This is a genomic window from Mesorhizobium sp. M0909 (assembly GCF_040319515.1).
GTDB lineage: Bacteria > Pseudomonadota > Alphaproteobacteria > Rhizobiales > Rhizobiaceae > Mesorhizobium.
The window spans coordinates 1-54,011 of record NZ_JAMYOA010000014.1 but is presented as its reverse complement, the minus strand read 5'-3'; the positions used below and the strand labels follow the sequence as shown (position 1 = coordinate 54,011).

Annotated in this window: 63 protein-coding genes (1 of these 63 running past the window's edge); 25 read left to right on the top strand and 38 right to left on the bottom strand. The window is 63.3% G+C overall.

The features are described 5' to 3' along the window. Both NKH83_RS21200 and NKH83_RS21195 read right to left on the bottom strand, forming a co-directional pair. Window positions 1-821, bottom strand: the 5' portion of a protein-coding gene (locus NKH83_RS21200; RefSeq protein WP_352807210.1) for a hypothetical protein. Its footprint begins 88 nt before the window's first position; the window shows 821 of its 909 coding nt (coding positions 1-821); its start codon is at window positions 819-821; its stop codon lies beyond the left edge, outside the window. Between the two features lie 216 nt (window positions 822-1,037). Next, on the bottom strand, window positions 1,038-1,610 hold the full coding sequence (locus NKH83_RS21195; RefSeq protein ID WP_352807207.1) for a hypothetical protein: 573 nt from the start codon (window positions 1,608-1,610) through the stop codon (window positions 1,038-1,040). 250 nt (window positions 1,611-1,860) lie between these two features. Here NKH83_RS21195 and NKH83_RS21190 point away from each other — a divergent pair, with 250 nt between their 5' ends. After that, the gene (locus tag NKH83_RS21190; protein ID WP_352687421.1) at window positions 1,861-2,175 is read left to right on the top strand and encodes a YMGG-like glycine zipper-containing protein; all 315 of its coding nucleotides are present in this window, start codon (window positions 1,861-1,863) and stop codon (window positions 2,173-2,175) included. Between the two features lie 117 nt (window positions 2,176-2,292). Here NKH83_RS21190 and NKH83_RS21185 read toward each other — a convergent pair whose 3' ends face one another. From NKH83_RS21185 to NKH83_RS21120, 14 genes are all read right to left on the bottom strand, one after another. Continuing rightward, entirely contained in the window at window positions 2,293-2,607 is a 315-nt protein-coding gene (locus NKH83_RS21185; RefSeq protein WP_352807205.1) for a hypothetical protein, read from the bottom strand. Window positions 2,608-2,615: 8 nt separating this feature from the next. Then, on the bottom strand, window positions 2,616-2,915 hold the full coding sequence (locus tag NKH83_RS21180; RefSeq protein WP_164759187.1) for a DUF7716 domain-containing protein: 300 nt from the start codon (window positions 2,913-2,915) through the stop codon (window positions 2,616-2,618). A gap of 174 nt (window positions 2,916-3,089) precedes the next feature. Then, window positions 3,090-3,278 (bottom strand): hypothetical protein, encoded by a 189-nt coding sequence (locus NKH83_RS21175; protein WP_352475512.1) that lies wholly within the window; start codon window positions 3,276-3,278, stop codon window positions 3,090-3,092. A 795-nt stretch (window positions 3,279-4,073) separates the two neighbouring features. Then, window positions 4,074-4,502 carry a hypothetical protein gene (locus NKH83_RS21170; RefSeq protein ID WP_352475513.1) on the bottom strand — a complete coding sequence of 143 codons (429 nt, stop codon included), beginning with the start codon at window positions 4,500-4,502 and terminating at the stop codon, window positions 4,074-4,076. Beyond that, complete coding sequence (locus NKH83_RS21165; protein ID WP_352807203.1) at window positions 4,502-6,340, bottom strand: hypothetical protein; 1,839 nt, start codon at window positions 6,338-6,340, stop codon at window positions 4,502-4,504. Before NKH83_RS21165 ends, NKH83_RS21170 begins: the two co-directional genes overlap by 1 nt. 180 nt (window positions 6,341-6,520) lie before the next feature. After that, entirely contained in the window at window positions 6,521-6,991 is a 471-nt protein-coding gene (locus tag NKH83_RS21160; RefSeq protein WP_352807201.1) for a hypothetical protein, read from the bottom strand. Between the two features lie 272 nt (window positions 6,992-7,263). After that, window positions 7,264-7,584, bottom strand: coding sequence for a Bbp19 family protein (locus NKH83_RS21155; protein WP_352509923.1), 321 nt, complete (start codon window positions 7,582-7,584; stop codon window positions 7,264-7,266). Continuing rightward, window positions 7,581-9,332: a portal protein gene (locus NKH83_RS21150; protein ID WP_352807197.1), complete on the bottom strand. Its 1,752-nt coding sequence runs from the start codon at window positions 9,330-9,332 to the stop codon at window positions 7,581-7,583. The genes NKH83_RS21155 and NKH83_RS21150 overlap by 4 nt, the downstream gene beginning before the upstream one ends. Before the next feature lie 182 nt (window positions 9,333-9,514). Next, window positions 9,515-10,678, bottom strand: a complete 1,164-nt coding sequence (locus tag NKH83_RS21145) for an acyltransferase family protein (protein ID WP_352807194.1) — start codon at window positions 10,676-10,678, stop codon at window positions 9,515-9,517. A gap of 468 nt (window positions 10,679-11,146) precedes the next feature. Next, window positions 11,147-11,740, bottom strand: a complete 594-nt coding sequence (locus tag NKH83_RS21140) for a hypothetical protein (protein WP_352807191.1) — start codon at window positions 11,738-11,740, stop codon at window positions 11,147-11,149. Beyond that, the gene (locus NKH83_RS21135) at window positions 11,737-12,492 is read right to left on the bottom strand and encodes a phage terminase large subunit family protein (RefSeq protein WP_352807188.1); all 756 of its coding nucleotides are present in this window, start codon (window positions 12,490-12,492) and stop codon (window positions 11,737-11,739) included. Before NKH83_RS21135 ends, NKH83_RS21140 begins: the two co-directional genes overlap by 4 nt. Window positions 12,493-12,769: 277 nt before the next feature. Next, complete coding sequence (locus NKH83_RS21130; protein WP_352807185.1) at window positions 12,770-13,321, bottom strand: terminase large subunit domain-containing protein; 552 nt, start codon at window positions 13,319-13,321, stop codon at window positions 12,770-12,772. A 79-nt stretch (window positions 13,322-13,400) separates the two neighbouring features. Further along, window positions 13,401-13,799, bottom strand: coding sequence for a hypothetical protein (locus NKH83_RS21125; RefSeq protein ID WP_254819622.1), 399 nt, complete (start codon window positions 13,797-13,799; stop codon window positions 13,401-13,403). A gap of 3 nt (window positions 13,800-13,802) precedes the next feature. Then, the gene (locus NKH83_RS21120; RefSeq protein ID WP_352807182.1) at window positions 13,803-14,210 is read right to left on the bottom strand and encodes a hypothetical protein; all 408 of its coding nucleotides are present in this window, start codon (window positions 14,208-14,210) and stop codon (window positions 13,803-13,805) included. Window positions 14,211-15,102: 892 nt separating this feature from the next. On the opposite strand from NKH83_RS21120, the gene NKH83_RS21115 reads away from it, so the two are divergent. After that, window positions 15,103-15,408 carry a hypothetical protein gene (locus NKH83_RS21115; protein WP_254819625.1) on the top strand — a complete coding sequence of 102 codons (306 nt, stop codon included), beginning with the start codon at window positions 15,103-15,105 and terminating at the stop codon, window positions 15,406-15,408. Window positions 15,409-15,447: 39 nt separating this feature from the next. On the opposite strand, the gene NKH83_RS21110 is transcribed toward NKH83_RS21115, so the two are convergent. Beyond that, entirely contained in the window at window positions 15,448-15,879 is a 432-nt protein-coding gene (locus NKH83_RS21110) for a DoxX family protein (protein WP_254819626.1), read from the bottom strand. Window positions 15,880-16,140: 261 nt separating this feature from the next. Beyond that, the gene (locus tag NKH83_RS21105; RefSeq protein WP_352507775.1) at window positions 16,141-16,893 is read right to left on the bottom strand and encodes a tryptophan 2,3-dioxygenase family protein; all 753 of its coding nucleotides are present in this window, start codon (window positions 16,891-16,893) and stop codon (window positions 16,141-16,143) included. Between the two features lie 156 nt (window positions 16,894-17,049). On the opposite strand from NKH83_RS21105, the gene NKH83_RS21100 reads away from it, so the two are divergent. Further along, on the top strand, window positions 17,050-17,526 hold the full coding sequence (locus NKH83_RS21100; protein WP_352507776.1) for an Lrp/AsnC family transcriptional regulator: 477 nt from the start codon (window positions 17,050-17,052) through the stop codon (window positions 17,524-17,526). Between the two features lie 5 nt (window positions 17,527-17,531). Here the strand turns inward: NKH83_RS21100 and NKH83_RS21095 are convergent, their stop codons facing one another. Then, window positions 17,532-18,005, bottom strand: a complete 474-nt coding sequence (locus NKH83_RS21095; RefSeq protein WP_352807179.1) for an Lrp/AsnC family transcriptional regulator — start codon at window positions 18,003-18,005, stop codon at window positions 17,532-17,534. A 111-nt stretch (window positions 18,006-18,116) separates the two neighbouring features. Between NKH83_RS21095 and NKH83_RS21090 the strand changes: the two genes are divergently transcribed. Next, complete coding sequence (locus NKH83_RS21090) at window positions 18,117-18,683, top strand: RBBP9/YdeN family alpha/beta hydrolase (RefSeq protein WP_352799322.1); 567 nt, start codon at window positions 18,117-18,119, stop codon at window positions 18,681-18,683. A 60-nt stretch (window positions 18,684-18,743) separates the two neighbouring features. Here NKH83_RS21090 and NKH83_RS21085 read toward each other — a convergent pair whose 3' ends face one another. Beyond that, on the bottom strand, window positions 18,744-19,703 hold the full coding sequence (locus tag NKH83_RS21085; RefSeq protein WP_254819631.1) for a prohibitin family protein: 960 nt from the start codon (window positions 19,701-19,703) through the stop codon (window positions 18,744-18,746). Window positions 19,704-19,986: 283 nt separating this feature from the next. Here NKH83_RS21085 and NKH83_RS21080 point away from each other — a divergent pair, with 283 nt between their 5' ends. The 5 genes from NKH83_RS21080 (at window position 19,987) to NKH83_RS21060 (ending at window position 21,922) form a co-directional block, all read left to right on the top strand. Further along, a complete protein-coding gene (locus tag NKH83_RS21080) occupies window positions 19,987-20,370 on the top strand; it encodes a hypothetical protein (RefSeq protein ID WP_352807174.1) in 384 nt (127 codons plus the stop codon). Then, complete coding sequence (locus tag NKH83_RS21075; RefSeq protein WP_352475529.1) at window positions 20,367-20,675, top strand: hypothetical protein; 309 nt, start codon at window positions 20,367-20,369, stop codon at window positions 20,673-20,675. Before NKH83_RS21080 ends, NKH83_RS21075 begins: the two co-directional genes overlap by 4 nt. Before the next feature lie 11 nt (window positions 20,676-20,686). Beyond that, window positions 20,687-20,869 (top strand): DUF3606 domain-containing protein, encoded by a 183-nt coding sequence (locus NKH83_RS21070; RefSeq protein WP_023675702.1) that lies wholly within the window; start codon window positions 20,687-20,689, stop codon window positions 20,867-20,869. 216 nt (window positions 20,870-21,085) lie between these two features. Then, window positions 21,086-21,268 carry a hypothetical protein gene (locus NKH83_RS21065; protein ID WP_245274654.1) on the top strand — a complete coding sequence of 61 codons (183 nt, stop codon included), beginning with the start codon at window positions 21,086-21,088 and terminating at the stop codon, window positions 21,266-21,268. A gap of 42 nt (window positions 21,269-21,310) precedes the next feature. Next, window positions 21,311-21,922, top strand: coding sequence for a hypothetical protein (locus tag NKH83_RS21060; RefSeq protein ID WP_352475530.1), 612 nt, complete (start codon window positions 21,311-21,313; stop codon window positions 21,920-21,922). Window positions 21,923-21,937: 15 nt separating this feature from the next. On the opposite strand, the gene NKH83_RS21055 is transcribed toward NKH83_RS21060, so the two are convergent. Beyond that, the gene (locus tag NKH83_RS21055) at window positions 21,938-22,843 is read right to left on the bottom strand and encodes a S1C family serine protease (RefSeq protein ID WP_254819635.1); all 906 of its coding nucleotides are present in this window, start codon (window positions 22,841-22,843) and stop codon (window positions 21,938-21,940) included. Between the two features lie 244 nt (window positions 22,844-23,087). On the opposite strand from NKH83_RS21055, the gene yghU reads away from it, so the two are divergent. Further along, on the top strand, window positions 23,088-23,975 hold the full coding sequence (gene yghU, locus NKH83_RS21050; protein WP_352807169.1) for a glutathione-dependent disulfide-bond oxidoreductase: 888 nt from the start codon (window positions 23,088-23,090) through the stop codon (window positions 23,973-23,975). A gap of 299 nt (window positions 23,976-24,274) precedes the next feature. On the opposite strand, the gene NKH83_RS21045 is transcribed toward yghU, so the two are convergent. Together NKH83_RS21045 and NKH83_RS21040 are read right to left on the bottom strand one after the other, a co-directional pair. After that, window positions 24,275-24,526, bottom strand: a complete 252-nt coding sequence (locus tag NKH83_RS21045) for an exopolysaccharide production repressor protein (protein ID WP_352644965.1) — start codon at window positions 24,524-24,526, stop codon at window positions 24,275-24,277. Window positions 24,527-24,679: 153 nt separating this feature from the next. Then, window positions 24,680-25,876, bottom strand: coding sequence for a KamA family radical SAM protein (locus NKH83_RS21040; RefSeq protein ID WP_502895598.1), 1,197 nt, complete (start codon window positions 25,874-25,876; stop codon window positions 24,680-24,682). A gap of 458 nt (window positions 25,877-26,334) precedes the next feature. Here NKH83_RS21040 and NKH83_RS21035 point away from each other — a divergent pair, with 458 nt between their 5' ends. After that, window positions 26,335-26,766, top strand: a complete 432-nt coding sequence (locus tag NKH83_RS21035; RefSeq protein WP_352807165.1) for an SAM-dependent methyltransferase — start codon at window positions 26,335-26,337, stop codon at window positions 26,764-26,766. 50 nt (window positions 26,767-26,816) lie between these two features. Here the strand turns inward: NKH83_RS21035 and NKH83_RS21030 are convergent, their stop codons facing one another. Beyond that, window positions 26,817-28,439: an ABC-F family ATP-binding cassette domain-containing protein gene (locus tag NKH83_RS21030; RefSeq protein WP_352691415.1), complete on the bottom strand. Its 1,623-nt coding sequence runs from the start codon at window positions 28,437-28,439 to the stop codon at window positions 26,817-26,819. Window positions 28,440-29,274: 835 nt separating this feature from the next. Next, window positions 29,275-30,180 (bottom strand): LysR family transcriptional regulator, encoded by a 906-nt coding sequence (locus tag NKH83_RS21025; protein WP_254819724.1) that lies wholly within the window; start codon window positions 30,178-30,180, stop codon window positions 29,275-29,277. A 100-nt stretch (window positions 30,181-30,280) separates the two neighbouring features. Here NKH83_RS21025 and NKH83_RS21020 point away from each other — a divergent pair, with 100 nt between their 5' ends. Both NKH83_RS21020 and NKH83_RS21015 read left to right on the top strand, forming a co-directional pair. Beyond that, on the top strand, window positions 30,281-31,021 hold the full coding sequence (locus NKH83_RS21020; RefSeq protein ID WP_352807162.1) for an SDR family oxidoreductase: 741 nt from the start codon (window positions 30,281-30,283) through the stop codon (window positions 31,019-31,021). A gap of 34 nt (window positions 31,022-31,055) precedes the next feature. Next, window positions 31,056-31,256, top strand: coding sequence for a tautomerase family protein (locus NKH83_RS21015; RefSeq protein WP_352807160.1), 201 nt, complete (start codon window positions 31,056-31,058; stop codon window positions 31,254-31,256). A 24-nt stretch (window positions 31,257-31,280) separates the two neighbouring features. Here NKH83_RS21015 and NKH83_RS21010 read toward each other — a convergent pair whose 3' ends face one another. Beyond that, entirely contained in the window at window positions 31,281-31,430 is a 150-nt protein-coding gene (locus NKH83_RS21010) for a hypothetical protein (protein ID WP_352807157.1), read from the bottom strand. Window positions 31,431-31,584: 154 nt separating this feature from the next. On the opposite strand from NKH83_RS21010, the gene NKH83_RS21005 reads away from it, so the two are divergent. Beyond that, on the top strand, window positions 31,585-32,049 hold the full coding sequence (locus NKH83_RS21005) for a GFA family protein (protein WP_352807154.1): 465 nt from the start codon (window positions 31,585-31,587) through the stop codon (window positions 32,047-32,049). Between the two features lie 39 nt (window positions 32,050-32,088). Here the strand turns inward: NKH83_RS21005 and NKH83_RS21000 are convergent, their stop codons facing one another. The 6 genes from NKH83_RS21000 to NKH83_RS20975 all read right to left on the bottom strand — a co-directional run bounded on the left by NKH83_RS21000 (window position 32,089) and on the right by NKH83_RS20975 (window position 38,845). Further along, complete coding sequence (locus NKH83_RS21000; protein ID WP_352807151.1) at window positions 32,089-32,859, bottom strand: exodeoxyribonuclease III; 771 nt, start codon at window positions 32,857-32,859, stop codon at window positions 32,089-32,091. A gap of 9 nt (window positions 32,860-32,868) precedes the next feature. Then, window positions 32,869-33,513 (bottom strand): alpha/beta hydrolase family protein, encoded by a 645-nt coding sequence (locus NKH83_RS20995; protein WP_352807148.1) that lies wholly within the window; start codon window positions 33,511-33,513, stop codon window positions 32,869-32,871. 215 nt (window positions 33,514-33,728) lie between these two features. Next, window positions 33,729-34,823 (bottom strand): tetratricopeptide repeat protein, encoded by a 1,095-nt coding sequence (locus NKH83_RS20990; RefSeq protein WP_352807145.1) that lies wholly within the window; start codon window positions 34,821-34,823, stop codon window positions 33,729-33,731. Further along, a complete protein-coding gene (gene ku, locus NKH83_RS20985; RefSeq protein ID WP_352807142.1) occupies window positions 34,820-35,734 on the bottom strand; it encodes a non-homologous end joining protein Ku in 915 nt (304 codons plus the stop codon). The genes NKH83_RS20990 and ku overlap by 4 nt, the downstream gene beginning before the upstream one ends. A gap of 232 nt (window positions 35,735-35,966) precedes the next feature. Continuing rightward, window positions 35,967-38,465: a DNA ligase D gene (ligD, locus tag NKH83_RS20980; protein WP_352807139.1), complete on the bottom strand. Its 2,499-nt coding sequence runs from the start codon at window positions 38,463-38,465 to the stop codon at window positions 35,967-35,969. Window positions 38,466-38,620: 155 nt separating this feature from the next. After that, window positions 38,621-38,845 carry a hypothetical protein gene (locus tag NKH83_RS20975; protein WP_352799302.1) on the bottom strand — a complete coding sequence of 75 codons (225 nt, stop codon included), beginning with the start codon at window positions 38,843-38,845 and terminating at the stop codon, window positions 38,621-38,623. A gap of 272 nt (window positions 38,846-39,117) precedes the next feature. Here NKH83_RS20975 and NKH83_RS20970 point away from each other — a divergent pair, with 272 nt between their 5' ends. The 8 genes from NKH83_RS20970 to NKH83_RS20935 all read left to right on the top strand — a co-directional run bounded on the left by NKH83_RS20970 (window position 39,118) and on the right by NKH83_RS20935 (window position 48,213). Then, window positions 39,118-41,163 carry a coiled-coil domain-containing protein gene (locus NKH83_RS20970; RefSeq protein ID WP_352807136.1) on the top strand — a complete coding sequence of 682 codons (2,046 nt, stop codon included), beginning with the start codon at window positions 39,118-39,120 and terminating at the stop codon, window positions 41,161-41,163. Window positions 41,164-41,194: 31 nt separating this feature from the next. Next, a complete protein-coding gene (locus NKH83_RS20965) occupies window positions 41,195-41,647 on the top strand; it encodes an OmpA family protein (RefSeq protein ID WP_352807133.1) in 453 nt (150 codons plus the stop codon). Then, complete coding sequence (locus NKH83_RS20960; RefSeq protein ID WP_352807131.1) at window positions 41,604-42,398, top strand: tetratricopeptide repeat protein; 795 nt, start codon at window positions 41,604-41,606, stop codon at window positions 42,396-42,398. The genes NKH83_RS20965 and NKH83_RS20960 overlap by 44 nt, the downstream gene beginning before the upstream one ends. Before the next feature lie 254 nt (window positions 42,399-42,652). Beyond that, complete coding sequence (locus NKH83_RS20955) at window positions 42,653-43,660, top strand: aldo/keto reductase (protein ID WP_352807128.1); 1,008 nt, start codon at window positions 42,653-42,655, stop codon at window positions 43,658-43,660. Window positions 43,661-43,889: 229 nt separating this feature from the next. Then, window positions 43,890-44,840, top strand: a complete 951-nt coding sequence (locus NKH83_RS20950) for a substrate-binding domain-containing protein (protein WP_352807360.1) — start codon at window positions 43,890-43,892, stop codon at window positions 44,838-44,840. A 250-nt stretch (window positions 44,841-45,090) separates the two neighbouring features. Beyond that, entirely contained in the window at window positions 45,091-46,656 is a 1,566-nt protein-coding gene (locus tag NKH83_RS20945) for a sugar ABC transporter ATP-binding protein (protein ID WP_352807126.1), read from the top strand. Continuing rightward, a complete protein-coding gene (locus NKH83_RS20940) occupies window positions 46,653-47,669 on the top strand; it encodes an ABC transporter permease (protein WP_254819652.1) in 1,017 nt (338 codons plus the stop codon). The genes NKH83_RS20945 and NKH83_RS20940 overlap by 4 nt, the downstream gene beginning before the upstream one ends. 46 nt (window positions 47,670-47,715) lie before the next feature. Then, window positions 47,716-48,213 (top strand): GNAT family N-acetyltransferase, encoded by a 498-nt coding sequence (locus NKH83_RS20935; protein WP_352807122.1) that lies wholly within the window; start codon window positions 47,716-47,718, stop codon window positions 48,211-48,213. 173 nt (window positions 48,214-48,386) lie between these two features. Here NKH83_RS20935 and NKH83_RS31685 read toward each other — a convergent pair whose 3' ends face one another. The 4 genes from NKH83_RS31685 to NKH83_RS20915 all read right to left on the bottom strand — a co-directional run bounded on the left by NKH83_RS31685 (window position 48,387) and on the right by NKH83_RS20915 (window position 51,348). Then, the gene (locus NKH83_RS31685; protein WP_502895597.1) at window positions 48,387-49,031 is read right to left on the bottom strand and encodes a DUF982 domain-containing protein; all 645 of its coding nucleotides are present in this window, start codon (window positions 49,029-49,031) and stop codon (window positions 48,387-48,389) included. Then, entirely contained in the window at window positions 49,028-49,243 is a 216-nt protein-coding gene (locus NKH83_RS20925; RefSeq protein WP_254819654.1) for a hypothetical protein, read from the bottom strand. Before NKH83_RS20925 ends, NKH83_RS31685 begins: the two co-directional genes overlap by 4 nt. A 103-nt stretch (window positions 49,244-49,346) precedes the next feature. Continuing rightward, window positions 49,347-50,978 (bottom strand): chaperonin GroEL, encoded by a 1,632-nt coding sequence (groL, locus tag NKH83_RS20920; RefSeq protein WP_352475547.1) that lies wholly within the window; start codon window positions 50,976-50,978, stop codon window positions 49,347-49,349. A gap of 55 nt (window positions 50,979-51,033) precedes the next feature. Continuing rightward, window positions 51,034-51,348 (bottom strand): co-chaperone GroES, encoded by a 315-nt coding sequence (locus tag NKH83_RS20915; RefSeq protein WP_254819656.1) that lies wholly within the window; start codon window positions 51,346-51,348, stop codon window positions 51,034-51,036. A gap of 364 nt (window positions 51,349-51,712) precedes the next feature. Here NKH83_RS20915 and NKH83_RS20910 point away from each other — a divergent pair, with 364 nt between their 5' ends. Next, a complete protein-coding gene (locus tag NKH83_RS20910; RefSeq protein WP_023718102.1) occupies window positions 51,713-51,982 on the top strand; it encodes an usg protein in 270 nt (89 codons plus the stop codon). Window positions 51,983-52,070: 88 nt separating this feature from the next. Here the strand turns inward: NKH83_RS20910 and NKH83_RS20905 are convergent, their stop codons facing one another. Beyond that, window positions 52,071-52,358 carry a DUF982 domain-containing protein gene (locus NKH83_RS20905; protein WP_352475549.1) on the bottom strand — a complete coding sequence of 96 codons (288 nt, stop codon included), beginning with the start codon at window positions 52,356-52,358 and terminating at the stop codon, window positions 52,071-52,073. 136 nt (window positions 52,359-52,494) lie between these two features. Beyond that, window positions 52,495-52,707 carry a hypothetical protein gene (locus tag NKH83_RS20900; protein ID WP_352475551.1) on the bottom strand — a complete coding sequence of 71 codons (213 nt, stop codon included), beginning with the start codon at window positions 52,705-52,707 and terminating at the stop codon, window positions 52,495-52,497. Between the two features lie 339 nt (window positions 52,708-53,046). Between NKH83_RS20900 and NKH83_RS20895 the strand changes: the two genes are divergently transcribed. Together NKH83_RS20895 and NKH83_RS20890 are read left to right on the top strand one after the other, a co-directional pair. Next, window positions 53,047-53,523 carry an Hsp20 family protein gene (locus NKH83_RS20895; RefSeq protein WP_254819660.1) on the top strand — a complete coding sequence of 159 codons (477 nt, stop codon included), beginning with the start codon at window positions 53,047-53,049 and terminating at the stop codon, window positions 53,521-53,523. Window positions 53,524-53,552: 29 nt separating this feature from the next. Continuing rightward, window positions 53,553-54,011 (top strand): Hsp20/alpha crystallin family protein (locus NKH83_RS20890; RefSeq protein ID WP_352807117.1); only part of this gene is annotated, 459 nt, incomplete at its 3' end.

Sequence of the window (54,011 nt, the reverse complement as noted above, 5' to 3'; positions counted from 1 at the left end):
AGGGCCGAGATGCCAGTCAGGTTGCGCTCGCCGGCGGCATTGCGCTTGAAGGGGTTGCCTCCGCTCAAGGCAGCATTGCCGTCGATCGTGTCTTCGCGGAACATCGCCTCGCCGATAGCGTGGAACGCCTTGGCGATTTGCGGGTCGGTCAAGGCGCCGTCCGGCAGAAGGATGCCCTTCGCCTTGTAGGCATTGACCAGGCCGAGCTTCTTCATCGCCCGGTTGGCGACTTCGAGCTTCTGGCGAAAGCCATCGCTGCCGGTCGGTCCCCAATCCCGCACGAGGTCGTCATGCGTCGTCTCGACCGAGCGAGCAACGGCGATTTGCTGTGCCTTGGCCTGCTCGGCCATGTAGCCGACAAAGCGGTCGTGATAGGCCTGTGCGACCTTCGGGGTAGCACCTGCCTCGACCGCCCAGGCCTTGGACGCATTGGCGAGCTCGTCCGAATAGGCGAAGTTTTCGGGGAGCCCGTCGGGGCGCCGGTAGTCGACCTTCTCGGGCGAGGTCAGCGGACGCATCGCCTCGGGCAGCCGGGCATGGAACCTGTCCCAGTCTTCCGCGGCTGCATCGGCTGCCGGAACGCGCAGGCTCTCACCCTGCTGCCGCTCCAGCTCCGCATAGGAGGCGAAAACCCGATCGAGGCTTTCAGGCTTGGTCCAGCCCTTGGTTTCAGCGAGCTTGCGGTTGCCTTCGGAAAGACCGTCAAGCCAACTTTGGGCCGTAGGCGGGGCGGACCCGTTGTCCCCGTTGGCCGGTGGCCGTGCAAGGTTGCCCGCCGGTGGCGCCGCCACCACGGACCCGGCGTCTGCCAGATCTGTCATGAGAAGATTCCTTTGCTGAGAGTTTGAAGGCCGGTGATGAGAGCACCGGCGGTGAACTTGGTATCTCCCCCCTCGAGGGGGAGATGGCCGGCACGCCAGAGGGGGTAGCCGCGCGTGGAGCGCCGACCTCATCTGTCGCCGGGGGTCGCGCCCGGTCGAACCGACCCCCTCTGTCGCCTTCGGCGACATCTCCCCCTCAAGGAGGGAGATTGGCGCCTACGCATTGTCGCCCCAGTTCTCCCAGAGCAGCGCGACAGTGCCGGTCACGGCAATCGTGCCGTCGGCATCGATGTCGGTGCCGGTGGCAAACGCCAGGTTGAGATAGAGGTCGACCGGCGTCACGGTGCCGTCGAGCGTCAAGGCTGCGGCAACATCGGCAATCGACGCGCTCGACAGCGCAGCACCCGCGCCGTCCAGCGTGCGGCCGGTCGCGGCCAGCACATTGACCATGGTCAAGGCGAGCGCTGGGGTCGATGCGGCCGTCGAGCCGAGCGACCAGGTCAGCGCGGCATTGTCGTTGATGGTCGATGCTCGCGGCGTCAGCACGGCGAACTGCAATCTTGCCGTGCCGCCCTTGATCCGCACCTTGCCATCGAGAAAGTCAAAGAGCTTCTGGCTGGCATAGGCCAGTGCATCGGTGACCGGCACCGGCATGGCATTGAAGGAGAAGACGGAGCGGTAGGCGCCGCCCTGTCCGGTCGTCCTGACGGCAAGCCCCGCCTTGGGCGGGGCAAGGCCGGCTTCTCTGGCGGCGGCACGCGAAAGCGTCCGGGCAAGACCTCGGGTCATTTGGTTTCTCCATTTTTGGGATTTGAGGAAGAGTTAGCCGCTGCGTAGAAAAAGCAGATCGGGCACATGGGCCGTCAAAGATCAGTCTCGTTTGGGCATCGTCTTGCCGAGCCGTCGTCTCCGGCCGTCAGACAAAAACAACCATGTCTTATTTCGTGAGGCACGGTGCCTATGTTCCGCCGCAAATGCGACCCTACTTGGCAAAATCAGCCTGCGTATTAGTTCATAGACTTCAAGGGAGTATCAGACGATGACCGTATCCAGAGCCATTGCCGCCATGTTCGTAACCGCCGCGCTGGCAGGCTGCGCGCAGACCGAAGCACAGCAGAGAACCAGCACCGGTGCGCTGCTCGGCGCCGGCGCCGGTGCGCTCGCCGGCCAGGCCATAGGCGGCAACACCAAAAGCACGGTTATCGGCGCAGCCAGCGGCGCCCTGCTCGGTGCGGTCGTCGGCAACGCCACCACCCCGCAACCGCGCGGCGAACAGCTCTGCCGCTATCAGGATCGCTACGGCCGCATCTACACCGCGCCCTGCGACGACCGTTATTATAACGGTAATTATTGAGCGTAGCGAAAGCGCCGGCGACAGCCAATCTCCCCCCTCGTGGGGGAGATGTCCGGCAGGACAGCGGGGCGCCGTAGAGCGCCAGCCATAACAGCAATTCCAATCAATGCAGAACATTCAATCCACGAAATTTTCGTCCACGAACATCTCGGCAAATTTCTGGGGTGGGAGGGTTACACCATTGACGCGGGCGATCTCGAGATTCCTTGCCCACATATCCCGGATTGCTGCCGGCATTCCCTCGGGCATGTGCATAGAGTGGGCTATTGCGTCATGCCATTGTCCGTCGCCGCCATAGATAGATCGCAGTTTGGGGGCCATCCTTTTCAAGCCATCCTCCGACTCTTGAGAAAGTTCTCCGATCGCCCAGAGCACATAAACATCGAGCAGCCTAAGCAGCGGCTGTCCGTCATAACGTGGGTTAGTCAACATTTAACCTCTCACGCATCATAGGTGGCATAATAAATAACCCGTTCGCAGATGGCGGAAATGCTTGGCTTTTCTTTCTGCGATGCAACCAAAGCCTCGGTAATCTCGATCGCAAGGTTGATTTCGAGAAAGTATGCCAGGCCCTCTTTAGCTGCCTCGGGTGGTACCAACACCCCATCCTGCTGAGGCAAAACCATCGCGTCTGAATCCTCTGTCCAAGGCTCCGCCGCGTAGATTGTGGGCTCCGCTGCGTAGACCGGGTCCTCCTCGTCAAATTCCGACAACCGCCCAACGATATCCAGCAACTTCATTTTTTTCCCCATAGGGAAAATCCTCCTCGGCCATTCGGATGCAGTGTTTTCTGGAAGATACTCCCTCGATCATGTTGAGATCTAGGGACGAGTTGCATTACACCGGGTTCGTAAACTTGCACAATGATCGGCCGAAAGTGTCATGGCCTCCGCAAGGTCAGTGCTCCCCGCACCCTACCCATCCGCCGGTGCCGCTTTCTCCGGCGCCGCCTTAAGCAGAATCCCGATAGCTCGATTCCAGTAGCGCACCGCTTCAAAATGCCCTTGTCTGGTCAACCAGATCTTATTCTCCAAACTGACTGGATCGCCGATCTCAAACAGCTCCATGCCCTTGGGGCGCAAATATCTATTTTGGTCGGGCATTTTCAGTCCACCAACCGAGCAAATAGATCGGCGAGGTCACGCGCTATCGTCTCAGCGGATTGCCGATTCATACCTATGAATGGGATGCGTACGATTGGCATGGCCGCATCTTCAGTGTCGAAGCCATAGCCTTCACCTCCTCCGTCAGATGCGAATAAGAAGATGCCTGGCGCATATTTTTCAACCTCATATCCGCGGTTGAAGTCAGCCAGTTCTTCGGCTTTAAAAAAATAGTATAGTTATTGCCGATGAAACCTTCGCCTCCATTATGCTCTTTGAGGAAATCATGTAATCCTTGGCAGCACGACTCCCAACCGTGCGGACAGGCCGTCGACGACTGCGGATTCAGCCGGTGCGTCGAATGTCCCTCAGTTAAATATGTCCCATTGCTATCGTCCCAGGTCGCTCAGCAACTGGTTCCACCACGGCATACCCCTGTTGTCGGTGAACTGCCGCCAAACTTCACTGGATTGATTTCACGCACATCCACTACGGCGCGAACTATGGCAACAATAGCACTACCGACCGTCGTAGGGCTCAATCGTCGCTGACCGAATACCAAAGCGGTCGAGTAGATTCAGCACACGCTCTATATGACCACACGCAGATCGCCAGCAATGATAACATCGCCGAACCATCCTTCCATCTGGTAGGTGAGTTTGCTCACAACAGGGGGTGAACGCTTGTGTCCATGATGGTGCCACGGCCTATTCCGCCGGCGACATTGGGCTTTATGTAAAAATAGTCCACCATTCACCTAATGAGGATCAAAAAAATGAAAGCCCAACCTCATTGCTACTTACCATCGTAAGGCTCGATGACAGCAAACGGTATTCCCAATGATTCCAGCAAATCAAGAATGCGTTTCGAGATGACGAGGCGATAGTCCGCTGCGATCCCGAAATCGTCCCGGCCGGCCTTGCCATTCACTTTAAGCCAGACGAAGGGTGGAAGTTCCTGCCCAGGTTGATCCTCATGAAACTCTTCGGATGTTGTCACTTCGGCGTCGGCGAACGTCGCGCCTGAAAACCCCATCTTTTGCAGTGCGCGCTGGGTGTCTTCGGTGACGAGGTAACACGGGAACGTCGTAACGATCACATCGCCAAACCAGCCCTCTATAACGTAGTGAAGCTTGGTCACGATTGGCGGATGGACACTCGAGTCAAGAACGGTGTTTTCACCAAGTCCACCAGCGACGTTCGGCCATATGTAAAAATATTGCATCACTCACCTATTGGAGGATTGAACAGATGTCCGTATTGTTTGTCGATATAAGTCACGTAGTCCAGCACCTGCTGACGCGTTGGCTGGGGGTGCGACGCATAAAATTTATCCCATTCGAATCGGAAAACGATCTTGTGCAAAAGGTTATCTAATCCTTTTGGTATGCCGCGAAGATTTTGAAGAGAGTGCATCTCATCTTCAGCAACAAGGCTTGGATATCTGGTCCATATCTGTTGCTCTGCAGCGTGATGGACGACAACCTCTCCCTTTAGATTCGGGTTCGCATCAAGAAATGTTTTGCGGTAATTTTTTGAAAGAGCTTTGCCAAACGATGCTCCCGGATGCCTAATCTTAGAGGGGTCTCTGGCGATCGACTTTATTATCGCAAGAAGCTCAGCCTTGTCAGGCTTGACGCCGGTGCTCAAGAGGTAAGCGGCCTCTTTTGCTGCATTTATTGCACGAGACTCAACCTCGGTCGTCTGGCGAACCGCCGCTCCCTCAACGGCGAGTTCTGATGTGGCCCGCGACCCACTGGCCGTAAGCTCCTCTAACGGCTTGGCAAACTTGCCCGTCCCGCCGCGGACAATGGCCAGTCCTTTTGCAACGGCTTGGCCGAGTGACTCGAACGCCAGGCTGCCCTCTGCAGCTAATCCGGAGGCAGAAGTGACCGGCAGTTGACTGAGCGCGTCCAAAGGATCGTCGCGCAGATCCTGAAGAAACAGCCCAATGTCGTGCGGGGCTCGGCCTAGGCCTTCAAAACCTTCGGTGAGGTAGTTGCCGAAGTCCTCCGCGGCGAGTTCCAGTTTCGATTGAGGTTTCCTGCGGTTTGAAGGAGCAGGCGGTTGATTCTGCTTCCCGGCGATCACAGGTGCAACAACGGGCCTAGCCGGTTGGCTTTCGACCGATTGAGGAAGCCCGGCTTGGACGAGCTGTTGGGATAAGGCTGCTCGGACCTCTGGATCGGACGCCCCACCAACGAGGCTGTACAGGATGGTGTGCTTGTCCGCCTGTGGCACGCTCCCGTCTTTGAATGTCGTGGCGATGTTCTTGAGAACAGACCATGGGAAAGGTTGATAGTTCTCGATGCCCAATTGCTTTTGTGCTGCAACTGAAGCGGCGATTGCTCGGACATAAGTTCCTCGGTCGTAGGTGTCCGGCCCTCCTTCACGATTCCATGACTCGCTGTCGGGAGTGGTGATCTCGCTCCAGGCTGCGTCGACGCTCGGAAAGACCTTGCGAACGTATGCGGCAGGGTCCGTCCGTCTGGCGTCCAGCGTCTGAAGCGCGGCGGCGGCCGTGACGTGATACCGCGCCTGCTCCCCTTGGGAACCTGCAGGACCAGGTTCGGCATCGCGTAGCGCCGCATGGATTGCTTGGTTCGGCATGGTGCGCATGCCGAAGGCCTGACGACCAACATCAATCTTTCTGGCAAAATCCCCGTACTGCTTGCCGCCCTCCTCGACGCCATAGACAGCGATGAAGGCGTCCCGACCAGGCATCTTGCCGGAATAGGCGCCAGTCTGTGCGATGGCGCCCGGCGCGTTCTGCTCGGCGAGACCAATGTTGGTGCGAAACTCAACCTGCTGAGCAATGTTGGCCGCCTGCGCCTGTCGGATCAGCGCTGCCTGTTCCTGTTGCGGAAGGTCGTCCCTGAACGCCTGCGCCACCCTTTCATCAGGCGTCTGCTTGCCGACGCGATCACCCTTCGCTGCCGCCGCATTGGGCGCACCAAAGGCGCTGGAGCCGCCAACGACTTCGGTGGTGTCGTCCTTAGTTCGGTTTCCAGCCTGCGCGGCACCCAGCATCTCTGCAGCACGTTTCGGGTCCTGGGCGATCATCGCCTGGATCAGCGCCTTGGCCGTATTGCTGCGCCAGGCGACTTCCGCCGCTTGTCGGGCAAGCGGGTTGCGGAATTTGGCGATTAGGTCAAAGCCGTTCTGCCGGATCGCGTCGAAGTTCTCGGTGTCCTTCGGGTTGCTTTGCGCGATGGCACTGGTTGAGATGTTGTCGACCTTGGTCTACTCGGCCTGCTCATACTCGTCGCGCCGCTGAAGCTGCCTCGCCGCCATCCGTAGTGAGCCGGCCTCGCGCAATGCCTCCTTCTGCCTGGCGAAATTGGCGCGCTGGCTTTCGGGCATTTTCGGCAGGGCATCGGCGAACAGCGTGTCGAAAAGGCCGGTCTTGATCATCCGGCCGGTGCGCGGATCGACCTGGCCATACATCGTGTCATGCAGGCCGCTGCCGTCGGCCGGCGCATTCGCCACCACCTCGTCTTCCGCCTGCCCGATCTGGCCGTTGAACCGACGGCGCGCGAGGTCGGCGTCGAACGCCTCCTCCTGCTGCTTCTGCTGCTGGTAGCGTTCGGCGACGGCAGAGAGCTCGTCGCCAAAACCCTGCATCGCCCTGCCGACCGGCGATCCTTCGGGATAGGAGAGCACATTGCCGGCATCGAGCCGGCGCTGGGCAAGCTGGAGAGGTATGGTCGCCATCTATTTGTGTCCTGCCATGAGCGCGCCGGGGATCGTGGCGCGGCGCTGCCGCGCGCCGGCCCCGTGCCGCCGCCTTCGTCGGGTCATGAATTTTGGAGAGGTCGCCAATGAGAGTGTCGCCGGCACTGAAGATGCTGGCGGTCTGCGCCGTCGGCTAAATGGCCTCGGCAAAATATTGTCATTCCCTTATGAGTTGGCCGGGCTCGCGGACTCCCGCGAACGATCGGTCGGAGCAGGCCATGACTGTGGCAAGGCCGCCGGTCCTAAGCCCGCTACCCTTCCAACCGCGCCGCCTTCTCCAGCGCCGCCAGCTGCGCTTCGTCCAGCGTCAGGAACCCCATAATGTGCTGCACCACTTCGGCCCGCGCGTTGCTGAGCGCGCTGTGCAGCTCGAAGCCGTTCGGCGTCTTGGTCTTGGCCAGCCATTCACCGTAGGACGGGCGGCGGTAATAGCCGGTCGCAGCCGTCAGGTCGGCCAGCACCATCTCGCCGTCCTGGCCCGAGAATACCCTGAAATAGGCTTTGGCCAGCGCATCCCGCGCCTTGGCCGGGCCGCCGGCCTGGCTGGAATGGGCGAAGCGTTTGCCACTCATGCCCCGCCACCCTGTACGTCGCCACCCTGTACGCCGTTGCCCTGCGGCATCAGCCCGCCGAGCCCATCGAGCAGGCCGCTGTCGCGCGCCTGCACGGCCGCCGGTACGGCATCCCTGGCCAGCTTGCCGGCAGAAACGATCGAAGCCATGCCTGCTTGTGCGGTTTGAGCCTTGGCTCTGGCATCGCGGATGCCCGCCACTTCATCCTGGCGGCGGAAGATGCGTTGTGGGCTGCGGCCGGCGCCCTGCACGATCTTCAGCGCCTCGTCGCCGTCGATATTGTCCATGACGCCGGGGTCGAACTGCGCCATCTGCATGGCGGTGGTGACCACCTGGATGGTGTCGCGCGCTTCGGCCGAGCGGCGCAGCACGTCGAGCGGGCCGGTGAAGGTCGGCCGCAGCGCCTTGCCGGCAAGGCTCGCCGGCGGCAGGAAGCGGCTGTCTTCCTCGTAAAGTCCCTTGTCTTCCAGAATACCCAGCTCGCGGTCGAGATTCGAGGCAAAGCCGGCCTGGATAATCGAGCCGGAGGGGCCGAGCAGAGCACCCTTTTCCTCTTGCCGGATCAAGGCCTCGGTCGCCGTCATCTGCGGGTTCTGTACCAGCGTCTGGAACAGATTGACGAACATCATGTCGCGGATCTCCTCGGCCCGGCTGTCGGCGTAATTGAAGGCATAGGTCGGGTTCTGGCCGGTGGCGATCGGCGCGATCAGCGGCCGGCCGGCATCGTCGATCAGGCCGGGATAGTTCTCGCCGGGATTGAGCACCGGCACATAATCGAGCCTGGCCTTCGAGGCGGTCGCCGGATCGGTGATCTGCTGAAGTGCGCGCAGGCCGGAGCGCCGCACGGCGTTCTCTTCGCGCACCGTCGTCAATGCCTCGATGGTTGGCGAGATGCCGTAGGGATCGCCCTCATAGCGGCGCCAGTTGAAGCACGATACCGGGAAGGAGCGAAAACCGCTTTCCCTGACGATCGCCTCCTCGTCCTCGATCACATGATAGGACGCGAACGCGGTGTCGAGATACTGGTAGGAGCCGCTCAGGCTGTACATCTTGCGCTCGTCGCGCGGCTGGATGCACTGGATCAGCGAGATTTTTGTCTCGCATTTGGCGGGGTCGTCGACCAGAACTTTGATCCGCGCCGGCAGTCTGTCGTAGCCGAGCAATTGCGCCGCCTGTCTTGCGGTGCGCTCGTAGCGGCGGTGGAAGATATCGACCTGGCCCCAGCGGTTGCGCGAGAGATAGCCTTCGACCACCGGGATCGAGGCATAGCGGATCAGCGTGCTGCCAAAACCCTCCTCGGCATAGAGATAGGCCGGGCCGTAGCGCACGACATTGCGCAGGCAGGCTTGCGTTGCCGGCACGAAATTCGAATTGGCGGAGTAGCGCAGCGAAAACAGGAAATCGCGCAGCGCTTCCGCCCATTCCTTCTCCTCGTCGGTCTCATCGTCGTTGATGGCCGCGGTCGACAGACCGTGCCATTTCTCGGATTGTGGAATGATCAGGCTTTCCAGTCCCGCGGCCAGCCGGTTGGCAGCCGAGTTGATGGTATTGGCGTAGACACGCGCACCGCGCCGCTCCTGCCGCTCGGACTGCGAGTCCGCGCCGGCCTGCCGGCGGCCGCTCCACATGTCGGGCGCATCGGGATCGCAGAATTCGGACACCGCCTCCCAGACATGCTCGTACTGGCTGCGTTCGCTCTCCAGTTCTGCCTGTCGCGACAGAATATCGCGAGCACGGGAATCGATCATGGTCAGCCTCGCTTGATGGAATTGATTGAAAAAGAAAACGGCGGGCACGCCGAAGCCGCCGATCTCCCCACTTGAGGGGGAGATGTCCGGCAGGACAGAGAGGGGTCGTCTCGCGTGGATCGGCGACCCCCTCTGTCGCCTTCGGCGACATCTCCCCCTCAAGCGGGGAGATTGGAAGCGCCTTATTCCGCCGGCGTCGTCTCCAGCGCGGCTTTGCGCCCAAAGCGCTGCACCACGAAACGTCCCATCTTTTGGCCGGGCACTTCGATCAGCGTATAGGTGATCCAGGACAGCAGGCACACCGCCGGCAAGACGAGGACAACAACGATCGCGAAGCGCAGTGGCGCCGACAGCTCGTGGCCGAACTGGGTGATGACCAGAGCCGCGACCGGCTGGAGAACCAGCAGATGGATCAAATAGATGCTGAAGGAAAGCTCACCCATCACATGAAAGAACCTGTTGGCGAGCGTCATGGCGATCTTTCTGGCAACGGTGCCCATCATTCCGGGCAGCATCCGGTAGAGAACCAGCGCAAAGAAACCCACAACGAGCGCTTCCCGCATCAAAAGCTTGCTCAGCCCATAGCCGCCGCCGAACGGCAGCGCGGCCAGCAGCATAGCCAATGTCAGATGCACGAAAGGCCGCTTTTGCCTTTGATGGACGACGCCCGCCAGCAGCATCCCGCAGAGGAAAATCTGCATCTTCAGCGGCAGGAACGACGGCATCGGAAAATGCACCGACAATTGTCCCATCAAGAACACGATCGCGCTGCCGGTCGCCGCGACCAGCATGGCGCTCGATATCCAGTCAAGCCTGCGGACCAACAGCATAATCGCCGGGAACACTGCATAGAACTGCATCTCCAAGCCAAGGCTCCAGTCGGGCAGCGGCGTGCGATAGGCGAAATTCGGCACCAGGCCGAACAGGAACAGCAGATGGGCGCCGATGTTTTTCAAGCCGCTGTCGAGATAACGTTCGGGCGCCTGCGGCGACCGCAGCAGGAACTCGTCGATGACCATCCTGGACTGGTAGAGATAGGGGCCAAGCGCCAGGGCGGCGAACAGCATGACGTAGAACAGCGGCGCAATCCTGAAATAGCGGCGGGTCCAGAACTTCAGCCAGGTTTCCGGCCTTTGCCAGGGCTCCTTGTCCTGGCGCAGCTGGTAATGGAACACCATCAGGAAGCCGGACAGCATGATGAAGAGGTCGACGCCGAGATCCGGCTCGCCGAGAATAGGAATATGCCAGCCGGTCAACAGCAGGCAGTGTCCGATGAGCACCCAGATCGCGGCGAGCGCCCGAAGCCCGTCCAGGCATTCGATGCGCGATGACCGGGCTTCTGTCATGCCGGACTCCTCGATAGCCATGTTGCATTGCAGCATGGCTGCTGAGGAAGGAATGTCAACCGTGCCGAAGGAACACGAATTGCGCTCGGCTGTTACGGAAAACGCGGAAGCTGCCGATCTCCCCACTCGTGGGGGAGATGGCCGGCAGGCCAGAGAGGGGCGCGAAGGAACGCCAAGCTCAGTTTCGTTCCCACCGGAATGAGCCGATGGCGGCAATGCAAATTGATCACCAAGGCCGGCGGGACAGCGCCCCCCTCTGCCCTGCCGGGCATCTCCCCCACGAGTGGGGAGATTGGCAGCTTCACCGCTTCTTCACCAACCTTGCGTGCCGGCGCCAGTACCACCACGCCAGCACCCGGTTGCGGAACACTCTTCTCATGGCGCCCATGTCAAACCCCCAGCAGCACGCGGCGCGGGCCGGTCAGATCGCCGGGCGACAAATCGGTCTTCACGGTTCCTGCAGTGCCATCATTGGCCGCAAGCTGAGCCCGTAACGCGGCTTCGCGCGCCTGCACGTCCTTGTCGGCAATGGTCGGTGTCGGCGGCAACGGCTTCAGCGCCGGCGGCTTTTGAAAAAGGCACATGGTTTTCTCCGAAATGAGAGCTTCTTGTCCAGTCGTAGAGCAGAAAGTCCTCGCCGTTCCGGCCATAGCCCGGCAGGCGGCAGCGTTGCGTCGCGCCCAGCCTTGCAAGCCAGCGCAGCGCCAAACCGTTGGCGGCCAAGGCGCGGGCCTCGACCCGCCAGGCGCCGCGTGCCGCAACCTCCGGCCCGAGCACCGCGTGAAAGAACTCCGTAATAGCAGGCACGCAGCGCCGCATGCGGCGCGTGCCCCAACTCCAGGCGATCCACAATCCGCTGCGCTGCTCGGCAGCACCGAAGCCGGCCTCCGGATTGCCGTCGAGCTCGGCGACATAAGCAAAGCCCTGCAGCGACGTCAGCGCCAGCAAGGCCGGCGACCAGTTGTCCAATTGGCAGTCGATTTCGGCCCGATCCTCGGGGCGCAGATTGGCGGCGATGTAGGAGAGGTCGCGCAACGTGGCGGGAATGATGCGGAGGGTCACCTGAACAACCCCAGCGGATCGGCCTGCCCGGCCTTCCGCCGCGCCGCCTTGAATACCGCCGGATCGACCACCGCCTCCCGCAGCATCATCACGCCATAACGGGTCGCGGCCATCACATCGTCGCGCAGCTTCACCACCTGGCCGTCCCTGCGGTGATAGAGCCGGAACTCCTCGAACCAGGGCAGAAGCGTCGAGAACACCTTGAAGCGGCCGCTCTGCATGCGGTCCAGCATGTCCATCAGTCCGGCCTCGACCGAGACCGACCCGTCGGCGAACTGCGCATGGGTGGTGAGCATGTTCAGCCCATGTGCCGAATATTGCCTGGCAAGTGCGGTGCCGGCACCTTCCAGCGTCTCGCGGCGGCCGTCGCGCGGCCAGGCCCAGGGCAGCCATTCGCCCCACGGTTTCAGCGTCAGCGCCTGCATGGCGGGAGTCTGCTGCGAGGCACGGCAGGCCTTCGTGACATAGACGACATCGGCTTCCGTATCCCAGGTAAGCTCGACCGCGGCCGAGGGATGGTCCCAACCGAAATCGAGTGCGCCGAGCCGCGGCCAATAGCGCGGCAGCCGGAACGGCTCGCAGGCGATCAGCTCCTCGGCCACCGGAAAGATGCGGCCGGAGCCGAGCACCGGAATGCCCTTGGCCCGCGCCTCGCGCTCATGCGCCGGATAGGCGGCAATGATCTCGGCGCGCTGCTGCGGCGTGTAGTGCTCGGCGTCGTCGATGGTCATGAAGGTGACGTGACGGGTCATTGTTTTCACCCTCGCGGCATTGAATCATGGTGGCAGGTGGGACGTATGCTGCTGTTCGGTAAGATGTTTTCATGATGGCGGGACAGCGCCCCCCTCTGTCCTGCCGGACATCTCCCCCTCAAGGGGGGAGATGGCAGCTTCAGCGTCTCGCTTATCCGCAAGCATTGGAGATTGGCGAAAGCCAATGCGACATCCAATCTCCCCACTAGAGGGGGAGATGTCCGGCAGGACAGAGGGGGGCGCGAAGCAACGCGAGTTGCGCGATTTCGCAGCCCTGTCATCCCCTCCCCATCCCTCCCACCTGCTCCGCGGACAAAAACAGCAGCACCACGTCCGACATGCCGAGCAGCGGCGTGAAGGTGACGATGGTGATGCCGCCGGTGGCGTTGGTGCGGGTCAGCCCTTCGGAATAGATGTCGAGCGGCGGCTCCTCGTCGAACCAGACGCCGTGCAGCGTCTCGCCCTGCCACTTCTCGCGGCCCTTCTCGTAACTCTTGAACGACAGCACGGATTCGCCGGCCTGCACGTCGCCACCGCCGCCCCAGGCCACCACGACGCTGTCGAGCGCGCCCGGCGCCCGCCCCGCCATCGTGCTGAGGATCGCGTCGGCCGGGATCATACCGGTGCCCCACGCCGCCTGCTGCTGCGGCGGGCCGATCAGGATACGCTGCGGGTTGTCGCGCGTGCTTTCGCCGGTGACGCCGGCCGCCCACATCCGAACCGGACAATCGAAAACCTTGCCTTGCCACCAGTCGGGATAGCGGCCGGTGAGGTGTATCGCCCACTCGGCGCCGCCGGCCCTGGTCTTGCCGAGCTGGTTGCCGGCCATGAACAGGCGTTCGCGATTGGTCGCGCCGGCGGCGTGGAATTCGGCCTGTCGGGGATAGGGCCGATAGGCGGCAAGCTGGTTAGTGCGGCGCCTCCGGTCCAGCTCCGCCAGCAGGCTGAGATATTCCTTCCTTGCCGCCCGGCTGTGCGAGGCCTTTTTCGAGGCCCGGCTTCTCGAGGAACGGCCTAAGGACGGCTTCGAGGCCGCGGATGCGCTGCCTGATTTCGTCATCGCTCAATGCATCCAGATTGTTGATGTTGACACTAAGATCCTTGGGCAGCACCGACAGCACGAGCTTCAGATACTGGTCGGGCTTTTCGGCGCGCACCTCGGCGATGACGCCGGCGCCATGGGCGCGGAAATCGGCGCGGATCGCTTCGAGAAAGCCGTCGGCCAGCGTCTTCTTCGCCCGCCTGGTCTGCTTGCCGGGTGCTTGATCGTGCGGCTGCGGATCGCCGGCGGAAGGAGCTTTGGCCATGCCCTACTCCGCCGTCCCGGCGGAGATCGCCGGCTTCTTGTTGCCTGGCCGCACGATGCGCTTGCGCGGCTTCGCTTTCTTGGCGGCGCGCGCCGACTTCGGCTTCGGCGGCTGGCTTGCCGATTTCGCATCGGTCGTCGTGCCAGGCCGCAACGTACTGGCGTCGGGCAACGCATTCAGCCTTGCCCTTAGAATTGCCGCCGCCTTGCCGTCGAGTGCTCCCAACGGGAAGCCGAAACCGCCGACCGCGTCGCCGGGGCCGCCGCGCACCATGCCGATCCGCACGCCAGCGGCGACCTGCTCGAAGCGGCCATGCCGTGTATAGGGTGCGGCGCCGGCGAACTCGCCAATAGCGCTGACGACCTCTCGGCCGTCATCGTCGATGATGATGGTGGCGTAACGGTTGGACATGGTGCTTTTCCTGGGATGGGCGCACGTCGGCGCGTTAATTTGAGGATCCTCGAGGTCGCGTTCCGTCGCGCCCCCCTCTGTCCTGCCGGACATCTCCCCACAAGGAGGGAGATTGGCTGTCATCACCGCTTTCGCCAATTTTGCAGGATGCAAAAAAGGTGCTGTCGCCCAAGCTGCCAATCTCCCCACTAGAGGGGGAGATGTCCGGCAGGACAGAGGGGGGCGCTGTCCCGCCAACTTCACAGCCGGCAGCACGCACATCATTCGACTCGAACGATAAAGGCTGAAACAAAAAACCCGCCTCGGCGGGCGGGTCGTTGGAGCCAATTAGCACCATACCCAGATTAGTAGCATAGCTGCCGGCACAAAGCAAGAACAAAATGTGGCATCGGCGGCAAAAAATGCGAACTTCCCTCGGTGCCTCGGCTGTCAGCCGGCAAGCTTGCGTTCCTTCGCGCCCCCCTCTGTCCTGCCGGACATCTCCCCCACGAGGGGGAAGATCGGCAGCTTTGGCGGCAGCGCCTTTTTGCACCTACAAAATTGGCGAAAGCGGCAATGACAGCCAATCTCCCCACTAGAGGGGGAGATGTCCGGCAGGACAGAGGGGGGCGCTGTCCCGCCGACTTCATAGCCAGCTCACGTAACGTCCGATCGAAAAAGAAGCCTGAAACAAAAAACCCGCCTCGGCGGGCGGGTCGTTGGAGCCAATTAGCACCATACCCAGTTTAGTAGCATAGCTGCCGGCACAAAGCAAGAACAAAATTCACCTGAGACGCAAAAAAACGCAGAGTAGCCGATTGGCGAAGCACACTGGAATGTCCGGCGAGACGCCACCGTCCGGATCAGAACAGGCATTCGCGCGTTTGACCCTTAGCCAATGGGAGCAAAAATCATGAACGTCGCCAATCTGCAACTCGAAGGCCTGCTTATGGCCATCGCATCGATCAATCAGGTCCTGGTCCGCAAGGGCGTGCTCTCCGTCGAGGACATAGACATCGCCTTGCGCAAGGCCGAAGCCAGCGAGACCAACGAGGAAAGGTCCGAGGGCATGTCGGCGTCGAGCCGCGACGCCGTCAACTTCCCGATCCGACTGCTGGAGTTGGCCAATCAGTGTCAGCCGGAGACGGACATGCCGTCCTTCTCAAAACTGGCGCGCATGGTTGGTCAGATCAAGGAACCTTACAACGACCAGATGTGACGCGGCGACCGAGGATGACCGCCGCAGCAAGCTTTGGCATCACCCCCTGCCAAGCCTCAGCGCCAGGACGCGGCCCGGCCCATGCACGGCGGCAAACAGCAGCCCGGCCAGGAAGGTGAAGTGATCGACGAAGAAGCCGAACTCCGCCTGGTTGCCGGCCCAGTGCGACGGCCCGTGGAAGGCGAAGCCCAGGAACAGCACATAGGCGCCGGCGACGAGTGCTGCCCATGAGAAGAAGGCGCCAGTCAGGAAGCATAGAACGAGGACGACCTCGAGCAGGGCTGCGCACCAGGCCAGGAAGAGCGGGAATGGAAACCCGGCCGCCGCGATATAGCCGGCGGTGGCGCCGATATCGACGAATTTGAAGATCACGGCCATCAGGAAGACGGCTGCGAAGATCAGGCGGGCGATGAGGATTGCCGCGGTCTGCCACGGCGACTGAACGGTTGATTGAGCGGTTTCCAAGGTCACGACGTCCTCCCAAGAGTTACGATGGTTGTGCCCCAAGGACGCACCACCAGCCGCAAGCCCGACATCATCCCCCGAAAAACCTGCAGGAGACAAGTGCGCGGGGAGAAGGCAGGTTTCCTCGCCCCTATTCATGGGGGAGAGGTGGCGCGGCGAAGCCGCGACGGAGAGGGGGGCTGTGCCGGGAAAGAAAAGGCCCCTCTCCGGCCGCTTCGCGGCCCTCTCTCCGCCGCTTCGCGCGAGGCGAGGAACCCGAGCCTGAAACTACCCTAAGTTCACCCCCGGCTTGCTGATCGGCTCCCGTACCGTTCCATACTGGCTGCCCCAGCGGTCGGTCATCGCCCAGCGTATGTCCCAGAGTTCCGGGAAGAAGCGGTGGCGGGCGCCGGCCTCCAGCAATTCGACCGGCCTGCCCTTCAGCGATTTCGCGCCGAGGCCGATCGTGCGGTGGATGAGATAGAGGTGGTTGGCGCGGAATTTCTGGAACAGCTCGTCGAACTCGACCAGCGCTTCGGCAACGACATAGCTGTCGCCGTGATCGTAGCCGGTATCGTAGACATCCTCGACCGAGAGGCCGCGGCCGTCGAGGTATGACGTCTTGAAGGCCCGCCACAGATCCGGCGGCAGACGCAACAGCTGCTTGAAACCCGGCGATTCCTGACCGCTGCCATTGCCGAGCTGCAGCCGGATCTGCTGGTACTCCTTGGGCGACATGGTTTCGAGCAGGTCGAGCTGCGCCGTCATCAGCCGCATCAGCCGGTGCACGCGTCCCATCAGCGTGACGATGCGATGCGTATCCTGCTTTTCCAGGAAATCGACGACATCGACCAGCGTATAGGCGATGAGCTTCATCCACAGCTCCTCGACCTGATGCACGATCTGGAACTGCAGCTCGTCGGCATTGACCATCTCGGCCAGCGGCTTCTGGCAGGCCAGCAGCCTGTCGCATTTGAGGTAGACGCCATAGTCGCGCATCTCAGGCGTTTCGATGCGGGCATAATAGTCCTGCTTGTCCATGGCCATGCTCCTTGCCGCGGCCGTTGGGCCGCAGGCGTTTGTTGGATCCCGGTCCCCGAGTCTAATCGCTTTCTTGCCGAACATTGTCCCTTTCTGTTATTCGATTGGCGAGAAATGAAGGACGAAAGCTGCCTCTGAAGCAGACAGAAAGAACGAATGATGCTGGATGCGGTCGACCGGAAGATCGTCGCGGTGCTCGAACGCGATGCCCGCACCTCCTTTGCCGCGCTCGCCGATGAGGTCGGCCTGAGCAAGACGCCGTGCTGGAAGCGGGTCAAGGCGCTTGAGGACGCCGGCGTCATCCGCGGCTACTCGACCCTGATCGACCCGGCCAAGCTCGGCTTCGGCATCGAGGCCTTCATCCAGGTGTCGATCGATTTCGAACTGTCGGACGCCTTCGAGGCGGCGGTCAAACAGCATCCGCTGATCCGCCGCTGCCACGCCACGACTGGCGAGGCAGACTATCTCCTGCAGATCGTCACCGTCGACATGATGGCGCTCGACAGGATGCTGCGCGAGGAGCTCAGCCGGCTGCCCGGCGTGCGGCGCACGATCACCTCGATGGCGATGCGCGAGATCAAGGGCGGCATCTCGTTCGCCAATGCCGTCGGGCATACACAGACCAAGCGATAGACCGGTCAGGCCCTGGTCATCAATTCGCGGCCCAGCCGCTTCGGTTGCTCGGCGCGCAGAACCACATTTGTCGTCACCGTGCCGTACCGGCCGATGCTGTCGACGATGCTTTCAAGGTCGGGCGGTGACGGGACCACGACCTTGACCAGAAAACAATCCTCACCGGTCACCCGCAGCACCTCGACCACCTCCGGCAATTGGGCGAACTTCTTCAGGCAGGCCTGGATATGCTCATGCGTGGTGCGCAGGCGGATAACCGCCATGGTGCCGAGCCCGAGCGCTGCCGAATTGATCACCGCCTTGTAACCGAGGATGACCCCGCGCTCCTCCAGCCGCTTCACCCGTTCCGAGGTGGCGGGCTGGGACAGTCCGACGCGGCGGCCAAGCTCGGAGATGCCGATGCGGCCATCCTCCTGCATGATCTCAATGAGCGCCAGATCGGTGGGATCGAGCCTTGGCCGGTAATCGCCGTTCCGCATGATCGCCTTTAATCCATCGGATTTCGTCGCTGCTTTCCGATGATCTCTCATTCCGCCGCCGGGGAGAAGACCTAGAATTGCACGCGCTGCATCAGGAAAGAAGGGCTTCGCATGACCGAATTCATCATTGTGCCGGGCATCGGCGGATCGGGCAAAGCCCATTGGCAGACGCATTGGCAGCAGGCAAGCCCGGCGATGCGGCGGTTCAGTCCGGCGAGTTGGGATGCGCCGGATTTCGACGACTGGGTGGCAGCACTGGAAACCGCTGTATGCCAGGCATGGACACCGCCGGTGCTCGTCGCCCATAGCCTCGGCTGTCTGCTGGTCGTACACTGGCAGCGGATCTCCCCCCGCTCTATCAGCGGCGCGTTGCTGGTCGCGGTTCCGGACCCTGCGTCGTCGGCCTTTCCCTCCTCCGCCCGGGCCTTCGCCGACGCGCCGCAACAACGGCTTCGCTTTCCGTCGCTGATTGTCGCCAGCACCAACGATCCCTACGGCTCGCTGGACTATGTCAGGGCGAAATCCGAGCGCTGGGGCAGCGATCTCCATATCGCCGGGCCACTTGGCCACATCAATGGCGACAGCGGGCTCGGCGACTGGCCGGTGGGAATGGAGCTGCTGACGGCTTTTCTCGGGCGAACGGAAGCAAGCGCCCGAGGCGCCGTGCTTCAGCCGTGACCGCAATGGGACGGCTACCGCGCCGCCGTCCTGATCTGGTTTGCGCCGCGGCGCCGCGCCTCAGTTCGATGCTGCGGCAGGCGTGCTGAGCTCCAGGAACGGCACTGTCGAACCCGGGATCATCGACTTCGGCAATTCGCCGTTCCATCTCTCCGCCTTGGTCAGTTCGACCAGCAGCGGATTGTTGGCGATCGCGGCGGCGCGAGCCTTGATGGCGCCCGCGGTCGCATCGCCTTCGACCCTGGTCTTGTAGGCGCTGGCCTCGGCTTCGGCCTTGACGCTGTCGGCGCGGCCCTTGGCCTGGGTGACGGCGATATCGGCCTTGATCTTTTCCTGCTGCAGGTTCTGTTCCTGCTTCTGCACCTCGACCTGCGCCGTCATCCTGGCTTCGACCGCCTGCTCGTAGGCGTCGGAGAAGTCGATGTTCTCGACCTGCACGCTGTCTATCATCACCGGGCCGTCGGTTACCGCCGCGATGGCGTCGGCGACGTCCTTGTTGAACTTCGCCCGGTTCTGGATAACCGACACCGCGTCGTACTGGCCGAACACGGTCTTGATCTCCTGCGGTGCTTTCCTGGCAATGACACGGTCGGCCAGTGCCTCGATCGATCCGTAATTGGTGTAGACGTTGCTGACTTCGGCGGCCGGCACGTGGAAGTTGACGGTGACGCGCATGTCGGCCGGCTGCTGGTCGCGCGAATAGGCCTGCATGGCCGGCAGACCGCTGCAATCGTTCTGGTTCTCGCAGCCCCATTTGAGCACCTGCTGGCGCAGGCTGATCTTCTCGACGCGCTGCAACCACGGCAGCTTGAAATGCAGTCCGGGATCGACGACCGAACTCAGTGCCCCGTTGGTCAAGAGCACGCCGCGGTCGCCCTGGTCGATCGTGTACCAGGATCCAAACAGCGCAAAGATGCCGAGCGCCACGATGAGGAGTGCGACCAGGCCGGAACCGATCGACCCCGACGCCGTCCCCGGCTTGCCTTGCGGACGGCCTGAATTGCCTTGCGTTTCGGTCATTGCCCCACCCCACCCGATTGCCCGTGCTGCTTTTGCCCACAATAGCGGCGGCATTGCAATCCTCTCGACATTGAAGGATCTTCGCGCCGGCCTGGCGGACCGGCGGGGTGGTTCAGGCTGGCTAGCGGATTTCCCCTGCAGCCGCGGCAGCGGGCTGGTACGCGTTGCCTGGCGTCCTTCTGCCGTTCGGCATCGCTTTTGCGCTTCGGGCAATCCTCGTAGTCGTGGTCGCGCCCACCGCAGTAGGAGCAGCATTTTGCCGGCGCGTCGGAGCGAAGCATCCTTGGCATGCACAAGGATGCACGAAAACCCGACAGATTGCGACGGCTTGCGCACCGGCAACGTCGATTTCGCCACGGAACCGCTGCCGCCGCATGAAAGTTATCTGCTCATTGCAACGGGAGCACAGGACATGGCCGACGACCCGAACCGCTATGAGACCGGAGCGAGGAAATATCCGGCAAAGATGAGCCCCGACGCGGCCGACCAATTTTCGCAGGATGCGGCCGGCAACAAGCCGCCTCCCGGCGGCATGGGATTGACCAGGCCGGCTGACGATTTCGACGACAAGACCCGGCATTCGGAGGGCCAGAACCCGCCGCGCGCAGTGATCCGGCCAGACGACAAGGCCAGCCCCAAGAAGCCCGGCGAGGACGCAAAACGATGAACGTCGCCAATCTCCAGCTCGAAGGATTGATGATGGCGATCGCGGCCGTCAACAATGCGCTGGTCCACAAGGGCCTGCTGTCGGTCGACGAGGTCGACATGGCGTTGCGCCGGGCCGAGGCGGCGATGACCAGCGACGAACGTCTCTATGAAGACATGTCGCCATCCAACCGCGACGCCGTCTGTTTTCCGCTCAGGCTGCTGCAGGCGGCCAACAATGCCCAGGGGGAAACCGGCGTACCGTCCTTTGCCGAACTGGCAAGGATGGTCGGCCGGACCAAGCAGCCCTATAACGACCAGATGTGATGGAGAACGCCATGGCCGACGACAAATCCAAGACCAAGCAGGATCGCAAACTGGTTTCCGGCGAAGAGCCATACGAGGTCGCTGCCTTTGCCCGCAAATACGGCATACCGCAAAGCGAGGCCGCGACCATCATCAAGCGTTACGGCCCCTCGAGGAGGAAGCTCGACGCGCATATGGCGAGCCGCAACGCCTGATCCAACTCTGGCGGCGGCCGCCGTTCACGCCGGAAGCGTCCCTGCCCTGCCGCCTTGTCGAGAGTATCGGCACCGTCAGCCGTGACCTGTCGGGTTCGCCCCATTCAACGCCTGGTTTTGACAGCCGCGGAATACTCTCGCGGCGCAACAACTCATTTACCTCGACGCTGTACCAGTCCGGTGAGCAAAGCCGGGGGTCGGATGCAGGAACAATTATTGCGCTATGAATGTGTCATGGAGCCGAACGGCCGTTGGATGGTGTGGGACATCGTTCACGATCTGCCGGCGCAATTTTCGGAAATCGCGCTGATCGGCCTGAGCCGTCGTGAAGCGGTTTCGCTCTGCCGGCTGCTCAACGAGACGAGCCGTTCCGAGACGCGGCAGAGCCGGGCCTCCTGAGAAGCGCGTGCGTCTCAGGCCTGCCAGGCTAAGAGGATTTCAATGCGATCGACAATATTCGGTCTGGTCCTGCTGCTGCCGGCCGCCGCACTGGCAGAACCGATCGAGACGCAGAAGATCATCACCGCGGCGACCGGCGATTGGAACGGCGACGGTGCCGCCGATCTGGCGATGATCGTCGAGACCGAGCCCGGCCATCCCATGGACCTGCATTTGTTCCTCAGGGACCGCGACGGCAATTTTCTCAGACCTGCCGGGGTCGTGCATGAACAGATTTACGGCGAATGGAAGGATTACGAGCGGCCGGGCCCCGCCACATCCGACACCGAGCCCGAACTCACTGCGCTCCCCAACGGCTCGATCAAGCTCTATGTTCCGGCGATGGAGATCGGCAGCGAGCGGACCAACAAGACGCTGACGCTCGCCTGGCGCAACGGCACGTTCGTCGTCGCCGGTTTTGCCTACGAATATTGGGATTACATGGACGACAATGTTGCCGGCGACTGCGACTACAACGTGCTGACCGGCAAGGGCAAAAGCAGCAAGAAGCTGGCGGACGGCAGCACCAGGCAAGCGACCGTATCGGTCGAAGGCAAGGTTATCCCCTTTGCGGAATGGACTCCGGGCACTGGCTTCAGCGCCTGCGGAGAGTGAGAGGTTTCGGTTGCCTCACTGCAGCGGCGGCTTCCACAGCAGACTGTTGCGATCGGCGGACTTGACGCGCAGCCAGGTTTCGCGGCCGTCGCGCAGCACCCGGAGCGGGATCTCGGCGCCCGCCGGGCCGCTGTTCCAAAGCTTGCGATAAAAATCGGCAAGCCCATCGACCGCCGTGTCACGGACATCCGAGATGACATCGCCTTGGCGAAGGCCCGCCTGGGCGGCTGGACCGCCTTCGGCGACGCTCATCACCACGACCTTGCCGTCGCTCTCGGCCGAGAAGGCGCCGAGCCACGGCCGCGGCGGCTTGGCGACCTGCCCGCGCGTCAGCAGATCGTCGAGGATGGGCGGCAGAAGATCGATCGGCACCACCATGTTGATGTCGGCGACCTCGCCGTTGCGGCTCATCTGCAGCCGCAGCGAACCGATGCCGAGCAGCCTGCCATCCGCGCCGATGAGGCCGGCGCCGCCCCATGAGGGGTGAGCCGGCGCCGTGAAGATCGCCTCGTCGAGCAGATATTCCCAATAGCCGGCGAATTCCTGCTTGGTGACGATTCGCGCCCGCACGGAGCGGCCGACGCCGTCGGAGAGCACGACGGGATCGCCGATCTTCGCCCTGGACGCGTCGCCGAGCGCAATGGCGGGCAGCCCGAGCGGCGCCAGCGCCTGCACCAGGCCGAAGCCCGACTCCTGGTCGTAGGCGAGCGCATGGGCGGGAACCACGCGCCCGTCCTGGTCGGCCAGCCAGACCTCCTCGGCCTCGGTGATGAGATAGCCGATGGTGAGTACCAGCCCGTCGCCGCGGATGACCACGCCACTGCCCTCGCGGCGGGTGCCAAGTGTATTTGCCGTGAAGGCGTCTTCCGGCACGGTGGCGCGGACGGCCACGATGGATCGCAAAAGGGGTTCGATATTCATGCTTTGGTTCCTGGCAATGTTCGCAGGCTGATATGGGCTATAGGTATGGCGCAGGTGATCAGGCGCAAGAGGTGGCGCCGGCTTTGGCGTGGACCGGCGCCGTTCGCGCCGGGGTTTTGCAACAGCGCCGGCAGCCCTATCTGTACCTACGGCTATCCCAAGCTGCCCTATGCAAAGTTCCTCCGCCATTACCCACGTTGATATCTGATATCCTCCCAACCCAACCCTTCCAAAGGCCTCCCGAATGAACGACTACGCAACGGACCAATACACGCCGCCAAAAGTCTGGACCTGGAACAAGGCAAATGGTGGCGCTTTCGCCAGCATCAATCGGCCGATCGCCGGCCCGACGCATGACAAGAAACTGCCGGTCGGCAAGCATCCGCTGCAGCTTTATTCGCTGGCGACACCGAACGGCGTCAAGGTGACGATCATGCTGGAGGAACTTCTGGCGCTCGGTCACAGCGGCGCCGAATACGACGCCTGGCTTATCAGGATCAACGACGGCGACCAGTTCGGCAGCGGCTTCGTCGAGGTCAACCCGAACTCGAAGATCCCGGCCATGATGGATCGCAGTGGGAAAAAGCCGGTCCGCATCTTCGAATCCGGCTCGATCCTGCTCTACCTCGCCGAAAAATTCGGCGAATTCCTGCCGACGGAGCAGCCGGCCCGCGCCGAGACCCTGTCATGGCTATTCTGGCAAGTGGGCTCGGCGCCCTATCTCGGTGGCGGCTTCGGCCATTTCTATGTCTATGCGCCAACGAAGATCGAATATGCCATCGACCGCTTCGCCATGGAAACCAAGCGGCAGATGGACGTGCTCGACCGACGCCTCGCCGAAAGCGAGTATTTAGGCGGCAGCGACTATACGATTGCCGACATTGCGGTGTGGCCCTGGTACGGCGGGCTGGCCAAGGGCCGCATGTATGACGATTCCGGCGAGTTCCTGCAGGTGGAGCAGTACAAGAACGTGCAGCGTTGGGCCGACGCCATCGACGCGCGGCCGGCGGTCAAGCGCGGCCGCATGGTCAACCGCACCTTCGGCGAGCCTTCGATGCAGCTGCACGAGCGCCATGACGCCAGCGATTTCGAGACCAAGACGCAAGACAAGCTCCCGGCGGCCAAAAGCTAAGCCGACGACGCGCCGATCTCTCGCCTTGTAGGGGAGATCGGCAGCTTCGGCCGACTGCTCAGGCCCGTCTCTACCGCCGCCATCCAAGCTGGCATCAACAAAAGGGAGCTTGCCAGCCGGTTGTAAAATGTGGCGTTAGGCACCGTCGTACAAGCAGCAGGCAGGTTTTCCCGCTAGCTCAAAAACGACGATATGAGTTGGGCGATATATATTAGTTGACTAAACTAGCGGAACGTCCAATGCACATTCCCAGAACCGAACATGTCCTGTCTAGACCATCATATCTATATGGGACATTACTACATAAGCTGAACGCGACCTCTACGGTTCGGCGGCACAGCCCTCAGACGCCGCGGCTTTACCTCCGCGCTTTTCGCCCCGGATCCGTAGATCAACCGGACGACGAACAGGAAATATCCAACCTGCATGACGATCAAGGTCAAGATCGTCCAGGCCAGCGTCTTCCAGATTGAACCCGTCGCAAGGTAAGTCGAGATCGCCACGACGGACGATATGGTGGTCAGCCCCACCAGAAACCGTGGAAAGTTCATGACTTTTGCGCCGCCCCGTAACTCGCAACAGCCGGGACGAACTCCCCTAACCCATTACCCCGGACCAACGTTTTCACTATTTTGGCAATTGCGCAACCACCAAATAGAACTGCAGTTAACGCATGCTTCCGTGATCAAGGGCTGCGTGTCAGGTCACCAAGGTGGGCTGGCTTGGACGGCGGCGGCTGCGCGTCCCTCCTCCCCGACCAGCTCTCCATACCCCCTCACAACCCCATCAAGCCCACGTATTCGCCACGTCTCCCCTTCGCACGCCTCGAGATAGGACTGGCCGAGCGGGACTTTCCCTCCGCCGTCCGGCAGGTCCAGCACGTAGACGGGATTGCAGATGCCGGACAGGCGCGCACGCAAGGCGCTGACCAGCGCCTGGCCCTCGGCGATCGTGGTGCGCCGGTGCGCCATGCCGGGCACGAGGTCGCCGTGGTGCAGGTAATAGGGTTTGACGCCAAGGCGATACATCAGCTCGCGGCACAGCTCTTCCAACACCTCGACCGTATCGTTCACGCCTTTCAGCAGAACGCTCTGGTTGAGCAGCACGAAGCCGCCCTGCCTTAAAGTACGGCAGGCCCGCTCGGTCGCCTCCGTGATTTCGCGTGGATGGTTGAAATGGGTGACGACAGTGACCATCAGCCGGCCCTGCAAGGCTTGAACCAACCGGCCGGTGACGCGCGACGGCAGCGCGACGGGTACGCGAGTGTGGATGCGCAACAGCCGTACGTGCTGGATCGCCTCGACACCGGCGCGGATTTCCGCCAGCGCCTTGTCCGGCAGCGACAGTGGGTCGCCGCCGGTCAGGATCACCTCGCGGATTTGCGGATGGGCCGCGACATAGGCGAAGGCCTCGTCGAGAGCTTCGCGCGTATAGCCGCGGCCGATCGAGGTCAGCTGCTCCTTGCGAAAGCAGAACCGGCAATAGACGGCGCATTGATAGGTCGGGAACAGCAAAACCCGGTCGGCATGTCGATGCGTCACTCTAGGCACGGGACTGAAGGCGTGGTCGGCGATCGGATCGTCGAGTTCGCCCTCCTGCTCTGCCAGTTCGTCGGGCGACGGGATGACCTGAAGCCGTATCGGATCGGCGGGGTCGTTCCAGTCGATCAGGTCGAGATAGGCCTTGGGGATGCGAACCTTGTGGCGCGTGGCCGCGGCTTCGGCCGCCGCCCGCTCGGCTGGCGACAGCGGCAGCGAATCCAGATCGCCTACATGCCGCACGCCCTCGCGAACATCGTCCCGCCATGCGGCATCCGCCTCGCGAGCGCGCCTGTCATCGGCTGTCATGACGGCCGCATCGACCGCCATGCTGGCGTCGGGGATGTCGGGATGCGAGGTCATTGCAGGCTCCTTGAATTTCGGCCGGGGTACAGCATCGGAGCCAGGACTTGAAGGCAATAAGCGGTGTTGGGCCGGGTTGGAGGGCGCGGCAGGAAGCCACAACCGGCCACTGATCGGCCCAATCGTCCAACATCGCTGAGGCACAACATTAGCTTGCGCTCATATTAGCTTGAGCGTATACACATAAACGGCCGGTGATCTACCCCCCAACCGGTTAGGCTCGGCGCCAGTCCCTCCCTACCCCTCAGGTCAACGACGCCGGGCCGCTCGGGGTCCGCCCGGTCGCCCGCGGCTGAGACCGGATCGTCGACCTCTTCGATGTCGATCATGCCCCCTGCTCGAGCAGCACCCAACTGAACATACCAGCTGAACACATCGGCGATGCCCGCGTCTCTCGGCCTTCCCGTCGCCGGCCGCGGTCGCTAATCTCGGATTGCGAAAAAGCTGGAGAAGAGCGTATGGCGAACGACTTGTCGCCAAGGCTTTTGGCGATTGTCAATGCGCTGCCCTTGCGGCAGGGCATGCGAGTGCTGGAGATCGGCTGCGGACCGGGTGCTGCAGCGCGCGAGATCGCGCGCCGGATCGGCGGCGGGCACGTGCTGGCGATCGACCGCTCGGCCAAGGCCATCGCGCAGGCCGGGGCCGCCTCGCGCGCCGAGATTGCGGCAGGCCGGCTGAGCCTTCGCCAGGTCGCCATCGAGGATTTCGAGTTGGAGGCCGATGAGAAGCACTTCGACATTGCCGTTGCGGTGCGCGTCGGCGCGCTGGACGGGCGTCATCCCGAAGCAGGAAAAATCGCCCTGCAGCGGCTCGGCGCGGCGTTGACCGCGCAAGGCCGGCTGTTCATCGACGGCGGCGATCCGCTGCGCGAAATTGCGATACACGGCTGAACAGCTCGTGCTTAGCCTCCGGAATCGAGCGGCAGAGCTGGGTGCGCGCCTCAGCTCCGCAACCCCGGCGCCTCCTGCCCGGTGCGCTCGACATATTCGGTATAGCCGCCGCCATAGGTGTGGATGCCCTCGGGCGTCAGTTCCAGCACCCGGTTCGACAGCGCCGCCAGGAAATGGCGGTCATGCGAGACGAACAGCATGGTTCCCTCGTACTGCGACAGTGCCGTGATCAGCATCTCCTTGGTGGCGATGTCGAGGTGGTTGGTCGGCTCGTCCAGCACCAGCAAATTGGGCGGATCGAACAGCATCAGCGCCATCACCAGCCGCGCCTTCTCGCCGCCCGACAGCACGCGGCATTTCTTCTCGATCTCGTCGCCGGAAAAGCCGAAGCAGCCGGCCAGCGCCCTGAGCGGCGCCTGGCCGGCCTGCGGAAATGCATCTTCCAGTGTCTGGAACACGGTGCACTCGCCCTCCAGCACTTCCATGGCGTGCTGGGCGAAATAGCCCATCTTGACGCTGGGCCCGCGCGCCACCGTGCCATTGTCCGGCTCGGAAGCGCCAGCGACCAGCTTCAGCAGCGTCGACTTGCCGGCGCCGTTGATGCCCATCACGCACCAGCGCTCGCGGCGGCGCACCTGAAAATCCAATCCCGCGTAGATCAAGCGGCTGCCATAGCCCTTGTGCACGTTCTTCAGCGTCACCACGTCCTCGCCGCAGCGCGGCGCCGGCTGAAAGTCGAACGACACTTTCTGGCGGCGCTTGGGCGGCTCGACCCGGTCGATCTTGTCCAGCTTCTTAACCCGGCTCTGCACCTGCGCGGCATGCGAGGCACGCGCCTTGAAGCGCTCGATGAAGGCGATCTCCTTGGCCAGCATCGCCTGCTGGCGCTCGAACTGCGCCTGCTGCTGCCGGTCGGCGATCGCCCGCTGCTGCTGGTAGAATTCGTAATTCCCCGAGTAAGCGGTCAGCGAGCCACCATCGATCTCGACCACCTTGTTGACGATGCGGTTCATGAACTCGCGGTCATGCGAGGTCATCAGCAGCGCGCCGTCGTAGTTCTTCAGGAACTGCTCCAGCCAGATCAGGCTTTCGAGGTCGAGATGGTTGCTCGGCTCGTCGAGCAGCATGGCGTCGGGCCGCATCAAAAGGATCCTGGCCAGTGCCACCCGCATTTTCCAGCCGCCGGACAGCTTGCCGACGTCGCCGTCCATCATCTCCTGGCTGAAGCCAAGGCCGTCCAGCACCTCGCGAGCGCGCCCATCCAGCGCGTAACCGTCGAGCTCCTCGAAGCGGTGCTGTGCCTCGCCGTAACGGGCGATGATCTCGTCCATTTCACCGGCGCGATCGGGGTCGCCCATCGCGTGCTCGAGCTCACGCATCTCGGCCGCCACTTCGCTCACCGGCCCGGCGCCGTCCATCACTTCGGCAACGGCGCTGCGGCCGGACATGTCGCCGACATCCTGGCTGAAATAGCCGATGGTGACGCCGCGATCGACCGAGACCTGGCCCTCGTCAGGCTGCTCCTCGCCGTTGATCATGCGAAACAGCGTTGTCTTGCCGGCGCCGTTAGGCCCGACCAGCCCGACCTTCTCGCCCTTCTGCAACGCGGCGGAGGCTTCGATGAAGACGATCTGCCGGCCGTTCTGCTTGCTGATGCTTTCGAGACGAATCATGGTTTTCCAGGAAAGGCCAAAGGAGAGTTCCCGCGCCAATACGCCATAGGCCGCGCCGGCGGAAGCCCGCAGTGGTGAGGCGCCCGCGCCAAATTGTCTGAACCCTATCGTTGCATCGCCCGCCGGAATCGCTCGTCCAGCTGCTGGAACTCGGCAAAGAGCCCATCGCATGCCCGGCGACCCGCTTCGCATCGCATAGTCCGTGTTTGGTACCAACTGCCCTGCCGGTCCCTGCTGAGGCGATTGCAGGTTATGGCGGGATACGCCTGTTCGGTGGGCCTTGTGAAACTCCACTGTGTCAGCCCGTCAGCAGAAACGAACCGTTCGAAGCGGGATGAGGCAGCAACGCGACGCAACGCGGGAGACGCCCTCAGTTGCTCGACCAAATCCAGTGCGTCAGCACCGTGGAAACCGCACATCGTCGACGGCCCACGCGCGTCGCGGTGGATGCCTTCGTCCACAGTCTGGGCGTGCGAGGCGCCGTAGGTTGCGAGCATAATCGCGCCGACTACACGGAATCTTCTCACTGGAGCTTCCCTATTGGCTACTGCATTCCTTCAACACTGTTGGTTGCAGCAGGACCACTCACCCGATCCCGTCGCCTCATAGGCGCCGGCGGCGCGTCTGTCCTCAAGTCGCACCGGCCGGCACAAGGACACTACCGGTGAAGCGAGCGCCGCTCCGATGCCGCTCCGATGCATAACGACAGGCTCGCCGTTGACATGGACTTTGCGCTGGTTTTGGTCTTGGTCCCGGTCCCGATCTTGTCACTAAACCCAAGCGCGATGTTTATCTCGTCCGATCGCCTTCGCAAAGTAGCCGGCGGTCCGGACGATCACACCCGGCCGGATGTCCCGCCCTCGCCAAAAATCCCGGTCACCCAGTCGATGAACACGCGTACCCGTGGCGCGAGCTGGCGGTTCTGTGGGTAGAGCGCCGACAGCGGTGTCGGCGACGGCGGGTAATCCGGCAGCACTTCGACAAGCGTGCCGCGTGCGAAATCCCCGGCGAAGCGGTAATGCGGCGCCTGCACCAGGCCGAAGCCGAGACGCGCCAGTTCCGCCATCGTGTCGGAGCCGTTGACCGTCACCCGGTTCGGCAGCGTGACATAGCGCAACGCGCCGCCAACGGTGAATTCGAGCGGCATGATCTCGCCGGTCCGCGACGAGCGGAAGCCGACCATCAGATGGCCTTCGAGATCGTCGGGGGTTGCCGGCATGCCGTGCTTTTCGAGATAGGCGGGGCTGGCGCAGGTGACTTCGCGCAATGTTGCCACCCGCCGCACGATCATGCCGCTGTCGGCCTGTTCGCCGGAACGCAGCACGCAGTCGATGCCCTCGCGCACCAGATCGACCAGCCGGTCGCCGTCGCCGATATGCAGGTCGATCCCGGGGTAGCGGTCGAGGAATTCGGTGAGCCGCGGCAGGATGAAATGGCGGGCCATGAAGCCGTGCACGTCGATCCTCAAAAGGCCTTGCGGCTGCGCCGATTGAAAGCCGGCCTCGGCATCTTCGACATCGGCAAGGATGGCGAGGCAGCGCTGGTAATAGGCCTGGCCGTCCAATGTCGGCCTGACATGGCGCGTGGTGCGTTCCAGCAGCCTCACCCCCAGCCGCGCCTCGAGATCCTTGATCGCCTCGGTGGCGCTCGATCGCGACATCGACAGATCGGCGGCGGCCGCGGTGAAGCTGCCGCGCTCGATCACACGGGCAAGCAGGCGCATCCGGTCGAGACTGTCCATCGCCATTGTTCGCCATATCCGAATGGTGTTGGCAAGTCCCGAGCGATTATCCCGCAGGATTTATCGCCTATTTTCAGCCGACAAGAATTGGAGAGCTGACATGACTGCGCGGAATGCAAAGGTGGCGCTGGTAACCGGCGCCTCGAAGGGTATCGGCGCCGAAATTGCCAGAAGGCTGGCACGCGACGGCTTTTCGGTCGTCGTCAACTATGCCAGGGGCGCCGAAGCAGCCGAAGGCGTGGTGCGCGGGATCGAAGCGGCGGGCGGCACGGCGATCGCCGTTCAGGCCGATATCGGCGATCCCAAAGGCGTGGCGCATCTGTTCGACGCAGCCGAGCAGGCGTTTGGCGGCCTCGACGTGCTGGTCAACAACGCCGGCATCATGAAGCTCGCGCCGATCGCGCAGATGGACGACACCGGTTTCGAGCGGCAGGTCGCGGTGAATCTCGGTGGCGTCTTCCGCGGCATGCGCGAGGCCGCACGAAGGCTGCGCGACGGCGGCCGCATCATCAGCTTCTCGTCCAGCGTGGTCGGGCTCTACCAGCCGACCTACGGCGTTTACGCTGCCACCAAGGCCGGCGTCGAGGCGATGACGCATGTGCTGGCCAAGGAACTCGGGGCGCGCGGCATCACAGTCAATGTCGTGGCGCCGGGGCCGGTGGCCACCGAGCTGTTCCTTGGCGGCAAATCTGAGGCACTGGTCGAAACGATCACCAGGATGATCCCGCTGGGGCGGCTCGGCCAGCCCGCCGACATCGCCGGCGTGGTGTCGTTCCTCGCCGGACCGGACAGCGGCTGGGTCAACGGCCAGGTGCTGCGCGCCAATGGCGGCACGGTCTGACTTTACCTCCAACAATCCACAGGAAATCGACGTCATGCCCTTTGCAAACTTCAAGGTACCTGAGCGCGCGCTGTCCGCCGGACAGAAGGAGGACCTCGTCCACAAGACCACAGCCCTGTTCGTCGAAATGTTCGGCGAAGGCGTGCGCCCCTACACCATGGTGCTGATCGAGGAGGTCGCCGATGGCGGCTACGGCCGCGCCGACGTGGTGTTCACGATTCCTGGGGCAGGATAAAATCCTGAACCCCAAGCACCGTCTTCACCCGCTCGAGCGCCAGCTCGTCATGAAGATTTCGATGGAAAAGACGTTGCAATAGGCGCCAGGGCCGCGCAGCGACGAGACGCGCAACGGCATGTCGGCAACGACATGCCAGTTCACCCGCTGGTTCGGCGTGAACGGCTTCGTCAATTATGTGATCGCTTCGACTGCCGCGGCCGCGAGCGAACGCGGGTTCGGGGACGGCTAAGCTGCCGATGCCCTTCGTTGAGGGACCGTCAAGGGAGAGATTGCAGCATGGCGGTCGCGCGCTAGATCGCTGGCAGAGGCTAACGCGAGGCCAGCCATGGACGATTGGAAGCTACCTTGGGACGGCGGTTGCCTATGCGGCGGGATACGCTTTCGCATAAGTGCCCCGCCTTTGCTGACGATGGCGTGTCACTGCACCGGCTGCCAGAAACTGAGCGCCAGCGCGTATTCCTTGACCATCGCCGTGCCGAGCGACGGTTTCGCAGTCACCCAAGGCGAGCCGGTGGTCGGCGGCCTCCACGGCCCGCACCGGCAACTCTATTGCCGGCATTGCAAGAACTGGATGTTCACGCGTCCGCATGGCCTGGACTTTTTCGTCAACATTCGCGCGACCATGCTGGACGAGCATCATTGGTATGTGCCTTTCGTCGAAGTCTTCACATCGGAAAAGCTGCCCTGGGCTTCGACCGCCGCTACCCACAGTTTCGCTACGCAGCCCGACCTTGAGGGATACGCCCCTTTGATCGAAGCGTTCGCCCGTGAAGCGGCGCGGCCAACCTGACTGGTTGGCACCCGGAAAGGCGGCGCCAGTTTTCGTGCTTCACCGCAACTCCACCCAGACAGGCGCGTGGTCGCTGGCGCCGGTCTCGCCACGCACGTCGCGGTCGATACCCGCCGCTACCAGCCGGCGCGACAGTTTCTTGCTGAGCAAGATATGGTCGAGCCGCAGGCCGGCATCGCGCGGCCAGCGATTGCGGCGATAGTCCCAGAATGTGTAGAGCGTCTCCGTCGGGTGCTTCTTGCGCAGCGCGTCAAGCCAGCCCTGGTCGAGCAGCCGCTGGAACGACGCGCGGCTTTCCGGCTGCACCAGCGCGTTGTCGTCATAGGAGCGGGTCGGGTAGATGTCGCGCGCCTCGGGCACGATGTTGTAGTCGCCGGCCAGCACCACGGGCAGGCCGGTATCGAGCAACTGCGCCGCATGCGCCTCCAGCCTTTCGTGCCAGGCCAGCTTGTACTGGAATTTCGGGCCGGGCTGCGGGTTGCCGTTCGGCGCGTAGAGCGAGGCGACGACGATACCGTTGACCGCCGCTTCGATGTAGCGCGCCTGCTGATCGCCATCGTCGCCGGGCAGCGCCTCGCGGGTCAGAACGGGTTCTGAGCCACGCGAAAGGATGGCGACGCCGTTCCAGGTCGGCTGCCCGACCCAAACCGCGCCGTAGCCGGCGGCCGCCAGCGCAGTGCGCGGAAACTGCGTCTGTCTCGCCTTGAGCTCCTGCAGGCAGGCGATGTCGGGTTTGGCGGCGGCCAGCCATGCGAGCAGGTTCGGCAACCGGCTGTTGATGTTGTTGACGTTGAAGGTGGCGATCTTCATCGGCCTGCTTCAGCGCACGATGCGTTCGGTCCACGCCTTCACTGCATCAGCGAGCGTCTTCAGATGATCGGCGGTGGATAAGCCGGAGATGTTTTTGCGCGGCTTCAGATCATGGTCGCCATCTTCCAGCCAGAGGATCTCGATCGCCTCGGACAGAGCATAGGTCGCGACCTCGTCTTTGGTCCCGAACTCGTCGCGCGTGCCCTGGAGGATCAATGTCGGCGTCTTGAGATCGGCGAGGTGCTTTGTCCGAAGCTGCGTCGGTTTGTCCGGCGGATGGAAGGGGTAGCCGAGGCAAAGCAGGCCCGAGATCTCGCCCTTCGAAAACATCTCGTCGGCGATCATCGAAGCGACGCGTCCGCCCATCGACTTGCCGCCGATGATGAGCGGACCCTCCACGCCCTTCGCCCGGAGGTCGGCGATCGCCTTGACGTATTCCGGGTTAACCGTCTCGGCGCGCGGCGGCGGCTTGCGATGGCCGTAGCGGCGGGCGGCCATGTAGTGGAATTCAAAGCGCGCGACGCGGAAACCGGCCGCGGCGAGCGCTTTTGCCGTGGCTGTCAGCGAGGGCGAGTCCATAGGAGCGCCTGCGCCATGCGCGAGCAGGATGGTGATGGCGGCGGTGTCTGGGCCGTCGAAGAGGAAGGTGGTCATGGGGCGGCCCACCTATAGAGGCCGCGCTCCGTCCCACCCCCCTCTGTCCTACCGGACATCTCCCCCTCAAGGGGGGAGATTGGATGTCGCCGCCGGTTTCGCCAACCACTAAAGCTGAAAGGCACGCGGGGCACCGAAGCTGCCGATCTCCCCCCTTGAGGGGGAGATGTCCGGCAGGACAGAGGGGGGTGTTCAAGCGCAGGCATTGGATTACCTCACCCCGCCGACTTTTGCGCCAGCTGCAAATCCACGAACTGTATCCCCTTGGCCGCCATACGCGCCCATTCGGAATTGGCGTCGAGTTCGAGGTAGCGCACCCAGCGACGCCGCGCCTCAGCGAAATTGCCGGCGTCGAACTCCAGCCTCGCAAGGTTGAACACCGCGTCGGCATAATTGGGATCGAGTGCGATAGCCTTCAGCAAATGGCGGCGCGCCGAGGCTACCCGCCCCTCTTCGCTCATCAGCCCGGCAAGATTGAACCAGGCTTCTACGAAGCCGGGGTCGCACTTGATGGCGCGGGCATAGTCGTGCGCCGCCTCGGCCGCGTGGCCGGCCGCGCGCAGGCAGTTGGCGCGGTTGAAGGCGGCGATGGCATCGCTCGGGTCGATGGCCAGGCAGCGCTGGTAGAGTGCCGCCGCCTGCTCGTGGTCTTCAGCCTCTTCCGCCGCCTCGGCATCGGCGAACAGCTCTTCCAGCGTGTCGTCATCCCGCGTTCCCAGATCGAACAGCAGCTGGCCGTCAAGTTCGCTCTGGCCTCCCTCGAGATAGATCGCGTCGGCCCTCCCATGCTGCGAGCCGACGGCGAGCGACTTGGCGGTGAGCGAGGCGACCGGGCCCGAGCGATGCACAGAGCGCGCGATCGCCCCCCACGAGGCGCCGCCGGCAACCAGCCCGGCATATTTGCGGGCGAGGATCAGGTCGCGAAAGGAATACGGTTCGCAATCATGCTCGAAGGCATCGAACAGCGACAAAAGGTCGAGATCCGCGCCGGTCAGCCGCGACTGGTCGATCAGCGACTGCCGCGACAGCGCCGAAGCCTCCGGCGCTTTCATCAGCCCGAGCAGGCGCAGGAAGCCGTTCTCGCTGACCAGCTTGCGCCCGGCCGCGCGCTCGGTGACGACGCGGCGTTCAATCTCGGTATCGCCGGCCCTGGCGAGCAACATGCGGCCCAACACGACATGTGTGGTGCGCCGAGTGACGCCGCGCCGCAACTGGCCGTGCCGGCGCTCGACCTCACGCGCCGCCAGCCTGAGCGGGAAGGCCGCCAGCGCGCCGACGATGCCGAAGACCGTGCCGGCGAGAGCCGTCACGCCTTGCTCTTGCCGACGGCTTTGAGAAGGTTCGCCTTGAGCGGGTTTTCCTTGGCCGCGGCGGCGCCGGCCTTGGCGGATTTCGCCGCGGGCTTGGCCGTTTCATCGGCCTTGCTCTTGGACTTGGCCGGCGGCTTGGCCGATTGCGACAGGCTCGCCTTCAGCGCATCCATGAGGTTGATGACATTGCCGCGCTCAGGCGCCGCCGCGATGATAGGCTTGTGGCCCTTGAGCTTCTCGCGGATCATCGCCATCAGCGCGATCTCGTAGCGGTCCTCGTAATTCTTTGGATCGAAGGTGGTTTCCTTCTGCTTGATCAGCGCTTCGGCCAATTGCAGCATTTCGGGATCGGGGTTTCCGGCCGGGATATTGCCGAAATATTCAGCCGTGCCACGCACTTCGTTCGGATTCCTCAAGGTGCAGACGAACATGCCGTTCTCGCGCGCGCCGATCGTCACGACGCGCTCGCGGCTGGACAGCACAAGGCGGGCGATCGCCAGCTTGCCCGATTTGCGCATCGCTTCGCGCAGCACGGCAAAGGTCTCCTCGGCCATTGCGCCATCCGGCGCCAGGTAATAGGGCGCGTCCTGATAGATGACGTCGACCGAATGCTCGTCGACAAAAGCCTCGATGTTCATCGTATGGTTGGATTCGATGCGCACCGCATCGAGATCGGAGTCCTCGATGATGATGTACTGCTTGTCCTCGTATTCGTAGCCCTTGACCAGGTCCGAACGCTCGACCAGCCCGAGCTCGGGGTCGACCGGCTTCATGTTGATGCGGTTGTGCGTCTTCTTGTGCAGCTGATTGAAGCTGATGCGTTCGCTGGCGCTCGTCGCCGGATAGAGCCGGACCGGACAGCTGACCAGACTGAGCTTGAGGTAACCTTTCCAACTTGCCCTGGGCGCCATGAAATACTCCTACGCGGCCTTGTGCTGTCGAACAGTTCGCAGCGTTCATTCGTCCGGAGGACGAACGGGACTGCCGAAATCCTACATTGCCCTTCCAGTACCGGGCCCTTACAATACCGGCAAATCCCTAGCGAAATCTTCCTCCGCTGAGAGCCGCCTGCACGCAAGAGGTCCATGGCGAAGAATAATTCAAATTTTCCGGAGCGTCGATGGAGTCTGGGAGACCGCAGAACTACCTCGCGGTGGCTATCAACGGCAAATCCCGGGCGAAATCTTCCATGTCGGTCCAAGGGTCGCCTGACGTCGCCAGCAGGCCCGGCAGTGACGAATAATTCAGATCCTGCGGGGCGTCGATGGATTCCAGGTCGCTCCAGCTGACCGGTGTCGAGGCCGGCAAATTGGTGCGGGCGCGCAGCGAATAGGGAGCCGCCGAGGTGTGGCCGCGCGCATTGCGGTGATAGTCGATGAAGATGCGCCGCTTGCGGTTCTCCTTGCCCATGGTGGTGGTGAAAGTGTCGGGCGCGGTGGCGGCAAGATGCGTGGAGATGGCGCTGGTCGCCTGGTGCAGTTTCTTCCAGTTCTGCTTTTGTGTCACCGGCACGGTGATGTGGATGCCGTGGCCCCCGGAGGTCTTGGCGTACGGCACCAGCCCTAGCGCTTCGAGCTCGCTGCGAATGTGCACCGCCGCCTCCACCACGTCGCGCCAGGCGATCCCCTCGCCCGGGTCGAGATCGAAAACGATCAAATCCGGCTTGTCGAGCCGCGTGCGATGGGTGCCCCAGGTGTGGAACTCGACGACGCCGAACTGCGCCAGCGCCAGATAGCCCTTGGCGTCTTCCACCGAGAGATAGGATTTGGTCTCGCCCTCGGAGTTGGTCGCCTCGAAGGTCGCCACGGAGGACGGCATGCCGGTGAAGGCATGGCGCTGGAAGAAACAGTCCTGCGGCCTGCCGGTCGGGCAGCGCACCAGCGACACCGGCCGGCCGAGAATGTGCGGCAGCATGAAATCGCCGACCAGCGCGTAATAGACGGCAATGTCGAGCTTGGTCGGGCCGGTCTTGCCGAATAGCCGCCGCGTCGGGTTGGTCACCCAGATGGTTGCGAGGTCGGCCTCGGCGATCAGCCGCTTGCGCTTGGCCGAAACCGGCGTCGACAGGCCGACGTCGCGCAGGCCGCGGAACACGGCATGGCGCAGCGCATTGTCGGTGGTCCGGTTGGCGTAGTGGATATGCGCCGAAAGCAGCGGCCGCACCCAGTTCATCTCGCGCATGATTTCGCGCGGAACACCTTCCGGCGCGGACGCCCCGGCGCGCAACGGCTCCAGCCGCGCCAGCAACTCGCCGGCGGTGGCGGCGTCGAAGCCGGTGCCGACCTTGCCGCGATAGTGCAGCTCGCCATCCTCGAATTCGCCGAGACCGAGTGCGGCCAGCCCCTCGGCCGCGTCGGAGACAGTGTAGCCGGCGATAACGAAATCGCCGGTCTGAAGCGCCTTGGTCTTGGTCCAGGTCTTGGTGCGGCCGCTCTGGTAGACCGCCGTAGCACGTTTCGAGACGACGCCCTCCAGCCCCATTTCCGATGCCTGGTCATAAAGCGCCTGGCCGTCGCCCTCGGCGTGATCGCTGTACTGGATGGCGGAGTTGGCGCCAAGACCGGACAGCAGCTGCGAAAGCAGCGTCTTGCGCCGGCGGAGCGGCACTTGCCTCAGGTCCCAGCCGTCGAGATAGAGAAGGTCGAAGGCATAGAAGTGGAGCTTGTTGCCGGCGCCTTCGGCCAGCGCATCCTGCAAAAGGGCAAAGCGGCTGATGCCCTTGGCGTCGAGCGCGACGACCTCGCCGTCGATGATCGCCTCGCGGCAGGGCAGCCTGGCGAAGGCAAGCGGCAGGTCGCCATAGCGCTTCGTCCAGTCGAGACCGGCGCGGGTGATCAGCCTGACCTTCCCGTCGGAAACATGCGCCATGGTGCGGTAGCCGTCGAACTTGATCTCGTGCAGCCAGGCTTCGTGCGTTTTTTCCGCGGGACCTTCGCCGCCCGGCGGTTTCGAAACCTGCGTCGCCAGTTGCGGCTCGATACGGGTGGGCGGCGGCGCCTTGACGGCGCCCGGCAATGCACCTGGCTTCAGCACCACCGGCTTGGCAGGCTTGGCGGCCGGCTTCGGCGTTGCCGCCAGTTCCTCGATGCGGCGCCCGGATTTGACACTTTCCGGCCGGGCTTCCAGTATGTCGAGCTTGGCGTCGGCGGCCAGATCACGCTCCTTGAACAGCAGCCAGTTCTTCTTGCCCTCATCCTCGCCGGGCTTCGGCTTCAGCCGCGCCAACATCCAGCCGCCATTGAGCTTCTCGCCGGCGAGCCGGAACTTGAAGGAGCCGGTGCGCAGGCTCTTCTCGACGTCGTCCATCGGCGCCCAGATGCCGGTGTCCCAGACGATCATCGGCCCGCCGCCATATTCGCCCTCGGGAATGACACCTTCGAAGTCGATATATTCGAGCGGATGGTCCTCGGTCTCGACCGCCAGCCTTTTGTCGGCCGGATTGAGCGAGGGGCCGCGCGGCACCGCCCAGCTCTTCAGCACGTCGCCGACCTGGAGGCGAAGGTCGTAGTGGTCGGCGGTGGCGTGGTGCTTGTGAACGACGAAGCGGTTGCCTTCCCCGGCAACCAGCCCGCCGGCGGGTTCCGGCGTCCTCGTGAACTCGCGCTTCGCGCGATAGGCCTTGAGCTTCGAAGGAGCTGGCATGGACTAGACGTAGGTGGCGGGCAAAAGCAACGAGCGCAGCATCAAAATCCCATCGCAGCGGCGCTCCAATGTCACGGCATCGATCCCAGGGTCTCCGCGACGCAGCTTCGCTCCTGCTCCGCCCTGGGATGACGAAGGATGGGAGGTCACGCCGCTCAATCGTCGGTGGCCGGTGTCAATTCGAGTTCGGCCGGCGACAGGCCCTGCTGCAGCTGGCTGAGCCGGAATTCGTCGACCCAATAGGCCTCGCCGTCGACCAGCACGCGCGCGCTGTAGCTGCCGGCCGAAAAACGCTGCGCAGTGATGTACACCTTGTGGCGGTCGAGCGCCTTGCGCACCGCGGCGCGCTTGGATTTTTGGCTGGTAGCGGAACTGGCCATGCAATTTGCTCATACACGCAGAGCCGCAAGACAAGACGGCCGGCTCAAGGATGGCTGAGACGGGGTGTCGTGTCAATTTCGGCGAGCGAGCGTCCCACGACCGCCGGCGCATAGTGCCCGACGTCCATATATCAGGACGTGACACTTCCCCGGACTGGATGAAGCATCCCTCGAATGGATGAAGCTAAAAGCTCGAATTTATGCGTAGGCTCGTGGTGCACGTCTTCCAATTGGCGTCGCGGGATAGCAAGCCCCCGACCGAGGTCGCTTTTTTGACGAACGGAAAACGGACAGACATTGGCCTCAAAGCTGCGGTTCCACCTGCAAGCGGCGCCGAGTTGCTGAAATCCAGGGGCTGGTTTCGTGTCAAATGGCAAAAAATACTCTTGGCTAGTATGTTGATCGTCGGCGCGACAATTACGCTCTCGACTGCGTCCGCAGTTGAGATCGAAAAGCTGCGGCAGCAGGCGACCGCCGATCACACGGAGCTGGTGAGCGAAGCCGCCCAGGCGGCTTCGACGGATGCCGCCCCGCTCGATCGCCAGCTGGCCGAGCTCGCGGCTGAGATCGAAAAGCTGCGGCAGGACGCGACGATCGACCGCGCGACCGTGGCGCAACTGCGGACGCAGGTGAGCGAAGCCGCCCGGGCGCCGCCACCGGATTCGGCTACGCTCGATCGCCAGTTGACCGAACTTTTGGGTCAGATCGAAAAATTGCAGCAGGTGGCGGCGGGCGACAGCACGAACCTCCTCCAGTTGGTCGAAAAGCTGCGGCAGGACGCGACCGCCGACCGCGCGGCAGTGGCGCAGCTGCGGACGCAGGTAAGAGAAGCCGCCCGGGCACCGCCACCGGATGCGGTTACGCTCGACCGCCAGCGGACTGAACTCGCGGCCGAGATCGAAAAGTTGCGGCAGGGGGCGACCGCCGACCGCGCGGAGCTGGCGCAGTTGCGAGCGCAGGTGAGCGAAGGCGCCCGGGCGCCTCCGCCGGATGCGGTTGCGCTCGATCGCCAGCGGGCAGAGCTCGCGGCCGAGATCGAAAAGCTGCGGCAGGGGGCGACCGCCGACCGCGCGGAGCTGGCGCAGTTGCGAGCGCAGGTGAGCGAAGCCGCCCGGGCGCCTCCGCCGGATGCGGTTGCGCTCGATCGCCAGCGGGCAGAGCTCGCGGCCGAGATCGAAAAGCTGCGGCAGGCGGCGACCGCCGACCGCGCGGAGCTGGCGCAGCTGCGGACGCAGGTGAGCGAAGCCGCCCGGGCGCCTCCGCCGGATGCGCTCGATCGCCAGCGGACCGAGCTCGTGGCTGAGATCGAAAAGCTGCGGCAGGACGCGACCGCCGACCGTGCGGCCGTGGCGCAGCTGCGGACGCAGGTAAGAGAAGCCGCCCGGGCACAGCCACCGGATGCGGTTACGCTCGATCGCCAGCGGGCAGAGCTCGTGGCTCAGATCGAGAAACTGCGGCAGGCGGCGACCGCCGACCGCACGGAGCTGGCGCAGTTGCGAGCGCAGGTGAGCGACATCGCTCGGGCACCGTCACCGGACGCGGCCGCACTCGATCGCCAGCGGTCCGAGCTCGTGGCTCAGATCGAAAAGCTGCGGCAGGCGGCGACCGCCGACCGTGCGGCCCTGGCGCAGCTGCGGACGCAGGTGAGAGAAGCCGCCCGGGCACCGTCACCGGATGCGGCCGCACTCGATCGCCAGCGGGCAGAGCTCGTGGCCGAGATCGAAAAGCTGCGGCAGGACGCGACCGCCGATCGCACGGAGCTGGCGCAGTTGCGAGCGCAGGTGAGCGACGTCGCCCGGGCGCCGTCGCCGGATGCGGCCGCACTCGATCGCCAGCGGTCCGAGCTCGTGGCTCAGATCGAGAAATTGCGGCGGCAGGCGACGGACAATCATGCCGGCATGGATCGCCTTGAAAAGCAGATGGATCGCCTTGAAAAGCAGTTTGCTGAAGCATTTCAGCCTCAAGAGTCGTCTCAGCCTCAGTCTACCGCAACCATCGGCATATCGCCTGATATCGTTCTGCCCTCAGATGCAACTCCACGAGTCATTCTGCGCTTTGCGCGTAACCGCGATTCCGCGCGGACACGAGCGGCGACCCTTGAGCGGAGTCTGCGAGCTCAGGGGCTCGACGTCGTAAAATCTGGCAATTCACCCATAAGCTCTCGGGCAAACGAAGTCATGTACTTTTATAATGAAGATCGACCAAGCGCAGAGCGTATAGCGGCTGGGCTTGTGGAAGCTGCACTCATCCAGCGCGCATTTGCGGACGATGGTTCACTCCCCCGCCCCGGAACTATCGAAGTGGCAATCGGGCGGTAACTAATAAGGTAGCGCAAAACAGGAGTCTGATATGAACCTCAGTTGCTTTGTTCGCCATCTCGCCTTTATTGTCCTGCTGGGAAGCACATCTGCTTTCGCGCAAACAGATCCGCCTTCGCCCGCGACGCCGGAAAGCGCGAAAACACAAAGTGGACCGGCCCCATTGGTCATCCATTTCGGCACCGGCAGCAGCACAATTCTTCCCAAGGACAGAGAAGTCCTCGATCAAGCGTCTCGCGCGTTCAACGAGGGCAAGCCGCAAGTCATGATCGTTACTGGCAGTGCCGATCGTGCCGGACCACCAGCGCAGAACCTCTTGCTTTCTCAGCGCAGGGCGACAGCGGTGCTGAAAGCTTTGCTCGATCGCGGACTTCCGGTCGACCGGTTCCAGGTCCTGGCGAAAGGCGAAACAGAACTCGCGGTTCCGACCGAAGAGGGTATTGCCGAACCTGAAAACCGTCGTGTCGAGATCACCTGGCGCTAACGCCGTGCGCCGCTTCGTGACCGCGGCCAGTCTATTGCTCGCGTTCGCACAGTCGGTGACGCCGGCTAGCGCCGAGGATCCGAGTGTTTTGTTTCGCGAGGCACTGCGACAAGACTTGATGGGCGGGCCGACAGGTGCTCGGCTCGCCTTCGACATGTACCGCCGTGCTGCAGAAGCGGGTCTGCCCGAAGCACAATTCAATGTTGCCATCATGCTTGACAGCGGCCGCGGCGTGTCCCCGGATATGGCGCAAGCCGCCACATGGTACGCGCGTGCGGCCTCTCATGGCATTCGAAGAGCGGCATATAATCTCGGCCAGCTTTACGAGGCAGGGCAAGGCGTTCCGCAAAACGTCGATCTCGCCCGTGCGTGGTTTAAAGCATCCGGTCTCCCGGCTGCTCGCGCGCGCCTGACTGCCATTCGCTCTGGTGGCGCAAAGGCCGCGACGCTTTCCGCTCCAATACTCATCGCGCCTACATATGGCGAGTTGATTGGCTCCAACGCAAATAGTGTCGAGCTAGTGTGGACGGCACGCCAGCAACCAGAGGGAGTGCGCTTCTTCGTGGAGTTGCTCGCACTTGTGCCATCTGGTTCAAGTGAGATCTATTCCGGCTTTGTCGATATTTCGAGCCTGAACGTGGCTCTCTCAAGTCATAAGGGAGCCTTCGCATGGCGCGTGCTCGCCGTGGCACGAAGGGGTGGCCGCTACGCTGCCAGCGATTGGTCTTATATGCGCACCGCTGCCAACTGATGGTGTGATTGATGGCGATCGCATCAATCAAGGCCACGGGTGGTCCGAAGCTAGTAGCTGCTTCTGGCCCTTTCCGGCCCGGACCACCCGCCTGCTTGCGTCCTTCCCAAGACAGCGGACACTGTAAGCGCATCGATGCGGCGCACTTTGACCTGGATTCAAATGGCCGGTCAGCTATCGGCTGTGGAAACCCAACCGGCGCGCTATATGGGATATGGCGGCTTGGACTGCGACACCGACCCAGAGAACCTCAGATGACATTGACGATGCGCGAACTCGGCAGCCAGGGGCTGCAAGTCTCGGCAATTGGTCTCGGCTGCATGGGCATGAGCCAGTCATACGGTCCGGCCGACGAGGCGGAGTCGATCGCCACGCTGCACCGCGCCATCGAACTCGGCTGCACCTTCCTCGACACCGCGGAAGTCTACGGGCCGTACGCTAACGAGGAGTTGCTCGGCCGCGCGCTGAAGGGCCGGCGCGATGAAGTGACGATCGCGACGAAGTTCGGTTTCCGCATCGAAAACGGCAAGCAAGTCGGCACCGAGCGCGACAGCCGGCCCGAACATATCCGCGAGGCTTTGGAAGGTTCGCTGAGAAGGCTCGCCACCGACCATGTCGACCTCCTCTATCAGCACCGCGTCGATCCGGCGGTGCCGATCGAGGATGTGGCGGGTGCTGTCGGCGAGCTGATCGCTCAGGGCAAGGTTCGCTTCTTCGGCCTGTCGGAAGCCGGTGCCGCCAACATCCGCCGGGCGCATGCCGTTCATCCGGTGTCGGCAGTGCAGAGCGAATACTCGCTATGGGAGCGCAATCTGGAACCGGAAATCATTCCGCTGCTGAAGGAGCTCGGCATCGGCCTGGTGCCGTTCTCGCCGCTCGGCCGCGGCTTTCTCACCGGCGACGTCAGGCGCGCCGAAGACTATCCGGAGGGCGATTACCGGCGCGGCGACCCGCGCTACCAGGGCGCCAACTATGACGCCAACATGCAGGCGGCAGCCATGGTACTCGACATCGCCGCGGCCAAGCGCGTCAAGCCAGGCCAGATTGCGCTGGCCTGGCTGCTCCACAAGGGGAGCGACTTCGGCATCGACATGGTGCCGATCCCCGGCACCAAGCGCCGAAAGTACCTCGAGGAGAACGTCGCCGCGGCTTCGATCAGGCTCGACGCCGCCGAGATGCAGGTGCTCGACGACGCATTGGCGCCGGGCAAGGTCGCCGGTCCGCGCTACGGCGAGCGCACCATGGTGATGATCGATCGGTAGGTCTTGCCTTCTCCCGTTCTTGCGCAAAGCTCCGGCCTTGGCTAGCATCCTTGTGCAGGCACCGAGCGGAGGAGAACGTCGCGGTGGACCGGCTGGAGCGCCGTTGCGTCCCTTCAAACACGAGTTGGGCGCTCGAAGGACACTCCATTTTTGAATCGACGCAAGGAACCTTCCGGAAAACCCATTCCGGTTCCGGGGTCGTGCGCTCATCTGGGAGGAGACTAAATTGATCAACAGACGTGAATTCCTGCTGTCGACCGCGGCGATGGGCGCCCTGGCGCTGGCCGCGCCGCAACTGGCTGTTGCCCAGGACAAGCTGACCATCCTCGGCTCGGTGCCGAGCCTCGGCTTTCCGTTCTTCGTGCACATGCTGAACCAGATCAAGGCGGAAGCCCAGGCGCAGGGCGTCAACCTGATCGAGAGCGACGGCCAGAACTCGGCGCCCAAGCAGACCGCCGACATCGAGGCGGCACTCGTGCAGAAGGTCAACGCCATCGTCATCTCGCCGCTCGACGTCAACGCGCTGGCCCCAGCCATCGAAGAAGCGGTCAAGGCCGGCGTTCCCGTCGTCACCATCGACCGCCGCGTCGACGGCGTCGAGGGCATCCTCGCTCATGTCGGTGCCGACAATGTCAAAGGCGGCGAGGCCGAAGCGCAGGCCATGGTGGCGGCGTTCCCGAACGGCGCCAAGATCTTCCATCTGCAGGGCCAGCCCGGTGCCGGCCCGGCGATCGACCGCAACAAGGGTGTGCACAATGTCCTCGATCCGATGAAGGACAAGTACCAGATCATCTTCGAGCAGACCGCCAACTTCGCCCGCGCCGAGGCGCTGTCCGTCACCGAGGCCGGCCTTGCCGCCAACGGCAAGCCCGACGCGATCATCTGCGCCAATGACGACATGGCGCTTGGCGCGGTTGAAGCCTGCGCGGCGCGCAACTTCACCGACGTCAAGATCTACGGCTTCGACGCGCTTCCCGAAGCGCTGGTCGCCGTGCGCGACGGCAAGCTGGCCGGAACGGTCGAGCAATTCCCCGGCGAACAATCGCGCACTGCGGTGCAGATCGCGGTCGCCTACGCCAGGGACAAGACCGAGCCGAAGGAAAAGCTGGTGCTTTTGACGCCGATCGTCATCGGCAAGGACAATCTCGACAAGGCGGAGAGGCTGGGCGAGACGAAGTAGGCGCCGAGGGCGCACAGCGCCAAAAGCAGCGTTCTGTCGCGCCCCCCTCTGCCCTGCCGGGCATCTCCCCCTCAAGGGGGGAGATTGGCAGTTTCAACGCGTTGCCTTCTCTTCAACGCCGGAGACTAGCGAAAGCCTGGGTGACATCCGATCTCCCCCTGAGGGACCCTGAGGAGGAGATGCCCGGCAGGGCAGAGGGGGGCGCTGTCCCGCTGGCCTTTCGGGTGGATCGCAATTCAAGGAGCATCCTTTGCCAGTCGAAGCCATTGCGCCCTCTCCCGCCCTGCTCGCCGTCGAGGGCGTGACCAAGCGCTTTGCCGGCGTCACCGCGCTGAACGACGTTTCGCTTGAAGTCCGTCCCGGCGAGATCCTCGGCCTGCTCGGCGAGAACGGAGCCGGCAAATCGACGCTGCTCAAGATCCTGTCCGGCGTGATGCCGCCGTCCAGCGGCCGCATCGTCTTCGACGGTGTCGAATTCAGCCCGCACAATCCGCAGGATGCCAAGCGCCACGGCATCGTAACAATCTACCAGGAGCTGAGCCTGATCCCGACGCTGACCGTGGCGGAGAATATCTTCATCGGCCGCGCGCCGCTCGGCCGGTTCGGGCTGGTCAGTTGGCGGCGAATGGAGGAAGATTCCCGCACGATCATCGCTCGCGTCGGGCTCAATCTCGACCCGGCGACGCCGGTTTCCGCACTGTCGGTGGCCGAGCAGCAGCTGGTCGAAATCGCCCGCGCGCTATCGCTGAAGAGCCGCTTGATCATCATGGACGAGCCGACCTCGGCGCTGACCGAAACCGAAGTGCACAGGCTGATGTCGATCATGGACCGGCTGCGCAAGGATGGCGTCGCCATCATGTTCGTCACCCACCGGCTGGAGGAGGCATCGGCGATCTGCGACCGCATGACCGTGCTGCGCGACGGCAGGCTGGCCGGCCATCTCGACCGCGAAGGCGGGCCGATCAGGCTGCCGAAGATCATCGAGAAGATGGTCGGCCGTGCCGCGTCCGAGCTCTATGCCAGGCCGACGCAGCGCGATGTCGCCGGCGACGTCCGGCTCTCGGTGCGCGGCCTGCGCACGGTGCGCGATCCGCAGGCGCCGCACGCCATCGTACTCGAAGGCGTCGATCTCGACCTCAAGGCGGGCGAAATCCTCGGCGTCGCCGGGCTCGTCGGCTCCGGCCGCACCGAGCTCGCCCGCGCCATCTTCGGTGCCGACCGCATTGCCGCCGGCACCATCATGCTCGACGGCAGGCCGATCGCGCCGGCCTCGCCCGCCGACGCCATCGAGCTCGGCATCGGCCTGGTGCCGGAGGACCGCAAGCACCAGGCAATCTTCGCAGCACTCGCGATCCTAACCAATTTCTCGATCGCCGCGCTCGACCGCTACTCCAGTGTCGGTTTCATGGCCGAGCGGCGCGAACGCGAGGCGCTGGCAAACTACAGGAAGATGCTGTCGATCCGCATGGCTTCGCCCGAACAGGCGATCGAGGGCCTGTCCGGCGGCAACCAGCAGAAGGTGATCCTTGCCCGATGGCTGGCGCGCGATCCCAAGGTGCTGATCGTCGATGAACCGACGCGCGGCGTCGATGTCGGCGCCAAGGCGGAAGTGCACCAGATCCTGGTGGAACTCGCCGCGCGCGGCATCGCCATCATGATGATCTCATCGGAGCTGCCCGAGGTGCTTGCAGTGTCGGACAGGATCGTCACCATGCGGCGCGGGCGCATTACCGGCGAGATGCCCGGCGTCGAGGCGACCGAGGAGAAACTGATGGAACTGATGGCGCTCGACCAGAAGCAGGAAGCAACGCAATGACCAGTACGACCGAACGGAGCCAGCGCGGTGGCGTCAATATTGCGCGCCTGCTGATGAGCTTCGGCCCGCTGATGTTCCTGGCGTTGCTGATCGTCGTCTTCACCGTGCTGAAGCCGAGCTTCATCGACCCGATCAACCTGTTCAACATCATGCGCCAGATCTCGATCACCGGCCTGATCGCACTCGGCATGACCTTCGTCATCCTCACCGCCGGCATCGACCTGTCGGTCGGCTCGCTGCTCGCCTTCTGCGGCATGGTCGCGGCGGTGGTGGCCAAAGGCGGCACCGCCAACACGCTGTCGCTGTCGACAACGGGCACGCAGGGCTATGGCTGGTTCGCCGCCCTTCTCGCCGCCGTCGTCGTCGGCGCCGTGGCCGGCGGCGTCCAGGGCTTTGCCATCACCAGGCTGAAAGTGCCGCCTTTCGTCGTCACGCTCGGCGGCCTAACCGTGTTTCGCGGCCTGACCTTGACAATCTCCAATGGCGGCCCGATCTCCGGCTTCGACGCCTCGATGCGCTGGTTCGGTACCGGCCTGATCGGCCCGGTACCGGTGCCGGCGATCATCTTCGCGATTGCCGCCATCCTTTGCCACATCGTGCTGCGCTACACGCGCTACGGCCGCGCGGTCTACGCAGTCGGCGGCAATGCCGAGGCCGCGCGCCTCTCCGGCCTGCGTGTCGACCGCATCCTGATCTCGGTCTACATCATCGTCGGCTTCTTCGCCGGCCTTGCCGCCTTCGTTTTGTCGGCGCGGCTCAACTCCTCCGAAGCCGTCGCCGGCATAGGCTACGAGCTGACGGTGATCTCGGCGGTCGTTATCGGCGGCACCTCGCTGTTCGGCGGCATCGGCAGCGTCGGCGGCACGGTGGTCGGTGCAGGACTGATCGGCGTCTTGCAGAACGGGCTGCAGTTCAACAACGTCTCGTCCTACACGCAAAGCATCGTCATCGGCCTGATCCTCATCCTCGCCGTGGCCTTCGACCGCTGGCTGAAATCGCGGGTAAGGCGGTGATGGCCGAGCGAACGTTGCGGTGCCATAAACTGCCCGGGAGGTGGCGATGCCTCAAATAAGAACCATGACCGAACAGGATGTTCCGGCGGTATCGCGGCTGCTTGGAGGGTCCTGGCGACAGACCTATTCGCCGATCCTGGGTGCCGAGACCACGGCACGGCTGTCGGATGAGAGGCACGCGCCGGAGCGGCTGGCGTCCGAGCTCGGGGACGACAACAAGATGTCCTTCGTCGCCGAGCGGGCTGACGGCTCGCTCGCCGGTTATGCGATGGCAGCGATGGACGACAAGGGCGAGGTCATGCTCGAGCGGCTCCATATGGACAAAAGCGAGTACGGCACCGGCCTTGCCGCCGACCTGCTGCATGCCGTTCTTGCCGCGCATGCGGGTATTCCCAGCATCGCCCTGGAAGTGATCGAGGGCAACGACCGCGCAATCGCCTTCTATCGTAAGCACGGCTTCGAGGTCGTCGAGCGCCGGCCGGCTGCACACGGCGTGGGCGGCCACGCCTCGCTGATCATGCGCCGGCTGCTGCCGATGGCTTAGCAAGCGAAAGCGGCTGAGCGCGTAATCTCCCCCCTTGAGGGGGAGATGTCCTGCAGGACAGAGGGGGGCGCCAACTTTCTCTTTCGTCCAATATGGCGTCGCGCCAGGACGTGCCGACCCCCTCTGTCGCCTTCGGCGACATCTCCCCCTCAAGGGGGGAGATTGGCACTCGCTCAGGCCGGGGCGTTGACGCGCTGTGGGCGCGTTGCCCAGTCGGCAACGGTCGCGCCAGCAACGCTCTCGCCAGCAACCATCCCGTTCGTCTGCGGCGCAAGCAGGTCGTTGCGGCGGGCGAAGGCAACGAAGGTGGCGCGCGCCGTTTCGGCGTCGATCTCTCCTTCCAGTGCTGCACGGCACGCTTTTGCGGCGATGTCATGCGCGGCCGTCCGGCTCGCTGCCGGCCATTCAGCCAAAAGTGCATAGGCCTCAGCCGCGCTTTCTATCTTCGTCGGTGTACCGAGGCCGGTGAGGATAGTAACCGGCTTGTCGAACGAAGCACGATCCATGACACTCTCCTTTCCTGGCTCAATCGGCTCCTTTCGGAACTCCACCGCGCGGGCGCTTCGATCCCCGAGGGCCGCCTGCAGAACGATGCCACCGATCTGCGAGTTGGACGCAATCGGGGGCATGCCCGGCCGCGGCAGCAGCCGATGCACCTTGACCAGCGCCTCGAGCCAGGCCGCCACGCCCAGCGGCGGATGTTCGCGCCCGTAGAGCCACGCCTTTGCCTCGGCGAGCGGGTATCCCGCCTCTTCGGCGAAATCGTTTTCCGACCACCGCAGCAGGCGCAGGCATTCGCGCATCCGCGCCGCGATCATTTGCGCTCCTCCGTGCCGGCCCCCACGCGTTGAGCCGACAGAAACATCAGCGTGTAGGCCGCCTTGCGGCGGTCCCAGCCGGCCGACTCGGCCATATCCAGCAAGCCGTCGACCAAAGGCGCCAGCGCCGCCCTGCAGTCGGCTTCATAGTTGAAATCGTTTTTCGGGCGGGTCGGCGCCGCGATCTTTCCAAAACTGTCCATCATATCCATGGCAACACCTGCTCAGCATTAGTCCCGGACCGGCAAGACCGTGCCCGCTTTTGGCGGACACGGTCCATCTGCCGTTTCGAAGTCGCGCTTTGGAAGCCTGGCTTTAGAAGTCCATGCCGCCACCGCCGGGCATTGCCGGCGCACCAGCTTCCTTCTTCGGCTTCTCGGCCACCATCGCCTCGGTCGTCACCAGCAGGCCGGCGACGGAAGCGGCATCCTGCAGAGCGGTGCGTACCACCTTGGCCGGATCGATGACGCCCTGGCCGAAGAGATCGCCATAGTCGCCGGTCTGCGCGTTCCAGCCGAACGAGAACTCCTGCTTTTCGCGCAGCTTACCGACGATGATCGAACCTTCGGCGCCGGCATTCTCGGCAATCTGGCGCACCGGAGCTTCGATCGCGCGCCGCACGATTTCGACACCGGTCTTCTGGTCGGGATTGTCGACCTGAATATTGTCGAGCGCCTTTGCCGCCCGCAGCAGCGCCACGCCACCGCCGGGCAGGATGCCCTCCTCGACCGCGGCACGGGTGGCATGCATGGCGTCGTCGACCCGATCCTTGCGCTCCTTGACCTCTACCTCGGTCGAGCCGCCGACGCGGATGACGGCGACGCCACCGGCGAGCTTGGCCAGCCGCTCCTGCAGCTTCTCGCGATCATAGTCGGAGGTGGTCTCCTCGATCTGCGCCTTGATCTGGGAGACCCGGCCCTGGATTTCGCTCTTCGAGCCGGCACCGTCGACGATCGTGGTGTTTTCCTTCTCGACCACCACCTTCTTGGCGCGGCCGAGCATGTTGAGCGTGACGTTCTCGAGCTTGATGCCGAGATCCTCGCTGATTGCCGTGCCGCCGGTCAGGATGGCAATATCCTCCAGCATGGCCTTGCGGCGATCGCCGAAGCCCGGTGCCTTGACGGCCGCGACCTTCAGGCCGCCGCGCAGCTTGTTGACGACCAGCGTCGCCAGCGCCTCGCCCTCGACGTCCTCGGCGATGATCAGCAGCGGCTTGGACGACTGCACCACCGCCTCCAGCACCGGAAGCAGCGCCTGCAGGTTGGACAGCTTCTTCTCGTGGATCAGCACATAGGGCTCGTCGAGCTCGACGCGCATCTTGTCCTGGTTGGTGATGAAATAGGGGCTGAGATAGCCGCGGTCGAACTGCATGCCTTCGACGACTTCGAGCTCCGTCTCGGCGGTCTTGGCTTCTTCGACGGTAATGACGCCCTCATTGCCGACCTTTTCCATCGCTTCGGCGAGGAAGCGGCCGATCTCGGCGTCGCCATTGGCCGAGATGGTGCCGACCTGGGCGATTTCGTCGTTCCTGGTCACCTTGCGGGCATTGGCCTTGAGTTCGGCGACGACGGCTTCGACCGCCTTGTCGATACCGCGCTTCAGGTCCATCGGGTTCATGCCGGCGGCAACCGCCTTGGCGCCTTCCTGGACGATCGACTGCGCCAGAACGGTCGCGGTCGTGGTGCCGTCGCCGGCGACGTCACTGGTCTTCGAAGCCACCTCGCGGACCATCTGTGCGCCCATGTTCTCGAACTTGTCCTCGAGCTCGATCTCCTTCGCCACGGTGACGCCGTCCTTGGTGATGCGCGGGGCGCCGAACGACTTGTCGAGGACGACGTTGCGGCCCTTGGGACCGAGCGTCACCCTCACCGCGTCGGCAAGGATGTTGACGCCGCGCAGCATCTTCTCGCGGGCTTCGGTATGAAATTTCACATCTTTGGCAGCCATTGGATCACTCCTTCGATAGGCAGCTTCGTTGACTGGAATGCTTGTTCAGGCCCACTCAGGCAGCCTTCTTCATCTCGCCGGCGCCCTCGATAACGCCCAGCACGTCGCTCTCTTTCATGATGAGCAGATCCTCGCCATTGAGCTTGATCTCGGTGCCGGACCATTTGCCGAACAGGATGCGGTCGCCGACCTTGACGTCGAGCGGCTGCAATTGGCCGCTGTCGTCGCGCGCGCCCGGACCAGCGGCAATGACCTCGCCCTCCTGCGGCTTCTCCTTGGCGGTGTCGGGGATGATGATGCCGCCGGCGGTCTTCTCGTCGACCTCGATACGGCGGACCAGGATACGGTCGTGCAATGGACGGAACGTCATGTCGTTCTCCTCTCGGGACAAACAGATTTTCGAAGATCCTCCTGACCGAACCGGCAATATCGGCCCGGCACGGGGTGCGCGACCCCTTCATCAGGCATCGCGCGCATACGAACTAGTCGCGCTTTTTTCTGCTTTCAAGAGGGTCACGCAAAAATTTTAGCACTCGACGCATGAGAGTGCCAATGCACTGTAATCGTTCGCACATTAGCCGCTCTCAGCTAAAGTGCGGCTCAAATTTTGGCGCGATATTTCAAAATGCCGCCCGTTCGGAGCCGCTCGTGGCGGCGGGAACCTATGTGGAAGGCGAGGCGTTTTGCAGACCGAGATTTCAACGGGCCGAGATTTCAACGGAAAGGACGATCGCATGACCAGCAGGGACTTTCAGCTCCAGATGCAAGGGTTTGGTCTTACCACGGCGGAGATCCACTACCGCCTGCCCGATCATCGGAGCCTGCTGCAACTCTATATCTGGCAGGAATACGATATTGCCCCCGATTTCCCGACGCTGAAGCATTTCCTCGATTTCTGGGAGCGCGAAATCGAAGGCCCGCTGCATTCGGTGCGCGTCGCCCATCATCACCTGATCCAGCCCTCCGAATGGCGGGCCGTAAACGGCATTATCACCGTCCACTGAAGAGCAAGCCGATCTGCCGCTAGACAGCGGACAAAGTCTCTCGAGGGGGGGAAAGGGCAGTTGCATCTCCCCCCACTTGTTTTGGATCTCACAATATCGGAGGGGTCCGGGCTAGCCGGGCGTGGTCGACAGGCTCGCAGGCGAGCAATCCCGCGTTGCGCGCCGCCCTGACGAAGGCCTTGCGCGCATCACGCGCGCTGCGCCAGCCGTCGAGCGCGTCGCGGCAGGCCCGATAGGCGGCGCGCCAAATCCGGCCGAGTGCACGGTCCGGCCACTGCTGACGCATGCATTCGATGGCTTCCCAACTACTGGCGACCTTGCGCTCGCTGGATTGGAATTTCAACGTGATCGGCTCGGCGAAGCGGACGTCGTCCATCACTTCCTCCTTGTTTTCTGATCGTCTTCTTGTTTGAGCAAGCAACGTCATGCTGGCGGCACCGGCGACCAGCCGGCGCCGCTGAAGGACATGGTTCGTCCCTTTGCGCGGTTCAAGAGCATCGCGGCAACAGCGGTTATTCCTCCTCGTCCGGCCCTTGCAGCAGTTCGATCAGCGTCGCTACTCTTGCCGTCGGCAGCGGTCGGCCTTCGTTCACCAGCGCCTCGTCGGCGGCGATCCAGGCCAGGGCCTCACGCAATTCCTGGACCGTCCCGTCCGTCGCCGCAATGTCGGCGATAACGGCGTCGTCGACCGGGCCCAGCACGGAAATGATCTCGTCGCGTGTCATGGTCAGCTCCATCTGCGAGTGCCGGGAATGGGCCCGGCAACACAAGAATCTGGGTCTTGACCTGCGGCAGACAATAACCGGCCGGGGAACTCGGCGTTGGCGATTGAAGCCAAACAGGCAATCTCCTGCCGGACATCTCTCACAAGTAGATTGGCAGCCTCGCCGAACCGACCAAAAACCGGCCCGAAAACCGGCAACGCGAGAGCCATCGGGGTCTTGACTTGCGGCGGACAATAACCAAATCGATGGCACCGGTCGCCGAAATGGGGCCGGCGAAACCAGGGAGCGCCAGCTCTTTGGCGCTCCTCGTATCTATGTTGCTCGATGGAGGATGTAGCTATGAGAACCGCATTCGACTTTTCCCCGCTCTATCGGTCGAGCATCGGCTTCGACCGCGTCTTCAACCTGCTGGAAAATGCGCCGCAGGCTTTCGACGCCTGGCCGCCCTATGACATCGCGCGCAGCAGCGAGAACAACTACCGCGTCACTATCGCCGTCGCTGGCTTTTCCGAGGACGACCTCGAAATCATTCATGAACCCAACCTCCTGATTGTCTCCGGCCAGCATAAGGAGCCGGACAACGCGGAGTATCTGCATCATGGCCTCGCCACACGGCCCTTTACCCGCCGTTTCGAGCTTGCCGATCACGTTAAGGTCGCAGGCGCCTCGCTCGACAACGGCCTGCTCAGCATCGATCTGGTACGTGAGGTGCCCGAGGAGATGAAGCCTCGGCGCATCGCCATCGCGACCGATGTCGCCTCGCCGAAGACCGGGCCGAAGGCCGCGCAGGTCGAAGCAAACAAGCAGGCTGCCTGAACGAACCAGTCGAGAAAGGAGACTATGCAATGGCTATTCGTGATCTCATTCCCTGGGGCCGGGAGAATAATCAGGCCCCCAGCCTGTTCCGCAGCGGCGATCGCGATCCCTTCCTGACGTTGCATCGCGAAATGAACCGCCTGTTCGACGAGGCGTTCCGCGGCTTCGACACGAGGCTGCCGTCGCTCGGTGGCTTCGCCGCTGCCCGCGCCGGCTGGCCGAGTGTCGAAATCTCCGATGGTGAAAAGGAAATCCGCGTCACCGCCGAGATCCCCGGCATGGACGAGAAGGACGTCGAGGTGCTGCTCGATGACGGCGTGCTGACGCTGCGCGGCGAGAAGCGTGAAGAGACCGAGGACAAGGACAGGCAGTTCTCCGAACGCTTTTATGGCCGTTTCGAGCGGCGTATCCCGCTCGGCTACGAAGTCGACGAAGACAAGGTGAACGCCGCGTTCCGGAACGGCGTGCTCAGCGTGACGCTGCCGAAG

Bases quoted from the DNA above. Each gene is read 5' to 3' on its own strand.
- NKH83_RS20910 (WP_023718102.1), top strand. From the start codon at position 51,713: ATGACCAGCAGGGACTTTCAGCTCCAGATGCAAGGGTTTGGTCTTACC.
- NKH83_RS21145 (WP_352807194.1), bottom strand. From the start codon at position 10,678: ATGACAGAAGCCCGGTCATCGCGCATCGAATGCCTGGACGGGCTTCGG.
- NKH83_RS21030 (WP_352691415.1), bottom strand. From the start codon at position 28,439: ATGATTCGTCTCGAAAGCATCAGCAAGCAGAACGGCCGGCAGATCGTC.
- ligD (WP_352807139.1), bottom strand. From the start codon at position 38,465: ATGCCAGCTCCTTCGAAGCTCAAGGCCTATCGCGCGAAGCGCGAGTTC.
- NKH83_RS21015 (WP_352807160.1), top strand. From the start codon at position 31,056: ATGCCCTTTGCAAACTTCAAGGTACCTGAGCGCGCGCTGTCCGCCGGA.
- NKH83_RS21190 (WP_352687421.1), top strand. From the start codon at position 1,861: ATGACCGTATCCAGAGCCATTGCCGCCATGTTCGTAACCGCCGCGCTG.
- NKH83_RS21165 (WP_352807203.1), bottom strand. From the start codon at position 6,340: ATGATCGCCCAGGACCCGAAACGTGCTGCAGAGATGCTGGGTGCCGCG.
- NKH83_RS20905 (WP_352475549.1), bottom strand. From the start codon at position 52,358: ATGGACGACGTCCGCTTCGCCGAGCCGATCACGTTGAAATTCCAATCC.
- groL (WP_352475547.1), bottom strand. From the start codon at position 50,978: ATGGCTGCCAAAGATGTGAAATTTCATACCGAAGCCCGCGAGAAGATG.
- NKH83_RS21005 (WP_352807154.1), top strand. From the start codon at position 31,585: ATGGACGATTGGAAGCTACCTTGGGACGGCGGTTGCCTATGCGGCGGG.
- NKH83_RS21020 (WP_352807162.1), top strand. From the start codon at position 30,281: ATGACTGCGCGGAATGCAAAGGTGGCGCTGGTAACCGGCGCCTCGAAG.
- NKH83_RS21175 (WP_352475512.1), bottom strand. From the start codon at position 3,278: ATGCCCGACCAAAATAGATATTTGCGCCCCAAGGGCATGGAGCTGTTT.
- NKH83_RS21025 (WP_254819724.1), bottom strand. From the start codon at position 30,180: ATGGACAGTCTCGACCGGATGCGCCTGCTTGCCCGTGTGATCGAGCGC.
- NKH83_RS20895 (WP_254819660.1), top strand. From the start codon at position 53,047: ATGAGAACCGCATTCGACTTTTCCCCGCTCTATCGGTCGAGCATCGGC.
- NKH83_RS21170 (WP_352475513.1), bottom strand. From the start codon at position 4,502: ATGCAATATTTTTACATATGGCCGAACGTCGCTGGTGGACTTGGTGAA.
- NKH83_RS21000 (WP_352807151.1), bottom strand. From the start codon at position 32,859: ATGAAGATCGCCACCTTCAACGTCAACAACATCAACAGCCGGTTGCCG.
- NKH83_RS20955 (WP_352807128.1), top strand. From the start codon at position 42,653: ATGACATTGACGATGCGCGAACTCGGCAGCCAGGGGCTGCAAGTCTCG.
- NKH83_RS21120 (WP_352807182.1), bottom strand. From the start codon at position 14,210: ATGTCCAACCGTTACGCCACCATCATCATCGACGATGACGGCCGAGAG.
- NKH83_RS21040 (WP_502895598.1), bottom strand. From the start codon at position 25,876: ATGACCTCGCATCCCGACATCCCCGACGCCAGCATGGCGGTCGATGCG.
- NKH83_RS21160 (WP_352807201.1), bottom strand. From the start codon at position 6,991: ATGGCGACCATACCTCTCCAGCTTGCCCAGCGCCGGCTCGATGCCGGC.
- NKH83_RS20925 (WP_254819654.1), bottom strand. From the start codon at position 49,243: ATGGATATGATGGACAGTTTTGGAAAGATCGCGGCGCCGACCCGCCCG.
- yghU (WP_352807169.1), top strand. From the start codon at position 23,088: ATGAACGACTACGCAACGGACCAATACACGCCGCCAAAAGTCTGGACC.
- NKH83_RS21055 (WP_254819635.1), bottom strand. From the start codon at position 22,843: ATGAATATCGAACCCCTTTTGCGATCCATCGTGGCCGTCCGCGCCACC.
- ku (WP_352807142.1), bottom strand. From the start codon at position 35,734: ATGGCGCCCAGGGCAAGTTGGAAAGGTTACCTCAAGCTCAGTCTGGTC.
- NKH83_RS21195 (WP_352807207.1), bottom strand. From the start codon at position 1,610: ATGACCCGAGGTCTTGCCCGGACGCTTTCGCGTGCCGCCGCCAGAGAA.
- NKH83_RS21075 (WP_352475529.1), top strand. From the start codon at position 20,367: ATGAACGTCGCCAATCTCCAGCTCGAAGGATTGATGATGGCGATCGCG.
- NKH83_RS21130 (WP_352807185.1), bottom strand. From the start codon at position 13,321: ATGGCCGGCAACCAGCTCGGCAAGACCAGGGCCGGCGGCGCCGAGTGG.
- NKH83_RS20975 (WP_352799302.1), bottom strand. From the start codon at position 38,845: ATGGCCAGTTCCGCTACCAGCCAAAAATCCAAGCGCGCCGCGGTGCGC.
- NKH83_RS21095 (WP_352807179.1), bottom strand. From the start codon at position 18,005: ATGCGGAACGGCGATTACCGGCCAAGGCTCGATCCCACCGATCTGGCG.
- NKH83_RS21090 (WP_352799322.1), top strand. From the start codon at position 18,117: ATGACCGAATTCATCATTGTGCCGGGCATCGGCGGATCGGGCAAAGCC.
- NKH83_RS21135 (WP_352807188.1), bottom strand. From the start codon at position 12,492: ATGACCCGTCACGTCACCTTCATGACCATCGACGACGCCGAGCACTAC.
- NKH83_RS21185 (WP_352807205.1), bottom strand. From the start codon at position 2,607: ATGTTGACTAACCCACGTTATGACGGACAGCCGCTGCTTAGGCTGCTC.
- NKH83_RS21150 (WP_352807197.1), bottom strand. From the start codon at position 9,332: ATGATCGATTCCCGTGCTCGCGATATTCTGTCGCGACAGGCAGAACTG.
- NKH83_RS21045 (WP_352644965.1), bottom strand. From the start codon at position 24,526: ATGAACTTTCCACGGTTTCTGGTGGGGCTGACCACCATATCGTCCGTC.
- NKH83_RS21035 (WP_352807165.1), top strand. From the start codon at position 26,335: ATGGCGAACGACTTGTCGCCAAGGCTTTTGGCGATTGTCAATGCGCTG.
- NKH83_RS20995 (WP_352807148.1), bottom strand. From the start codon at position 33,513: ATGACCACCTTCCTCTTCGACGGCCCAGACACCGCCGCCATCACCATC.
- NKH83_RS21060 (WP_352475530.1), top strand. From the start codon at position 21,311: ATGCGATCGACAATATTCGGTCTGGTCCTGCTGCTGCCGGCCGCCGCA.
- NKH83_RS20965 (WP_352807133.1), top strand. From the start codon at position 41,195: ATGAACCTCAGTTGCTTTGTTCGCCATCTCGCCTTTATTGTCCTGCTG.
- NKH83_RS21125 (WP_254819622.1), bottom strand. From the start codon at position 13,799: ATGGCCAAAGCTCCTTCCGCCGGCGATCCGCAGCCGCACGATCAAGCA.
- NKH83_RS20900 (WP_352475551.1), bottom strand. From the start codon at position 52,707: ATGACACGCGACGAGATCATTTCCGTGCTGGGCCCGGTCGACGACGCC.
- NKH83_RS20915 (WP_254819656.1), bottom strand. From the start codon at position 51,348: ATGACGTTCCGTCCATTGCACGACCGTATCCTGGTCCGCCGTATCGAG.
- NKH83_RS21180 (WP_164759187.1), bottom strand. From the start codon at position 2,915: ATGAAGTTGCTGGATATCGTTGGGCGGTTGTCGGAATTTGACGAGGAG.
- NKH83_RS21155 (WP_352509923.1), bottom strand. From the start codon at position 7,584: ATGAGTGGCAAACGCTTCGCCCATTCCAGCCAGGCCGGCGGCCCGGCC.
- NKH83_RS20940 (WP_254819652.1), top strand. From the start codon at position 46,653: ATGACCAGTACGACCGAACGGAGCCAGCGCGGTGGCGTCAATATTGCG.
- NKH83_RS21100 (WP_352507776.1), top strand. From the start codon at position 17,050: ATGATGCTGGATGCGGTCGACCGGAAGATCGTCGCGGTGCTCGAACGC.
- NKH83_RS21115 (WP_254819625.1), top strand. From the start codon at position 15,103: ATGAACGTCGCCAATCTGCAACTCGAAGGCCTGCTTATGGCCATCGCA.
- NKH83_RS21105 (WP_352507775.1), bottom strand. From the start codon at position 16,893: ATGGACAAGCAGGACTATTATGCCCGCATCGAAACGCCTGAGATGCGC.
- NKH83_RS31685 (WP_502895597.1), bottom strand. From the start codon at position 49,031: ATGATCGCGGCGCGGATGCGCGAATGCCTGCGCCTGCTGCGGTGGTCG.
- NKH83_RS21070 (WP_023675702.1), top strand. From the start codon at position 20,687: ATGGCCGACGACAAATCCAAGACCAAGCAGGATCGCAAACTGGTTTCC.
- NKH83_RS20935 (WP_352807122.1), top strand. From the start codon at position 47,716: ATGCCTCAAATAAGAACCATGACCGAACAGGATGTTCCGGCGGTATCG.
- NKH83_RS21085 (WP_254819631.1), bottom strand. From the start codon at position 19,703: ATGACCGAAACGCAAGGCAATTCAGGCCGTCCGCAAGGCAAGCCGGGG.